Source organism: Streptomyces sp. NPDC001502 (assembly GCF_042894785.1).
GTDB classification, from domain to species: Bacteria; Actinomycetota; Actinomycetes; order Streptomycetales; family Streptomycetaceae; genus Streptomyces; species Streptomyces kutzneri.
In genome coordinates, this window is the sequence record NZ_JBIAVW010000001.1 from 168,546 (window position 1) to 221,656 (window position 53,111).

The following is a 53,111-nucleotide window of genomic DNA, read 5'->3' on the forward strand; positions in this document are numbered from 1 at the left end:
GCAGCGGATCGGGGAGCATGGCGGCGGAGAAGGCGGCGGCCAGGGTCACGGCGTGCGCCAGCCCGTCGGCCGGGCCGGGCCCGGCGGGCTGCTCGGCGAGCGCGCGGAGTTCCCCGTACCGCGCCGCGATCTCCGGCAGCGGCCACAGCCGCTCCGCCAGGGCCCGCGGGTCGTCGGTGCCGCCCACCACCAGGTCCCGGGTGCTCAGGCAGGTCAGCGCCTCCGCCAGGCCCAGCTCCGCCGCGTGCGCCCGCACGTACGGGCCGATCGCGTTCGGCGTGACGTACAGACCGCCCTGGACCGGTGCCGCCCCCAGCCCGGTCAGCGCGTCCCGCAGCGAGTCCCGCGCGGCCCGCGCGGATTCCGGTACGGCGAAGGCGAAGGCGTGCCAGAGCCCGTCCCACGGCTCCAGCCCCCGGTCCTGCCGGTAGGCGTGCCGGACGAACTCCACCTCCGGTACGAGCGGCAGCCCGGCCCCCGGCTCCGCCCCCGCCAGGCGCAGTACGGCCCGCCGGCCGCGCCCCTCCACGGTGAACCGGCCCTCGGTCACCAGCCGCTTCACGCACAGCCGCACCTGCTGGTCGGTCATCCCGAGCAGGGCGGCGACCTCGTACAGCTCCTCGCCCGCGACCGTCCCGTCCTCCCGGACCAGCGCGTGCACCACCATCCGCGTGGGGATCGCGCTCATCGCGCCGCCACCTCCTTGTGCATCGTCGTCACGCCCCCGAATCCCAGCACGTCCCGAAGCCAGGGCGTGCGCTGCACCCGTACCGCCCGGAACCCGTGCTTTTCGTAGAGCTCCCGCGCCCGCGGGTTCTCCGCGACCACGTCCAGCCGGATCCGCCGGCACCGCTGCTCCACGGCGATCGCCTCGATCTCCCGCAGCAGCAGCCCGCCGATGCCCCGGCTCCGCTCCGCGGGGTCCACGGCGATGCCGTCCATGACCAGTTCGCCGCGGGCCGGGGTGCGTTCCAGCAGGGCCAGCAGGAGCACCCGGTACAGGCCCCGGACCTGCCCGTACTCGGCCCTGACCGCGGCCGCGTCGCCGCCGACCAGGCCGCGCCCGGCCAGCTGGTAGCCCGCCACGCCGACCACCCGGGCGCCTTCGCCGCTCTCGCCGCTCTCGCCGTCTTCGCCGCCGGACAGTGCGGTCACCGCCCGGTCCGGGTGCAGGTGCCCGGCGATGAACCGCCGCCCGGCCTCCGCGGGGCCGAGCGCGCGGCCCAGCTTTCCCCCGAAGGCCTCCCAGTACAGCTCGGCGACGCGGGCGGCGGCCCCTTCGGGCAGCCCGCGCCGTACCTCCACGCTCTCCGTCGTCATACGCACAAGCATAATACGTTCATCAACGCTACGATCGTTTGAGATGTGAGCGAACGTATGAGCGAGTGATCGAGCGAAGGAATCCGGAGCCGCAGATGACCGAGACCCGCACGCCCCGCATGCCCCGCACACCCGGTCCGCCCCGTCCGCCGCGCGCACCCGGCCGGGCCCGCAGAGTCCGCCGGGCACTTCTGACCACCTTCCTCCTGGCCCTCACCGCCGCCCTGCTCCTTACCGGAGTCGTCGTATGGCAGCACGACTACGCCCTCCACGAGGAGCGCGTCACCGTGCCCGCCGCCGGTCACGAACTCCCCGGCGTGCTCGCCACCCCCACCGGCAAGGGCCCCGGCCCCTTCCCGCTCGTCGTGTTCGTGCACGGCGACGGCGAGGTCGACGCCACCCACGACGGCTTCTACCGCCCCTACTGGGAGGCCTTCGCCCGGGCCGGATACGCCTCGCTCTCCCTCGACAAGCCCGCCGACTGGCTCGGCCAGACCATGGACGACCGGGCCCGCGAGACCGTCGACGCCCTCACCTGGGCGGCCCGCACCCGGCCCGAGGTCGACCCCGCCCGCATCGGCCTCTGGGGCGCCAGCCAGGCCGGCTGGGTCATGCCCAAGGTGGTGGCGCGAGCCACCGCCCCCGGGGTGCGCTTCGTCATCGCGGTCGGCACGGCGGTCAACTGGGAGCGCCAGGGGGAGTACAACACCCGCGCCGAGCTGCGCGCGGCCGGAGCCGGCGCCGAGCGCACGGCCGCCGCCCTGCGCACCCGGGAGGCCACCCTGGCGCTGCTGCGGCGCGGGGCGACGTACGAGGAGTACCGCGCGAGTCCGGGCGCCGACCGGGAACTCACGCCGGAGCGCTGGACGTTCATCAGCCGCAACCACACCGCGGACGTGACCGCGGACCTGCGGGCGATGCCGCCCGTCCCGGTGCTGCTGATCTCCGGCGCCGACGACCTGAACGTGGACGGCGCCGAGACCGAGGCCCTCCACCGGAGCGTGCTGGCGCCCGGCACCCTCACGGTCCGCCGCTATCCGGGGGCGACCCACGCGCTGCTGCGCACCGAGGTCGAGCGTTCCTCCTGGCGGCTGACCCTGACGGCCGTGTTCGCCCCGCGCTCCCTCTTCCCGCCCGGCCTGCTCGCCGACCAGCGGCACTTCCTGGAAGGGCTCAGCCGGCCAGCGTGACCCGAGCGAGCTCCCGTACGGCGGCCGGCGCCGGCCGGTGGGGCGTCCTGCCAGATCCCGTCGACCAGGAGCTCGGAGGCGACCACCCGCCCCGGTTCGAGCGCGAGCAGGATGAGCAGCGCCCGCAGGCGGGTCCCCCCGACTCCGACGCCGCTTCCGTCCTCGCCCCGTACGTCCAGGGCTCCCGGCATCGAGATCCGCATGGCGACATTGTGCGGCGCCGTCCGGCGGTACTGCTATGGCATGGCCCGGCGCGGGTCCGTCGAGGACGGCCCCCGCCGGTGAATTGCGGGCAGCCGTCCTCCGTCGTGCCGGGACGGTGGGTTATTTGTCGGAGTAGCTGAAGTCCCCGACGGTCCAGGCGCTGACGTCCTTGACCGCGATCCGGTACATTCCGCCGGTCTCCGGGATGCCCAGGGTGCCCTGGAGGATGCGTGCCACGTGGAAATGAAGGTGTGAGGGTGCCCCGGCCTGCTGTCTGTCGCCGCGTTCGGGAGGGCTGAAGATCTCGGCGAACGGGGCCAGCTGGTCGGAGTCCCGCAGGACCTCGGCCACCCGCTGGCGCCAGACGCTCTCGGGGGCGAGGCGGCCTGTGATGACGGCGCCGTGGACCACGACGGTCAGGGACATCTGATTGGTCTGCTCCGACTCGACCATGGCGGCGAGATCGAGGAGCAGGTCGTCAGGGATCGACATGGGCACGGACTCTAGCAAGCGTGCTCGCCTACCGGCCGGGCTTCCGGGGAGTGGCCTGTTCGGCGTGCTCCGGGACATGCGGACGGCCGAGGCCCGCACCCCAGGGTGCGGGCCTCGGCCGCGTCTGCGCGCCGACGCGGGCGCCGGCGTGGACCTAGGAGGTCAGGCGTCAGGCGGGAACGATGTTCTCGGCCTGCGGGCCCTTCTGGCCCTGCGTGACGTCGAAGGTAACCTTCTGGCCTTCCTGAAGCTCACGGAAGCCGGAAGAGGCGATGTTCGAGTAGTGGGCGAAGACGTCGGCGCCGCCACCCTCCTGCTCGATGAAGCCGAAGCCCTTTTCCGCGTTGAACCACTTCACGGTGCCAGATGCCATATGAATTCTCCTTTGGGGCAGTGCCCGGATCCGCACTGTGCGGGCCCGGTGTCGCCGTGATGATTGCCCCGACCGGAACGAGTAAATTTCACTGCATGCACCGGAAATAAAAAGTGCACCCACCGAAAATCCGGTGAGAGCACTTGTAAGTTTTTTGGGAACCACAACTGCAACGAACGTCACCGTAGCACAGCGCATGTCGGCGACCATGGAAATTCCGGCGCGCCCCACTCTTAATTCCGCGCCCGCGTAGCAGAAATCCGAGCCGAAAAATCGTATGAACGGCGGAATGTTTTTCGCGGAGCCGGTCCCGCACCGGCGCCGGGACGCCGCGCCGCCGGCCGGCCGGAGCGGCCCGGAGGGCGATGGCCAGGACTCCACCCCTGGCGGGGCGGGCTCGATTACCGTCGCTCGGGTACCCGCCGACCGGCGCGGGACCGGGGCCCGCCCCGAATCCGTAGAGCAGGGAGTGGCCCCGTGCCCCACGCAGTCGTCGACTACTCGGACTCGCTGACCGGTGCCTTCGACCGGCGGGCGTTCGCGCTCGAACTGCACGCGCTGGTGGTCGAGATCCTCGACACCGCGATCGGCAACTGCAAGACGCGCTTCCACCGGCTGGAGGAGTCCGTCGTCGGGGAAGGCACCGACGGCCGGGCGGTGGTCGTGCACGTCGAGCTGGCCATCGCCCGGGGCCGCACGGCACAGACCAAGTCGCGCCTGACCCGTGCGGTGCTGGAGCTGGTCGAGCGCCACACGGCGAAAGCCGCGGGCCTGGAGGTCCACGCCTCCGTGGACGTACGGGACCTGGGCGAGGCCTACACCAAGAGCGTGGCGACCCCCTGACGCGCCCCGACATGCCCTGACGCCGCCTGCGTGCCTGCGTGCCTGCGTGCCTACGCGCCGATGCGCAGCAGTGCGAGCGTGATGTTGTCGGGGCCGCCGGCGTCGATGGCGGCCCGCCACAGCTCGAACGCGGCCCGGCCGTCGTCGTGCACCCGCAGCAGCCCCTCGATCTCCTCGGGCGGCACCGGGTCGGTCAGCCCGTCGCTGCACACCAGGTAGCGATCGCCCTCGGTCACCGGGAAGGCCTCGATATGGGGGGTGATCTCGTTGTACCCGCGGGTGCCGCCGAGGACCTGGGTGACCGCCGAGGTGGTGCGGTGCCCGGGGGCCGGCGGCGGGCTGTCGTCCACGCTGACCTGGCGCAGCCCGTCCTGCGCCGCGTGGAACACCTTGCTGTCGCCGACGTTGAACATCAGCAGCGAATCCGCCAGGACGAGGGCGCCCGCCACCGTGGTCCCCATGGTGGCCAGCTCCGGCCGCCCCTCGGTCGCCGAGTACACGGCGCGGTTGCAGAGGCTCAGCGCGTCACCCACGGCTTCCGGGCCGTCCAGCGTGGGCCCGAGCGAGGAGAGCTGGCGCACCACCAGCTCGCTGGCGACCTCGCCGGCCGGCTGGCCGCCGAGGCCGTCGGCGACCGCGACGACGAGCGGTCTGCCGAAGGGGAAGACCAGGGTCTGCGGATTCTGGGTCACGGTCCCGCACAGGGTCCACGGTCCGATGACGAGGCTGTCCTCGTTGTGCTCGCGCACCAGCCCGACATGACTCAGGGCGGTCACAGCTATGTACGGCACCTCGGCGTCCCGCCTCTCGGCAACGGCTGGGGCGACGGCAGCGCAACGGCGCACGCGTCCGTCCTCACCATTGTCGCGCCGCTCCGGCATGCGGGCTCCGGCGCGCCGGAGCACCCTGGTCGTGGAGCCGCCTGTTCCCCGACCGGCGGCCCTGCGAGGAAGGACTGCCGCAGATGTTCGCGAGGCTGAGCACCTACCAGGGTTCACCGGTCCCCGCGGAGGGAGACGTGAGCGGGAATTCGGAGGCGATTGTCAGGCAGGTCCAGGACGTTCCCGGATTCCGGGGCGTCTACTACCTCGTCGACCGGGCCACGGGCGTGGCCAAGTCGCTGACCTTGTGGGACGACGAACGGACCATGATGGACAGCGAGGAGCAGGCCGCCCGGATCCGCGAGCAGACCGCGCAGCGGGAGGGCCAGCGGATCGTCTCGGTCGAACGCTTCGAGGTGGGCTTCAGCCACCTGCAGCCGTAGTACGACGCAGCGTGGAACGACGTGAGGTACGAGGAGCGACAGCCATGGGCAAGCTCTCGATCGACCAGTTGCGAGAACGGGTACGCGGGGCGGTCGTCACCCCGGACGACGCGTCCTACGACGAGGCGCGCAAGGTCCACAACGCCATGATCGACCGGAGGCCGGCGGCCGTCGTGCACTGCGCCAACGCGGGGGACGTCATGGCCGCGGTCGACTTCGCCCGCGAGAACGGGCTCGATCTGGCGGTGCGGGGCGGCGGACACAGCGTGCCCGGCTTCGGCACCTGCGACGGCGGCGTGGTGGCCGATCTGTCCGGGATGCGCGGGGTCCGCGTCGACGCCGCGGGGCGCACGGCCCGCGCGGAGGGCGGGGCGACCTGGGGCGACTTCAACGCGGCCACGTACGCCTTCGGGCTGGCCGCGACCGGCGGGATCATCTCCACCACCGGCGTCGGCGGCCTGACCCTCGGCGGCGGCATCGGCTACCTGGCCCGTGGACTGGGCCTGAGCTGCGACAACCTGGTCTCGGCCGACGTGGTGACCGCGGACGGCCGGCTCGTCGTGGCGAGCGAGCAGGAGAACGCGGACCTCTTCTGGGCGCTGCGCGGCGGTGGCGGCAACTTCGGTGCGGTGACCTCGTTCGAGTTCCGGCTGAGCCCCGTCAAGGACATCTACGGCGGACCGATGCTCTTCGAGCTGGCGGACGCCGCCACCGTGCTGCGCTCCTTCGCCGACCACATCGCCGACGCGCCGGAGGAACTGGGCGGCTTCCCGGCCTTCCAGATAGCCCCGCCGCTCCCGTTCATCCCGGAGGACCGGCACGGTGACACCTTCGCGCTGATCGTGGCGTGCTGGACCGGGCCGCTCGACGAGGGGGAGCGTGCCCTCCAGGCCTTCCACGACTTCGCGCCGGTGGTCGCCGAGCACGTGGGCCCGATGCCCTACCCGGCGCTCAACAGTGCCTTCGACGCGCTCGTACCGCCCGGCCTCCAGCACTACTGGAAGGCCAATTTCGTGACCGAGCTCAGCGACGACGTGATCGACGCGCACCTGCGGCACGCGCCGGGTCTGCCCGCCGTGAACTCGACGGTCCACATCTACCCGATCAACGGCGCCTGCCACCGCGTCGCACCGGACGCGACGGCCTTCGCCTACCGGGACGCCTCGTTCGCCACGGTGATCGCCGGCATGTGGCCCGACCCCGCCATCAACGAGTCCGCGACCGCCTGGGTGCGCGACTACTACGAGGCGACGGCCCCGCATTCGGAGGAGGGCGGCTACATCAACTTCATGGCCGACGACGACCAGGACCGGATCCGGACCAACTACAAGGGCAACTACGACCGGCTGGTCGCGGTCAAGCGCGCCTACGACCCGGGGAACCTGTTCCACCTGAACCAGAACATCCGGCCCTAGGAAAAGCCGGGCGCCCCCTGGCAGGGCGTAGTCGTGCGGATGCGGACTGTTCCTTCATCTGCATATTTTTGTCGGGTGTACCGGAAGATCCGGTACACCCGATTTGTCAGATCGAGGAAGGTCTCCATGAAGCGTTTCCCGGTGATCGGTGTGCTCTGCGTCGGCGCGATTCTCGGTCTCTCCGCGTGCTCCGACGACAGCAGCTCGCCCGCGGAGGAGGCCAGCCAGGCCGCGGCGGACCTCTGCACCGACCTCAATGCCCTCAAGGCCGACAACGCCAAGCTGAAGGCCCTCAATCCCGCCAACGCGACCAAGGACCAGGTCAAGGACGCCTACGAGGCCGTCCAGAAGGACTGGGCAGGGGTCAAGGAGAACGCGGCCCAGCTGAAGGACGCGGAGCGTGCCGCGGTCCAGTCGGCCGCCGAGAACCTCAAGAAGAGCTACCAGGACCTGCCCGGCGACACCACCGGCAAGGACGCGCGCACCCAGTTGCAGCCGCAGATCGAGCAGCTGGACCAGGCCGCCCAGACCGCCGCCACCGGCCTGCGCTGCTGACCGTCCGGCCGACCGTCCCGCACGCGGACGAGGACCCCGCCCGGCTTCCCGGACGGGGTCCTCGTCCGCGTGCTCCGCGCTACTTGGCGGCCGGCTCGGCGGGCGCGGCAGGCGCCGCGGGCACGGCGGGCAGCTCGGGGATCGGGGGCCCCACGGGCAGCAGCTCGGTGACCACGAAGGCGACCACGGCCGCGATGATCACGACCGGGATCATCGCGGTGCCGCCGAGCATCAGGACCACCATCACCACGCTGCTCACCGGCAGCCGCAGCGCGCTGGCGGAGGTCGCCGCCATGCCCGCTCCCATCGCGGGCACGATGCCGAGACCGGGCAGCGGCCCGAGCAGGACGCCCGCCACGGCGCCGAGGCAGAGCGCCGGGAAGACGGGACCGCCGCGCAGGCTGCCGAGGCAGATGGCGTAGCCGGCGCCCTTGAAGAGGAGAATGCCGATCAGCGCACCCACGCCCCAGGCGTGCGGGGCGGTGGCCAGCCTGCCGATCAGCGCCTGGCCCGACCCGGTGACATCGGCGGGCGTGAGGCCGGTGATGAGCGCGTAGAGGCTGGCGCAGGCCGCGGCGGCCAGTGCGCACTGGACGGTCCGCAGGAGGGGCCGTGCGAGGACGTACGTGGCGATCACCCGGGCGCCGGTCAGCACCGGGTGCAGGGCGAGGGCCAGGGCCGCGGCGATGAGCACGGCCCAGAGCACGTCCGGCACGTCCAGGTGGGGCACGGGTACGCCCAGTTCGAGTTTCAGGCTCCCGATCGGCAGTCCCGTCCAGCGCCCGAGGCCCGTGAAGACCAGGTCCCCGACCCCGGCGGACAGCAGGGACGGCAGCATCACCGCGAACAGCTGCGGTCCGCCCACACCGGCCACCTCGATCAGCAGCACCGCGGCGATCAGCGGATTCCCGAAGATCGTGGCGATGGCCGCCGCGGCGCCCGCCGCGCCTATGAGCGCCGTGCCCTGAGGGGTCACCGGTACCTGCGCGAGGTTGCGGAAGAGCAGGGCCAGCCCGCCACCGAGGGCGATCAGCGGGGCTTCCGGGCCCAGGACGGCGCCGAGCGGCAGACTCGCCACCGCCGCGATCACGACGCCGGGCAGGGCGCCGGCCGAGGCCCCACCGGTGTGCAGGCCGGCCGCGGGGAGGTGACCGCCGTTGCCGCGCATGTGCGGGACGACCAGGCCGACCACGACACCGGCGACGAGCAGCAGGGGCAGCGGCCACCACCAGGGCGGGACGTCCCAGCCCAGGGCCTCGGGGAGGTCCGTCCACATCGCGTGTTCCATCTTGTGCAGCAGGGCGAGGAACCAGAACGACGCGAGGGACACCGGGATGCTGATGAGCGCGCAGAACACCAGCAGCTTGAGGTACCCGGGGCTGCGGAGGGTCTGCCTGAGGACGTCGGCCTCTTGCGGCTGCGTACCGCCGGGGGGCGGTTCGGATCGAGGACGCGACTGCGGCATGGCTCACTTCCTTTCCGCTTCCTCGATGGTCCACCCGGGGGGCGTACTCCGCCGCTCAGGACTCGTCCTCCAGGCCGGGGGGCTGCGAACTGCGCCTGTGCATGCCGATTTTGACCGCCCCGACGAGTGCTTTGGCGATCACGCCGATGAGGATCAGGTCGGCGACCATCTGGGAGGTGACCAGGACCCGGCTGCCCTGGTTGGTGGCGACGATGTCCCCGAATCCCACGGTGGCGAACGTGGTGATGGTGAAGTAGAGGGCGTCCGTGCGGGTCAGCGGCTCCGAGAACGACGCGGGGTCCTGTTCCGCGAGCAGGTAGTAGGTCGCGGAGAACAGCAGCAGGAACAGCGGCACACCGGTGGCCATCGCCTCCAGGGCGCGCATCCGCGGGAACTGCGCATGGGAGACGGCGGTGATCTGCCAGGCCGTCAGCAGCCCGAACACCGCCAGGCCGAGCGCGAGCGTCAGGACGGTGCGGATGCCGAACCCGCCCTCCAGGGGCGCCACATAGTACAGCGCGGTGAGGAGGGCGACGGAGAACACCGAGCGCAGGAGGTGGCCCAGCAGGACGCGCCGGCGCTGATCGGCTGCGTTGCGTTCCATGCCTTCAGGAGAACGGCCCGGAGCCCGTCGCGCGACCGGAGCCGGTCCTCCGCATGCGGACCGCCGGGGTCGCCTGTATGAATGAAGGACCACGCGCATGATCGGAGTCGGGCATGGACGATTACCCGCTTCTCAACTTCTTCTGGACGATGCTGTGGTTCTTCCTGTGGGTCATGTGGTTCTTCCTCCTCTTCAAGGTCATCACGGACATCTTCCGTGACCACACCCTTGGCGGCTGGGGGAAGGCGGGCTGGCTCATCCTGGTGCTCGTGCTGCCGTTCCTCGGCATCTTCGTGTACCTGATCGCCCGCGGGCGCAGCATGCACGAGCGGGACCGGAAGCAGGCCGAGGAACAGCAGGCGGCCTTCCGCGCGTACGTGCAGCAGACGGCCGGGGCGGCCGGGTCGGGCTCGGCGGACGAGCTGCACAAACTCTCCGCCCTCAAGGACAAGGGCGACATCACCCAGGAGGAATTCGACCGGGCCAAGGCCAAGATCCTGGCCTGAGCGGTAGTCCGGTTGCCGATAATCCGCGACGGATCGATTCTCGTTACCCTGGCAGACATGACAGCCATGGCACCCACGCGCACCGAACCGGACCTGTCCTTCCTTCTGGATCACACCAGTCACGTGCTGCGTACGCAGATGAGCGCGCGGCTCGGCGAGATCGGACTCACCCCGCGGATGCACTGCGTGCTCGTCCACGCCCTGGAGGAGGAGCGCACGCAGGCTCAGCTCGCCGAGATCGGCGACATGGACAAGACCACGATGGTGGTGACCGTCGACGCGCTGGAGAAGGCCGGTCTCGCCGAGCGCAGGCCGTCCAGCACCGACCGGCGGGCCCGGGTCATCGCGGTGACCGAGGAGGGGGCGAAGGTCGCGAAGGAGAGCCGGGAGATCGTCGACCAGGTCCACGAGGGCGCGCTCGGCGCCCTGCCCGAGGAGGAGCGCGAGGTGCTGCTCCGGGCGTTGAACCGGCTGGTCACGGGGCATCTGGAGACCCCCGTCGAGGGGCCGCGGCCGGCGCGGCGGGCGCGACAGAAGGGGTAGCCGGGAGCGGTCGCCGCGGGCGCGCCGAATGATGGATCCGTAAAAGATAGTCTGCAACAAAACTATCTGTTACGGTCTTTCCTGTTGCCTCCAACGAACAGGAGAGACCGCCGTGCCCGCCACCGCTACCGCCCCCTCCGCTTCCCCCGCCCCCACCGCTTCCCTCTCGCGCTCCCGCCGGCTCGCCCTGGGCGTCCTGGCCACCGGAATGCTGATGACGATCCTCGACGGCAGCATCGTCACGGTCGCGATGCCGGCCATCCAGAGCGACCTCGGCTTCACCCCGGTCGGGCTGAGCTGGGTCGTCAACGCCTATCTCATCGCCTTCGGTTCGCTGCTCCTGCTCGCCGGCCGCCTCGGAGACCTGATCGGCCGCAAGCGGATGTTCCTCGCGGGCACCGCGGTGTTCACCGCCGCCTCGCTGCTGGCCGGACTCGCCACCTCGCCCGGGGTCCTGATCGCCGCCCGGTTCCTGCAGGGCGCAGGCAGCGCGATGGCCTCCGCCGTCAGCCTCGGCATCCTCGTCACGCTCTTCACGCAGCCGCGCGAACGGGCCGGTGCCATCGGGGTGTTCAGCTTCACCGGCGCGGCCGGTGCCTCGATCGGGCAGGTCCTCGGCGGTGTCCTCACCGACGCGCTGACCTGGAACTGGATCTTCTTCATCAACCTGCCCATCGGCATCGCGGTGCTCCTCGTCGCCCTCCCGGCCCTGCCGGGCGACCGGGGCCTGGGTCTGAAGGCGGGCGCGGACACCCTCGGCGCGCTGCTCGTCACCTCGGGTCTGATGCTCGGGATCTACACGGTCGTCAAGATCGAGACGTACGGGGCGGCTTCGGCCCACACCCTCGGATTCGGTGCCCTCGCGCTCGCCCTGCTCGCCGGCTTCCTCGTCCGCCAGGCCACGGCGCGCAACCCGCTCATGCCGCTGCGCGTCTTCCGCTCGCGCAGCGTCCTCGGCGCCAACCTGGTCCAGATGCTGATGGTCGCCGCGCTGTTCTCCTTCCAGATCCTCGTCGCGCTCTACATGCAGAACGTGCTCGGGTACTCCGCGTCCGAGACCGGTCTGGCGATGCTGCCGGCCGCCGCCGTGATCGGGCTGGTCTCGCTCACCGTCTCGGCCCGCCTGAACTCCCGCTTCGGCGAGCGCAAGGTCCTGCTGGCCGGTCTGATCCTCCTGGTCGGCGTACTCGGCCTGCTGACGCGCGTACCCGGTCAGGCCGACCGGGCGGACTACCTCACCGACCTGCTCCCGGTGATGCTCCTGGCCGCCGGCTTCGGCCTCGCCCTCCCCGCGCTGACCTCGCTGGGCATGTCCGGTGCGAAGGAGGCAGACGCGGGGCTGGCTTCCGGGCTCTTCAACACCACCCAGCAGATCGGCATGGCGCTGGGCATCGCGGTCCTGTCCACCCTGGCCGCCTCCCGTACCGAGTCCCTCGCCGCGGCGGGTGCTCCCGTCCCCGAGGCGCTGACCGGTGGCTACCACCTGGCCTTCGCGGTCGGCGCCGCCCTGATCCTGGTCGCCCTGGGCGTCGCCGTCACCGTCCTGCGCGGCCCGAAGGACTCCCCGCGGCCGGTCACGGCCGAGCCGGAGACCCGCCTCGCGGCTCGGTGAGGTTGCGGGTCATGCGCTCCAGGACGGTGACGGCGGTGACGTACTCCTCGCGGGTGATCCCCGTCGCCGCCAGCTCGCGGAAGGCGTCCACGCGACGGGCGACCTCGGAGAGGCGGGCGCGGCCGCCGTCGGTCAGGGCGAGGTGGTCGGGCTGCGGGCGGGTCACCCAGCCGCCACCCAGCACCGATGCGACGGCCGAAGTCAGCGCCGCGGCGTCGGCGTTCGCGGCCAGGGCGGTCAGGACGGCGGTGTCGGTGGCCCGTGGAGCGTCCTTGACGACGCCCAGGACCTGCCAGCCGAGCCGGGTGAGGCCGAAGCCGGCCAGCAGGGCGTCCATGGATGCGGTGAGGGCCTGGTCCGTGCGGTTGAGCCAGTAGCCGATGGGCTTCATGTCCTGCTCCTTCGGGAGGCCGGTGGGCCGGGAGGCCTGCGGGCCTGCGAGCCGGTGGGTCAGTGGCCGGTGAAGGCGTCCGCGTTCTCGCGGGCCCACTGCCGGTAGGTGCGTGCGGGTACGCCGAGCAGGGACTCGGTGGTCTCGCCGATGGCGGCGGGACCGTGGCCGGCGGCCTCCCACAGGTCGAGCAGCGAGGACACCATCGGGGCGGGCATGTGCCGGCCCATCTGCTCCTCCGCCTCGGCGCGGGTGATGTGCTCGACCGGGATCGCGCGGCCGAGGGTTTCCGAGAGGACGGCGAGCTGCTCGCGGAAGGAGAGCGACTCGGAGCCGGTCAGGGTGAGCGCGCGGCCGGTGAGGGAGTCCCCGGTCAGGGCCAGGGCGGCGATGTCGGCGATGTCCTCGGGGTGGATGGGCGCGATCTGTGCGTCCGGGTAGGCGAGTTGGACCGGCAGGGACCGGCCGACGGGCCAGGCCCAGCCCAGCGAGTTGCTGGCGAAGGCGTCGGGGCGCAGGAACGTGCAGGTCAGACCGGAGTCGGCGAGGGCGCGCTCGACCCTCAGGCTGTGGCTCGCGAGCGGGTCGGTCCCGGCGTCCGGGGCGAGCACCGAGGACGAGGACAGCAGGACGACGTGCTCGACCCCGGCGGCCTCGGCGGCCTTGATCAGGTCGTGGATGCCGGCGGGCTGCGGGTAGAGGAAGACCTGGCGCACCCCGCGGAGCGCGGCGGCGAAGGTCTCGGGCCGGTCCAGGGCGAGCTCGGCGGTCTCGACGCCGGCCGGGACGGTCAGTTCGGCGGGGCGGGCACTGGCGGCCCGGACGGGGAGAGCGGCGGAGTGCAGGCGGTCGACGACGGCCCGGCCGACCTTGCCGCGCGCGCCGGTGATGAGGATGGGCACGGGAGCTCCATTCGTTCGTGATGACATATGCATGCTTGCATGCACACGTTTTCGCGTCAACACATGTCTGCGTGAGCTCACATATGTACGATGAGGGACATGACGAAGCACGAGCCGGCGACCGACGAGGAACTGCTGGACGCCGTGGGCCCGGCGTTCGGGAAACTGCGGCGCTCCTCGCTCCTGGAGGTCGAGAATCCGATCTCCCAGAAGGACCTCGGCCGCACCCTGGTGCTGAACATCGTCCTGGAGGCCGAACAGGGCGACGGCCGCGAGATCACCGTCGGCGGCGTGGCCGAGCACCTGGGCGTCGACCCGTCGGTGGCCAGCCGCATGGTGTCCGACGGCATCTCCGCCGGCTACCTCGTGCGCGCCGCCTCCCAGCAGGACGGCCGCCGCACGATCCTGCACCTCAGCCCCGAGGGCCGGGACATGATGGACCGCTTCCGGCGGCACCAGCGCGCGGCCTTCGAGTACGTGACGGCCGACTGGAGCGAGCGCGACCGCCTCGACTTCGCCCGCCTCATGCTGAAGTACGTCGACTCCCAGAACGCGCTGCGTCAGCGCTGACGACCGCCGGCCGCCCGCGGGCGGCGACGCCACAGCCCCAGGCGCATCGCCTGGGGCTGTGGCGTGGGGCTGTGTCGTGGGGCGGGAGGCCCTGCGGGTTATCTGACGGGCTACCTGACGGGCTACCTGAAGGAGACCCACTTGGCCGCGCTCGGCACCCCGTTCTCGTCCAGCAGGAAGAGCATGTAGTAGCCGGGCGGGACGTCGTTGGCCGAGGGCGGCGCCTGCAGGCGCAGGCTGTTCCCCTGGCGCTTGACGATGCCCAGTTCCACATGGCGCTGGCTGGTGTTGAGCGAGTGCGTCGCCGTGGTCGGGGCCAGCAGGACGGCCTTCTTGACCTGGTCGGGCGTGGAGGTCCCCACGTTGAAGGCGGTGTTGTACCGCAGCGGTCCGTCGGGGGCGCGGTCGAGGGCCGGGCGGCTGCCCTGGTGGAGGTAGGCCGGCTCGAAGATCTCGATGCTGCCGTTCATGTCGTCGTCGATCTTCGGGTCGTTGGCGAGCTGCTGCAGCTCGTCACCGGTGACCATGATCCGGCCGTCCGGGAGCACGACGGCGTTGGAGTGGTAGCCGCGCGGCAGCCGCTGCGCCGGTCCCAGCTTCCACTCGCCCAGCGCGTTGCGGGTCTCGATCTGCCGGTACTTCAGGTCGGACTTGGGGTTGTAGTCGCCGTTGCCGTAGTCCCGGATGCCGTAGGCGCCGTTGACGGTCAGCAGGCTCGCGTCGGGGAGCAGCAACGTGTCGTCCTGCGTCCGGCCGAAGGCGCGGGGCTGCTGCTTCTCCCAGGCGCCGCCGCTCGTGAGCCGGTAGGTGTTGGGGTCGTCCCGGTCGCCGCCGAGGACCAGTACGGAGTCCGGGCCGCGCAGTCCGGCGGGCAGTGCCACGGCGGAGCCGTAGCCGCGGTGCACGCCGTCGGGGCGCGCGGGCAGGTCCGTACGGGTCTCCGCGACCGGGTCGAAGGCCCACTGCTTGGTGGCGTGCCGGCCCAGGCCGTACACCTTGCCGTCGCGCAGGGTGAACAGGTGCGGGTAGTCGCTGTCGGTACCGAAGGGCGCGTCCACGCGCAGGGTGTCCGTCGGGACGTCCTTCGGGATCACGGTCTTCTCGAAGGGGACGGGGTGGCTCTTGGCGGGGAAGCGTTCGATGACGGAGGTGGAGGTGCCCCAGCCCTGGTCGGTGTGGCCGGACATGATCAACAGGCGGCCGTCGGGGGCGGTGGCCACGGAGGGGTACCAGCGGCCGACCTCCATGTCCTTGTTCACGGACCAGCTCTCGGACCACGGGTCGAAGACCAGCGACAGCTTGGCGCCGGCGCCACCGCCGTAGCCGAGGTTGCCGCCGAAGACGCCGACCATGCCGTTGGGCAGGAAGGCGTGCCCGGCGCAGAAGAAGGGCGCCGGGCGCTTCTCGCCCGTGCCATCCGGCACGACCAGCTCGGGCGGGGTGACCTTCTTGAAGGCGGCCGCTCCGGTGCCGCGGCGCGGGTCCCACAGGAAGGCGCGGCCGGCGTTGGCCTTGCCGAGGGTGTTGGTCGGTGCGGGCTCCTCGGTCGGGTCGGTCTCCATGCGCTCGAAGGAGAAGAGCAGCACCTTGCCGGTCGGGAGCATGGCGATGTGGGCGGCGAAGTCCGGGGACTGGAAGTACTCGGCGAACTGCCCGAACGCCTTGGGGTGGAAGCGCGCGTTCACGTCCGCCTGGGACCGGGTCAGTGAGTTCAGGCTGTCGATCCGGGCGAGCTGGGAGTACCCGCCCAGCTTGAGGATCTGCTCGCGGACCTTCGTATGCTCCTGGGCGTGTTCGGCGCCGAGGGCCGCTTTCTCCTCGGGGCGGGCCGAACCGTCGTGCGCGGATGCCGGTACGGCGGTGACGAGGGCGGCGGTGGCCGCGAGGACGGAGACCGCGGCCCTGCGGGCAGCTCGGCGGGCGGCTCGGGGGGTGGATCGACGCTTGATGCGTGACATGTGACTCCTCACCAGGGGTGCTGGAGCGGTGGGTGCCCGTGCGGGGGCACAGGGCGCCTACGACGCCTACGAACACAGACCTATGCCGACGCGTCGGGTACCGCACACCGGGAAGATCGCCGGGGCTTCGGGCCGCCCGGGTGAAGGCACGGCCCTGAGCTGCGCCGACGGCGGCCCGGGGCCCGCCCCCCGGTCCCCCGCCCGGCCGCAACCCGTGGTGATCACGGACACCGTGTCGGCCCCCTGCGGGCAGGATCGCCGCCCCCCTGCGCGGGCGGGGTTCCCCGCGGCCCCGGCCCGGACGATTCCCGCCAGGCAGGGAGTCACGACCGGGGCCCGGAGGAGGGGCCCGGAGGAGGGCTGGAGGAGGGCTGGAGGAGGGCCCGAATCGGTCAGGATTCGAGAAGCGCCCTTGGCCCAGGCGCAGTTACCGTGACGGACATGGACATCAGCATTCACATGAGCACCCTGCCGCAGGACGACCCGGACGCCGCCGTGGCCTTCTACCGCGACGTCCTCGGCTTCGAGGTCCGCAGCGATGTGGGCCAGGGCAAGATGCGCTGGATCACGGTCGGCCCCGCCGACCGGCCCGGCACGTCGATCCTCCTCGCGCCGCCGGCCGTCGACCCCGGTGTCACCGAGGCGGAGCGCCGCACCATCGCCGAGATGATGGCGAAGGGCACCTACGGCTGGATCCTCCTCGCCACCAAGAACCTCGACAGCACCTTCGAGAAGATCCAGGCCGGCGGCGCCGAGGTCGTCCAGGAGCCGACCGACCAGCCGTACGGCGTCCGCGACTGCGCCTTCCGCGACCCGGCGGGCAACCTGATCCGCATCCAAGAACTCCGCTGAGCCCGTACACCGACGAAAGGGGGGTCCTCCATGTGTCGTCCCGCGTGGAGACAGGCACTGATCGAGGCTTCGCAACTGAAGGACCTGGCGCGGCTGCGCCGCGTCCGGGACCGGATCGACCGGGAGTACGCGCGTCCGCTCGACGTCGAGGAGCTCGCCCGCGCCGCGGACATGGCGGCCGGGCACCTCGGCCGCCAGTTCCGGCTCGCGTACGGCGCGTCCCCGTACGCCTACCTGACGGCGCGCCGCATCCACCGCGCGACGGCCCTGCTGCGGGGTGGCGACCTCGGTGTCGCCGAGGTCAGCCGCGCCGTCGGCTGCCCGACGCCGGGCATCTTCAGCACCCGCTTCACCGAGCTCGTCGGCATGGCGCCCGACGCCTACCCGCGCGCCGCCCGAGGACCGGCCGCAGCGGCCGCAGCGGCCGAACCGGTCAGGATTCGAGAAGCGTCCGCCCCGGCCCCACACCTAGCGTGATGTGCATGGCCTCCATCGAAACCCTCACCCTTGAGGTGGCCGACACCACGGCCGCCCACCACTTCTACACCGCCTTCGCTCCGGGCATGCAGGTCCGCCTGCGGGCCTCGGAAGCACCGACGACCGGCTTCCGCGGGTTCGTGCTCTCGCTCACCGTCCCCCGGCCGGCCGACGTGGACGCCCTGGCCGGCGCCGCCCTCGAAGCCGGTGCCACCGTGCTGAAGCCCGCCTCGAAGTCGTTCTGGGGCTACGGCGCGGTCGTACAGGCGCCGGACGGGACGATCTGGAAGCTCGCGACGTCGGCGAAGCGGGACAGCGGCCCGGCCACCGGGCGGATCGACGACGTCGTGCTCCTGCTGGGGGCCGCCGATGTGTCCGCGACCAAGCAGTTCTACGTCGGCCGCGGCCTCGCCGTGGCCAAGAGCTTCGGCAGCAAGTACGTCGAGTTCGCCACCCCGTCGAGCCCCTTCAAGGTGGCGCTGTACGGGCGCCGCGCCCTGGCCAAGGACGTCGGTGTCCCGATCGACGGCTCCGGCTCCCACCGGATCGTGATCGGCGGTGCCGGCGGGCCCTTCACCGACCCCGACGGCTTCGCGTGGGAGGCCGCGGTCGCGGCCCCGGCCCCCACGGCCTGATCGAGCTGCGCGGGAGAGGAACTCGCGTTCACGGCCGCGGCGCAGACCCTGCACGGGCTCGGCTTCACCGACCCGTGCCCCATCGCCACCGTCGCGCTGGAGGTGGCCGGTACCCATGAACCGCTGCGCCTGGCCACCGCCGAGGTCATCGCGAGCTGGACGGACGGCCTCGCCGCCTTCTACCGCGCCGGCGGCATCGCCGAGCCCGCCGCGCACGAGACCGCGAGCTCGGTGATCGCCCTGCTGGAGGGCGGGTTCATGCTCGGCCGTGCCGCGCGGAGCACCGGTCCGGTACTGGCCGCGTCCCGGGCCGCGGCGGCCATCGTCCGCGCGGCGCGGTCCGATGCCGCGGCGGCGCCGGCCGGCGCGTAGGGCAGGGCGGGGGCGCGCGGGCCCGGGTGCGGCGTCGTCAGTCGCGGGCGGGCGTTCGCAGGGCGGAGAAGATCAGGAGTGCGAACGCGACCACGGCGGCGGCCGTGCGGATGTCGTTGAACATCTCCCAGTGCCCCAGGATCTCCGTGTGATCGGCCGGGGCCGAGGTGTGCGCCCACTCCTTGATCCGGCTGTTGATCGGGACGTTGCCGAACCGGGTGACCAGGAGGGACGTGAGGGCCAGCAGGCCGGCCCCGCCCGCGAGCAGCCGCGTACGGCCGCGCGTCACGGCGGCGAGGGTCAGCGAGCTGACGATCGACACGCCCATCGCCGCCTGCATGGTGATGCCGTTCATCTTCATCAGTTCGGTGTGGAACGACAGCCGTATGTCGAGCGGTACCGCGTTGAAGGTGGGTACGAGGTTGGCCGCCCCGTAGCCGAACGCGCCGGCGAGGAGTCCGGTGGAGAGGAGGGCCAGGCCCAGCAGAAGGCGTGTGCGCATGTTCGTCGGCTCCTGTGCGTCGGTGCTTGCGGGGGTGGGTGCGCGGGCGGGCGGGGGATTTCCGCCGACGACTGCGAGGGGCGCCGGCGCCTGCACGCCTGTGCCCAAGGGTCCGGGCTGTTTCGCGTCAAGTCCAAGAGAAAGTCCTTCTCGCGACGAGAAGCACCGGTTATCAGGGGCGGGCCGGGCGGGCCCCCTGCACCGCTTCAGGGGTTCGGCCACGGGATCGGTTCCGCCTCGGCAAGACTGGGCCGCGCACGTGTCCGCTGAGGTCATCCGAGTGGCCCGCCGGAAGGAATCCGCCCATGTCACTCATGCTCCCCAAAGGCGGTAACGCGCCGCTCCCCACCGGGCGTTGCGCGGTCACCGTGACCGCCACCGCGCCCGCAGCCGCGTCCGACGTCTGCGCCGTGCTCCTGGCGAAGGACGGCACGGTGCGCGGCGACGACGACCTGGTCTTCTACAACCATCCGGCGCAGGACGGCGTGGTCCTCAGCGGCCGGACCATCGTCGCGGACCTGTCGGCGGTACCTGCCGCGGTGGACCGGATCGCGATCGTGGCGGCCATCGACCCGGAGCTGCCGACCGCTCACTTCACCGCCGCCGACACCCCGCAGGCGGTGATCGAGTGCGGGGGAGTGCGGATCGGCTTCGACCCGCCGCCGTTCACGCACCGGGAGACGGCCGCCGTCCTGGTGGCGATCTACCGGCGGGACGGGGCGTGGAAGGTACGGGCGGTCGGCCAGGGCTGGGACACGGGCCTGGCGGGTCTGGCGACGGCCTTCGGCATCGTGGTCGACGATGAGGGCCGGGCCCCGGCGGCCGCCCCGGTCCCGGTCGCGCCCACGGCCCCGGCCCCGGTCCCGGTCGCGCCCACGGTCCCGGCCCCGGTCCCGGTCGCGCCCACGGCCCCGGCCCCGGTCCCGGTCGCGCCCACGGCCCCGCCTCCGGCTCCGGTCCCGGCGGCGGCCATGAGCCTGGAGAAGGTCCAGCGGGCGGCGCCCGGGCTGGTCAGCCTCTACAAGGCCGCTCAGGTCTCACTGGCCAAGAGCGGCGTCATCGGTCAACGCGCCGCCGTCTACCTGGTGATGGACCACTCCGGGAGCATGAGCAGGTTCTACCGCGACGGCACCATGCAGCACCTCGCCGAACAGGTACTCGGGCTGTCGGTCAACCTCGACGACGACGGCACGGTGCCGCTCATGTTCTTCTCCAACGGCGTCGACCTGGTCGCGGACCTCAACCTGGAGAACTACCGGGGCCGGATCGACCGTCTCCACGCACCGTTGGACTGGGGCGGCACGTGCTACACCCCGGCGATGCAGGCCGTCATCGATCACTACCAGTCCACCGGATCCCGCGATCCGGCCTTCGTGATCTTCCAGACCGACGGAGAGCCCTTCGACCGCAAGGCGACCAGAGAACTGCTGCGCCGTGCCAGCGCGTTGCCGGTCTTCTGGCAGTTCGTCGGCTTCGGGCCGAGCCGGGACCTCCGTTTCCTGCGCAGCCTGGACACCCTCGACCGGCGGACGGTCGACAACGCCGGCTTCTTCGCGGCCGGCCGGCAGCCGGCCGCGCGCTCGGACGCGGACCTCTACGACCACCTCATGAAGGAGTTCCCGGACTGGCTCAGGGCCGCCCGGGCGGCCGGGGTCATCCGGTAGGGCCACCGGAGGAGCCGCGTCACTTGCCGTCGGAGAAGTTGTGCACGCCCCACCAGCCCGAGGAGTCGTGGTAGAGGCCCACGCCGACCTCGGTGAAGTCCGGGTTGACCTGCGCCTTGTAGTGCCCGGAGCTGTGGCGCCACATCGACTGGAACTTCTCGGCGGCTTCCTGGGCGGTCATCGAGGCATCGCTGTACCAGACGATGTTCTCGCCGGTCCACGTGCGCGAGCCCGTCTTCAGGTAGGCGCGGTCCGCCGACGAGGAGTGGGCGAAGCCGTTGTTCTTCATGTGTTCGGCCCACTTGCGGGCGAAGTCGCTGAGGTCCTGCTTGAGCGCGAGCGGAGGCCGGCCGACGGCGGCTCGTTCGTTGTTGAGCAGTTGCAGGGACAGTGACTGGGCCGTTGCGACGTCCTGCGTCGAGGTGCGAGGGCCGGGCACCTTGGGGTCCGGCCCCGTCGGACCGCTCCCCGAGGTACCGCGGGTCGGGGGCGCGGCGGCCTTGGCAGCGCGTTCCGTGGTCGGCGCTCCGGTGCGCTGCTCCCCGTCCTTCGCCTGCGGCGCTGGCGCGGGCGCGGATGCGGATGCCGATGAGGGGGAGGACGCCGCGGCGCTCGGGCTCGCCGTCCCCTCGGTCGCCGACGGGCCGGCGCCGGCGGCCGGAGACGCGGTGGTGGCCGGCAGGCCGTCCACCGTGTCCGGCCGCCCGGCGAGCGCCGAGGGGGATCCGGTCGCGGCGGTGCGTTCCGGAGCCTCGTCGGATATGAGGGCGTAGGCACTCCCGACGCCGGCCAGGAGGACCACGGCGGCCGCCGCCATCAGGGGAGTCCGGCGGCGGCTCCTGCGGTGACCGCCGCCCGCTCCGCGCGCGGCGCGCGCCCGGCCGCGCCGGTCCGACCCGGCACCGGCACCGGCCACGTCCGCGGCCGCGTCCGCGCCGTACGTGAACTCATCGTCGTGATACCGCATCGCATCTCCTCGAAGGTGACGGCCCACCTGGCCTGACACTGAAGGAGACCCGTGAGCCGCGCGGCGATAACACCTTTCTCACAAGAAGGTGCGGCCGGGCCCGCGCCGGGTTCTCATCCGCCGTCCCGGCCGAACCACCGCGCCAGTGCCCCGGCGAGAGCCCGTCCCCGGTCTCCGCTTCCCCCGCCCAGGCGACGATTCCGTCGGGGCGTACGAGCAGCCCGGCCACCTCCTGCCTGCCGGGGCAGGCCGCGGGGGCGACGCGTACGCGGGTTCGAGATCGCGGTCGACATCGACGATCCCCGCACCCCGGTTCCCCGGCCGTAGGAGGGCGGGACGGGAGCAGGAGGCGCCGTACCTACGGCTTCTCGGCGGCCTGGCGGAGCAGGGCGACCGGCTGATCGACCGACGTCGACCTGGTCTTCATTCCGTACGGTTCCTGCTCGTCCTCGCTGAGTACTTCCCGGCTGTTCGGGTCGCGGGCGATGTGGACCTGCATGTACGGGACGGTTTCTCCGGGCGCGAAGAGCTTGCCCTCGCGCCATTTCGGGATCACCCACCACATGGCCGCCCACTCGGGAGCCTGGGTCATGTTCATGATCGCGCTGCTGCGGTGGATCCTCGACCGGTAGCGAAAGAAGTCGTCGCCCGGGTTCGCGAGCCACGGTGGGGCGTCCCAGACGTGCTTCCGGTCGGCGGAGTCCACGTCCCACGAGTACTCGATCGACTGCGGGTAGCTGTTGGCGAGCTTGCAGCGGTCGGCCCGGATGAAGGAGACCGCGGCGGCCAGCTCGACGCGCCCCTGACCGGCGTCCTTCAGCGGCACCTCGATGACGGCGTGCTTCGAGAAGTCGTCACCGGGGTCGAGGCGGCTGCCCGCAGAGGTGATCTGTCCTGCCGCCAGCAGGCGGACCGGGGCGTTGAAGTCCTCGTGGCGGTGGGTGTCCCAGCCGTCGCCCAGTTCGTCCCGCCACCGCGTCAGTCCGGTGCCCTTCTCCCGGAAGGTGCTGGGCCAGATCGTCGCCGACCACTGCGTTCCGACGACGAAGATGCTGATGGATCCCTCGTTGCGGAACGTGAGGTGGGCCGGTACGTGCAGGCTGGTGCGGGCGGCGTTCAGGGTCGGTTTCCCGAAGGAGACCATGAAGGGGACCTTGGGCGGGGCGACGTACGGGGTGTACATGGCGGAGTACGCCACGCTCGCGGACCCGATGAGAGCCGACAGGGCGACTCCGGTCGCGAAACTCTTCGGGTGCGGCACCCCTCGCCAGACCTTGTGCCGGCTCACTACCCACAAGGCCCAGCCGGCCCATGCCACCAGGGAGACCCATAGCCGGAACAATCCTGCGCGGTAGCCCCCCTCCCACTGCAGGATCAGGAACATCAGACTGGTGACGGCCACGATGACGACCCCCAGCAGGACGCACTGCCCCGCATACCGGGTGGCCCGCTTGCCCCAGTGGTCGAGGACCGCCGCTGCCGCGACCGTCTCCACCAGCGCGCCGAGCAGGAACACCACACCCATGACCCGCCCGCCGAAGGTGAGTGCCCTGAGGGTGTCCGTCAGCCCTACCCGGAAGAGCACGGCGGCGGACACCAGGAGCCCGATCACCATGAGACAGGCTTGGCCGCGCCTCCACCAGGGACGGTCCGGCCACAGGTCCGGGTCGGCACGCCATCGGACCTGTCCGGGATGGCCGAGGTCGATGTCCGCGGGCACCCCTGCCCGCCGCAGCACCCGGCGGAGGTCCTGTGGCGACCACGCCCGACCCACGCTCTTCCCTGCGACGCTGACCTCGCGCAGCCCCCGGTCGTCGGGCGCGTGCACGATGACCTGCGGTCCGCTGGACGTCATGCCCTCAGGATCGGCGTGCCGCGGGAGGGCCGCAGCCGGCATGGGCATCCGGGTGGTGAGAGAGCGGCGCAGGCCGTACGGAGTGCGCCCCGCGCTTCGAGACGGCCGGCTCGTGCCACTGCCCCGCGGCCATGAACAACAGCCGGACCGAAGGCAGTTGCTCGGCGACCCCATTTCCGGCGGGCTCTGCGCACACCGTGATCAACCGTTCGAGTGGACACAAACAGGTGGTCCTGATTCCGCGACAGAAGGCATGGCCCTGGAGAGGTGGGGACCGACTCAGGCCATCGAATGGCCCGGAGGGTGCCGGACACGGCCGGTGGCGAACCGCGCGAGTGCGGCACCGTTCGCCCGGCGTGCGCGTCCCGCACACCTCGGCCGATGATGGGAGTACAGGCGAACACACGGAGCTGACCATGACGGGTTGGCATGTCAGGGACTACAACCAGGACGATCTCGAAGCGGTGATCCGAGTCGACGCGGAGAGCGGCACGGCCGGAGAGTCACCTCTCTTTCCGCTCTCGGACGCCGTCGCGGCCCTCCAGGCCCTCGACCCGGCGGTGGTGGCCACCGCGGACGAGGAGGTGGTCGGCGCCGCGGTGAGCAGGGTGGACGGTGACCGGGCGTGGATCCTGCGCATCAGCATGGCGCCTGCCTGGCGGCGCCAGGGGCTGGGCAGCGACCTGATCACGGCCCTGGAGCACCGGCTGTTCACCAGTGGCGTCCGAACGGTGCACGCGGTCCTGCCCGACGGCGAGACCGGTGCCACCGCCCTGCACAACTGCGGCTTCGGCGCCCGTCCGGGCCTGGTCTTCTTCGAGAAGCGCGGACGCGTGACCCCTCAGGCGGTCAGCATGCTCGCGTCGCTGGGAGCGGAGCTGCCGCCCGGGGGGCTGTGGCAGAAGGTCGCGGGCATGCAGCGGGAGAAGGAGCTCATCGAGCGGCGTCTGGTCCTGCCACTGGCCCATCCCGAAATGGCCGCCCAGCACGGCGTGGAGCTGCCGCGGGCCGTGATGCTGTTCGGGCCGCCCGGGACGGGGAAGAGCACGTTCGCGCACGCGATCGCCAGCCGCCTGGGATGGCCGTTGCTCGAACTGTTCCCCGCCCGGCTGGCAGCCGAATACGGGCTGGCCAGCGGGCTGAACCGGCCCTTCGACGAGATCGCCCGGCTCGATCACGTCCTGGTCTTCATCGACGAGGTCGAGGAGATCGCGGGGACCCGGAGCGGCGCCGACGCGACCGCGGTCGGCGTCGTCAACGAACTGCTCAAGGCGATCGTCCGGTTCCGGGGCCAGGAAGGGCGGCTGCTCGTCTGCGCCACGAACGACGTGACCACGCTCGACTCGGCGTTCCTGCGACACGGCCGTTTCGACTACGTGCTGCCGATCGGCCCGCCCGACGACCGCGCGAGGACCGCGCTGTGGGAGAGCTACCTGGCCCGAGCGGGCGCCGAGGCCGACAGCGCGGTGCTGGCGACCGCCAGCGAAGGGTTCACCCCTGCCGACATCGCCCATGTGGCGCGTACCGTCTCCCAGGTCCAGTTCGAGCGCACCTTCGACACCGGATCCCGGGCCCGCCCCACCACCGAGGACTACCTGCGCACGATCGGCGACACCAGGCCCACGGTCAGCGCGGCCATGGCGCAGGAGTTCGCCCGGCAGACCGAGAAGTTCGCCCGCATCTAGTGCTGTGACCGGAAAGGTTCGCCGGATCATGACGCCCGGTACGGCACCTCATCCCCCAGACTCCGTCCGGGGGGACCCCCAGGTTGTCGGACCGCGCGAGTACGTCCGGTACGAGCCGCGGCCCTCCGACGGGGACGTCTCCCCGGATCCTCAGCGGCCGGGCGGGCGAGTAGTGCGCCGGTCAGAGCCCCTCGCCGTGCAGGTCCTCCTCACGCAGCAGGTCGTCCTCGCGGTGGCGCGAGGTCTCCTTCTGACCGGCCTTCTGCCCCTTCTCGCGGGACGACTTGCCGGGCTGGGGCCGCGCGGGATCTCCGGGGCGATGGTGTTCCTGCGCTTCGCGCCCCTTGCCCTGCTCCTCCTGGCGCTTGTCCTGCTTACCGTCCATGACGGTGACTCCTCTTGATGCGTGGGGTACGGATTCCTCTCCGATCACGCTGACACGCACCGCGGCGGTCTGCATCATGTCGCCCGCGAAGCGAGGCACACGGATGACGCCCCTCCCCGGTGCGGCAGCCGACTTTTACCCACCACAGCCCCGGTCCCATCCCGTCTGCCGTCGCCCGTACGAACGACCTGGACGCCAGGATCCGTGTCTGCTCGGCTTGCCGGGGTGGACGGCAGGCGGGATGGGAGCCTGCCCGCGTTCGCCGCCCCGGACCTCAGGAGAGTCGTCGAGCCCGAAGTAGAGGAATCGCCGTCATGGCCCGTCCTCCCTCAGCGTGAGCTCGTGGTGAGCCGACGGCCGTCGTGGCTCCGGACGTGCGGGCCCGCGTCGTCCAGGGCGTCCAGGAGTCGGATCGAGACGACCTCGGACATCTGCGCGGACACCTCTTCCGGGGTGAGCCAGGCAACCGCGGTCGACTCCTCCGAGGTGCGCTCGGTGCCGCCGGACGGCTTGCAGCGGAAGACCAGGGCGACGATTCCGCGGCTCGTGTTCTTGTAGACCCCGGTGAGCTCCTGGACCTGGACCTCGATCCCGGTCTCCTCCAGAACCTCGCGGCGGACGCCGGCCTCCGGGGACTCGGTGAGTTCGAGCACTCCGCCCGGCAGTTCCCAAGTCCCGTCGTCCGCTCGGCGGATCGCGAGGAGCCGGCCGTCTTCACGCAGGACCGCCCCGGCGACGGACACGGAGTGCAGTGGCGTTGGCTTGGCCTGCGGGGAAGCCGTACTCATGTACAGGAGCATAGGAGGACTTCCTCTACATCAAGGATCGTGAGGAGTTGACCAGGTACGCGGCGGCTCTTCGAGACCCTCGCAACACGGACATGCGTGGAGTCGCAGTTGCCACCGACAACAGCGCCCCCGTCTCCTGCCGGCGCGTGATGACGGCCGCCAGCTCCCGTCCGGCTTGGCCTGCGGTGACGGTGAAGGCCGGAGGCCGTGCGCCGCCGTCCGCAGCGAGGTGGACCGTGGTTCTCAGGCCACCGCGTGAACGTCCGAGCGCATGACCGGCGGGCTCGCCGGAGCCTGTCGCCCCCCTTGCATGCCCGCCTGCCGCCGACCGGATCGGCTGGCATCGGCGGCTGGATCCGGCCCCACATCACCATCGAGCCCTGAGTGGCGGGCCGGTTACCCGGGCAGTACGTACGCCTTGAGGCAGTAAGCGGTGCAGTCGTCGCGGAATTCCAGCGTGTAGAGGATCTTCCGCGGCCCGTCCACGGCGATGCCGTACGCGTCGCGCCCCCGGACCACGGTGGTGATCCGGCCGTCCGCGGTGACCTTGCGCACCCGGAAGTCCTCGGGCCTGGGGCCGTAGAGCCCGTCCGCGATGTAGAGGCTGCCGTCGTCGTCGATGTCCAGGGCGCACGGGTAGCGCAGCCGGGCTTCGAGGGCCGGTACGAGGTCCCCGGTGAGGTCCCCGCCCCCGGCAACGGTCGTCAACCGTGTGCCGCCGTCGGGCAGCCTGTCCACCGTGCCGCAGGCGGAGAAGCTGAACAGGGCCTGACCGGGCTCATGGGCGGCCACGCCGAAGACGCTGCGGCGCAGGGTCGGGCTGCAGCGGGTCTCAAGGTCGCCCTGTCCGATCACGGAGACCGGCCCCGACGGGGGGATGCGCAGGATGCGCAACTCCGCCGGGTCGGTGCCGACGCGGAGGGCTACCACGTGCACGGTTCCGCCGCGGTCCACGGCCACGTGTGTGGGCTTGATGGGGTGGTCCCGGTCGGCACCGGGCAGCCTGGTGCCGTCGGCGATGGTACGGATGATGCCGTCCGCCGAGACCCGCAAGACCCGGCCGCCATGACCGGGCTCGCCGCGCGCGCCGCCGAAGTCGGCGATGACGAATCCGCGGGTCGTGCGGTCGGGGGCGACGGCGAAGGGGCGCTCCAGCTTCGCTTCAAGGGCCGGGATCCCGTCGCGGTAGTCCGTGCCGCCCCCGGCGACGGTGGTGACCTCGTAGCCGGGGGCGGTCCGCCAGATCAGACCGGTGTCCGGGGAGGCCAGGTGGAGGAAGCCATCCCGGCCGACGGAGATGCCGACGGGGCTGTGGAGGCGGTCGTTGACGGCACGGGTCAGGGCGGCCAGTCTCCTCCGCTTTTCGACCCGGCCGTCCTTGTCGCGTACGAGTCGGGCGTGGAGTTCCTTCGCCTTCTCCTTCCTCTCTTCGGGCGTGAGGCCCGGGATCTCGTTGACCATGTGGGAGACCATCAGGCGTAGCAGGCCGTGGTCGATCTCGTCGATCCGCACGCTGGACAGCGCGGCGCCGTAGGCGAAGGCGTTCCGCACATCCGCCGTCAGGCCGGCGCCGTCGAAGTTGTACAGCCACAGCATCGAGTCCAGGCGGATGATGTTTTCGCCGTCGACGGTCACCAGGCTGTAGTCCCTCCGGTGGGTACCGGCGGTGACGGTGCCCAGCAGTCCGTCCAAGCGGTTCCTGAGGACGGCGGAGATCAGTTTGCCGAATTCCGGGTCGGTGGATCCGAGGATGCCGTCCAGGGCCTTCGTGAACTGCTCCTCATCCACCCGGTCCACCTTGACGTAGGTGCCGGTGCGGACGAGGTAGGGGTCGGCCTTGACGCGTACGGGGCCGAAGGGCGCGGTGGGCAGCAGCCTCACGCGCTGCTGGAACCGTTCCGCTTCGGCACGGGAAAGACGCCCGATCGCGCCCAGGACGAACGTCAGCCTGCGCTTGTGCTCGGGGGGCCCGGTGAACCCGTCGATGACGTCCTGGATGGTGGCGATCGGGCTTCCTTCCCGAGTCGTGTGGACCTACGGGGTCGGTTCAGGACTTGCGTACGGGGGACGGCAGGGCCTGCGCCTTGAAGTGGCGGCCCTCGCCGTCGTGGCTGTCGCACAGCGTGAAGAGCGCCTTGCTCTGCTCGTCCACGGCCAGCGCGTAGATGTTCGCGCCGCGGGCGACGGTGGTCACCTTGCCGGCGTTGGTCACCTTGCGGACGCGCGAGTTCTCCAGTCCCTCACCGTCGTGTGCGTCGGCGATGTAGAGGTGGCCCTCCACGGTGCCTCGGGCGAGGCCGCAGGGATAGCGAAGGAGGGTCTGCTTGGCCTGGGAGCCGTCGCACGTGTCCGTCCCGCCGCCGCAGACCACCTGCAGCTCGGGCTTTCCGGCCGGCATCCGGCTGACGTGGCCCGCGCCACTGATGGCGAGCAGACGCTCGCCCTCGCCCGTGGCCAGCACACCGTGGACGTCGTGGGAGAGCTTGCCCTCGGAGGTGAACTCGCCCTGCTTGAGCACGGTGACGTCCCCCTTCGCCGTGATCGTGATGATGCGCAGCGGTCCCTTCTCGTCGCCTTCCTGGCGGGCGACCACGTGGATGTCGCCCTCCTTGCTCACCGAGACGTGGGTCGGCCGCACGGGGTCCTTCGGGTCCTGCTTGGTCCCGTCGAAGACGGTGCGGATCGTTCCGTCCTTGGTGACCGTGCGCACCCGTCCCCCGTACTCGGCGATGACGAGTTCCTCCTGCTGCGGGTGCACCGCGACGGCCATGGGCCTGTCGAGCTTGGCCTTGACGGCCGGGATGTCGTCCTCGGTGCTTTCCCCTCCGCCCGCCGCGATCACGACTTCGGCCCGGGGCGTGGCCAGCCATACCGTTCCGGTGTCGGGGCAGGTGAGGTAGAGGTTGCCGGACGGGGCGAGGGCCAGCGAACTGGGGTTCTTCGCCTTCTCGTTGATCTTCGCGGACATCGCGCTCAGCGTCTGCATCTTCGGGAGCGCTTCCTCCTTCATCGCCTTGAACAGCTCCCAGAGCCTCTTCCTTTCCCTCTCCTTCTCGTCCCGGTTCTTCAACCACGACATCTGGTTGACCATGTGAGAGATCATCAGGCGCAGCAGCGCGTCGGACGTCTCCTGGACCTTGACGACGGACATCGAGATGCCGTAGAAGAAGGCGTTCTCCGCGTCGGCCGTCAGGCCCTTGTACTCGAAGTTGTACCGCCACAACATCGAGTCCACGCGGATGATGTTGTCTCCGTCGAGCGTGAGGAAGCTGCTGACCTTCTGGCTGATGCCGGTGCTGACGTTGCCCAGCAGGACGTTGAGGGTGGACTTGAGCAGATTGCCGGCGAGCTTCTTGAAGTCCGGGTCGGAGCCACCGAAGATGCTGTCGATGATGTTCGTGATCTGGTCGTCCGGCGCCGTCTTGACCTGCATGAACATGTCGTAACGGAAGTCGTAGGGCTCCGCCTTGATCCGCACGGGTCCGGTCGGGGCGGTGGCCAGCAGCATGGCCTCCTCCTTGAACTCGTCCCGCCTGGCCTCTGTGAGACGTTGGATCACCCCCAGCGTGAACTTGGCCTGCGCGTACTTCTCTTCCTTGCCTTCGAGGCCTTTGAGGAGCTTCTGGATCGAGGACATGAAGGGACTCCTTGTCGCAGCGGCAGCGGCCGCGGCAGCGGCGGGCGTGCGGAACGGGATGTGATGGTCCTCCGAAACGGAGCCGGTCTCACATGGCTACCGTCCGCGATGCCCGGATCGGACGCTGGGATCCGGGACCGTTCGGCGTTTCGGCGGCCATGGTGGCGAAGAAGCCTTTCGGCAGTGCCGTTGTGACACGAGTCGGAAGCGGGACAGATCACTCGATCGGAGGCATGAAAGGGGCGGGCACCGGCGGGAGGCACGGTGGGATGCCGACGGAGGAAGCCGGTGATGCCGTTCCGGCGGCGACATGAGCCGCGATCTCGATCAGCTCGGCGTCACTGCGCGTGGGCGTGAATCCGATCGGAGGCGGCCGCATCGTGCTGGGGAATCCATGCCGCGCCAAGCCTCGATGTAGCACCTGACCTGCCCTTATCGGATGCCAGACGGCTCGGCGCGGGGACTCAGCCGTGCTCTTCCTCATCGGCCTCCATGTGTCGGATTCCCTCGTGGGTGAGGGTGACCATCGCCGGGGTGTTGCCGGGTTCCCAGTCGACGGTGATGAGTCCTTCGCCCGCCAGGTAGGTGCAGGCGGCGGCGAGGTCCTGTTCCGGTACGTGGAGGTCGTGCCGCAGCTGTGCTCCGGTGATGCCGAGGAGGCGGTTGCCTTCGACGGCTTCGTACAGGACCCGGAGCACCTGGTCGCGGTAGGTCTTGCGTTCGCGCAGCGTGGCCATGACCGCGTCCTCTCGTGTGCGGGAGTGGGTTTCGGGGCTCTCAGGTCTCGTCGGAGTGTGCGCCGGTGCCGGCGGGGGTCCTGCTGGCGGCCAGCCATGAGCGGGCGGGGCCGGCGGGTGTCGCCGTGTCCACGGTGAGGTGGAGGCGGGTGTTGCCTTCGAGGGCGGGGTAGCTGCGCTGTTCCGTACCTGCGAAACAGCCGCGAAGGGCTTCCGCGACCGCTCGGGCGGCTTCCGGGGTGTGCGCGATGATGCGGACCTCGGCGTGCCCGAGCGAGGGGAGGGTCTGGGTCTCGATGTACTTCACGTAGGCGTGTTCCCTTTCGGAGTGGGCGAGAAGCCGGCGGGTGGGGGCGCCGTGGCGCCCCGCCCGCTGCCCCCGGTCGGAGGAAGGTCTCTGTTCCTCACCGGTCGGCACCTGTGCGGTGGGCTCGACGACCGGTGTCGTCCGGCAGACCCGGAGGCCTCGGCAGGGGGTCACTGAAGCGGTAGGCCTCGATCCGTGCGTCGTGCTGGGCGTTCAGCAGGTGGATCAGGCGTATTCCGATGCCGGTCGCGAGGATGAGCACCGCAATGAGGACGACGGTCTCCACGGAGCTCACCTCCAGCCGTTTCCGGGCAGCGACAGGGTGCTCCGATCCATCGGGCTCCCGAAGGGGGACATGCAGGCCCCGCCTTCGCTCTCCCAGCCGGATTCCTGGCGCTGGGTGTCGCGGATGCCGCGTCCGATGGCGGCTTCGTTGGCCATGAGGACGCCCGCGGTGAGGACGCTGCCCGGTATCGCGGCGGCGTACATCAGGCGGGCCGCGGCTGCGGGCTCGGTCTCCGGCGGGATCACGAGAAGGTCCCAGCGCCCCACGGTGTAGGAGAGCAGGATCAGCTTGTCGGGGTCCTGTTCGGTGAACCAGCCCACGTGGAGCAGGCGCCCGGCCATGGGCACGGTGTGCGGTACGACGGGCCAGCGGGTGGGGTTCACGCTGACGCGGGTGACGCGGCCCCAGGGTTCCTCCAGGGCGGCGGCGAGCGGCGGGAGCTCGGCTTCGAGGTCGCGGGAGTGGGGCCACCAGGCCCCGTCCAGCCGGCCTGCGAGGGTGGTCTTCGGGGTGAGGGACAGGCGTGCCGGGAGCTCTGCGGCGAGGTCGCGGGGCGCGGTCCGGTCGAGGGTGGTGGTCATGATGCGGACCTGCCCCCGGACTGCCCGTCGGCAGTCCGGATTTTAGGCGATCGCCGGAAATGACACCCGCGTGAAAGCCGGTGTGCGAAGTACTTCCGGTACTTTCACTGTACACCTGTTCGATGGGTTATGGACGGTTTGACCAGGCATTTTCCGGCGGAGGTGCTGTGGAGAGCGGTGGTGCGGACGGCGGGAGTACCGTGAAACGACGGCGGGCTCGCGTACGTCGCAGTCGGCACCGGTGCTGACCTGCGTTGAGGCACGGCCGCACCCCGTAGACGGGCGGACCCACATGGCTGACTCCGACTCCCCCCGCAGGCCCCCACTGCTCCTGCCGGATGCGATCCACCAGGCGATCCAACCCGGTACGGCGCTGTTGCGGCTGGAGACCACGAAATCCCGGGAGGGGCTCCTGGACGGTGCGTGGTGGCCGCGCACACGCGACATCGAGACCGAGCTGCCCGCGCTGATCAGCGCGTTGACCGAGCACCTCGGGCCCATCACCCGGGTCGGCGTGGACGCATCCGCCTGGAACGCCCTCCCCACCCGCCTGGTCATCGACGATCGGATCGTGCACTTGGACTCCGACCCGGTCGGCGACGACACCGTCCTCATCACGCGCGGCCACAACGACCACTTCGCCCTGCTGGTGGTCCCCCCGGACACCGCCGCCGACGCCGCCCGCGAAGCGATGGCCCGCGCCGTCCGCGCCGACAACATCACCCAGGCCGCTCAGATCCTCATCGCCACCACACCCGACCCGACAGAAACGAGCCGTGGACCGGCAGCGACATCCAGCTGAAGGCGCACCGAGACGCACTGAATACCGCGCTCCGGCCGGGCGATGCCCGTCATTTGTTTATTGCAACCGGAAAATATGGTCAGCCGAGTGAGATGCAATACGAATATCGGGGCGCTCTGCGCCCGGCGCGAATCACCGTGCACGACGTGGAGCCAAGACGGATCCAGCTGCCCTGGCCGTGGCAGTCTTCTCGCCAGCGCAAGGTTCTCGGAGTGGAGGTATGCGCCCCGTGGGTGTCCCTGTCAATCCCACCGTCAGCAGGCGCCGACTGGGGTCGGAGCTACGTCGGCTCCGGGAGATCAGCGGTATGACGACGCAGCAGGTGGCGGAACGCCTGTTGATTTCCCAGCCCAAGATCAGTCTGCTGGAGAACGGCCGCCGCATCATCAAGCCACGTGATGTGCGAGATCTCTGCGGGCTGTACGGAGTCCGGGATCAGCGGCGTGTTGACGATCTGATGCAGATGGCCAGCGAGTCAGGTCGGCAGGGCTGGTGGAACGCCTACGGCGACATCCCGTACGGCGCCTACATCGGCCTGGAGACCGAGGCGGCCGCGGTCCGGTGCTACGAACCCCAGCTGATCCCCGGCCTGCTGCAGACCACTGCCTATGCACAGGCGGTCATCGCAGGAACGATCCCTCACGCCACTGCCGAACAGGCAGCCACACACCGCGAGGTGCGGATGCGGCGCCAGGACCGGCTGCGCGCCCCGGGCAACCTCCTGCGCTTATGGGCCGTGCTGGACGCATCGGCGCTGTGGCGCGTCGTGGGCAGCCGCGAGGTCATGCGCGACCAGCTGGAGCATCTGACCGACCTCGGCGCGCAGCCGCATGTCACCGTGCAGGTTCTCCCTCACGATGTGGGTGCGCACCCGGGTGTCTCGGGACAGTTCACGCTGCTCGACTTCGCCGAGGCCACCGATGGCAGCGTGGTGTATCTGGAGAGGTTCACCAGCGACCTCTATCTGGAGAAACGATCCGACGTGCGACGCTACAGCGACATGTACGCGCACTTGCAGGCCCGGGCGCTGAGCCCGGACGGTACCCGGAGTTTCATCGAGGAGGCCATCAAGGCGTATGCCGGCCCGGAACCGGCGCCAGATGCCCACGCGCTGACCCTGCCGAGCCGGTGAGCGCCGTGCGATACGAGCCCGTCCGGGTGCCGGGTCGGCTGCCCCCGTGCAAGCCGGACCCGCCGGCGAGTGGGTCCGTGACCACTCGCGAACGCCACTGAGCCCCCGGACGGTGTGTCCCGGGGCTCAGCCGCCGGACGGCGGACCGGACGGCGGACCGGACGGCGGACCGGACGGCCTGTGTGGTTGATCGAGCTTCAGCCCCTGCCTGTCATGGGCAGGCCTTTGTCGGGCGGTATGTGACAGGACCCGGCCGGGTGACTGCGGACCGGCGGCCGGGCCCTGGGAGTGTGCGCGTGGTGTTCTGGTCAGAGGTTCTCGTCGTGCAGGTCCTCTTCGCGCAGCAGGTCGTCCTCGCGGCGGCGCGAGGTCTCCTTCTGGTTCTGCTTCCGGCCCTGCTCGCGGGATGACTTGCCCGGCTTGGGGTGAGCGGGGTCTCCGGAGCGATGGTGCTCCTGCGCCTCGCTGCCCTTGCCCGGTTCCTTGGGCTCGTCCTGCGTACCGCCCATGACGGTGACTCCTCTTGATGAGTGGGTACGGATTCCTCTCGGACGACGCTGACATGCACCGTTACGGTCTGCATCATTTCGACTGCGAAGCGAGGCACGCGGGTGACGCCCGTCCCGGATGTGGCGGCGTCGGGAGGCGGGCCGGCTGATCGGTGCCGAGGAGGGGCGCGATTCCCACCCGCCCCCTGCTGTCAGGAGCCAGTCGAGCTGCCGAGCGAGAGCACTGCTCAGCTCTGCTCGGACGCGAGCCCGGTGGCCGGCGTGGTGTCCTTCTGCGCAGGAGCGGCTCGATGCCTGGTGCCGGGTACGCCTGCCCTGCCCTGTGCGGGTACGGTTCCGTGTCCCGCTGCTTGGCCGGGTGTCGGCCGCCGCATCCCTGTGCGCTGTGCTGCGCGTCGCCACAGGTGAGGCAGGAAGGCGTAGAAGCGGTCGGGAAGGAACACGGCGTCCGCGATGATCATCGCGCCGGAGAAGAGGGGCAGTCCCAAGAGCACTGCGATACCGATGTGCATGCCCAGCAGCACGGTCAGAACGGGGTACTTGAGCCTGCCGAAGAGCACGAACGGGAAGGCGACCTGCAAGAGCACCGTCACGTAGCTGGCGATCGCGATCACCATCGGGTACTCGTCCACGAGGTGGGAGAGTGCGGGCCAGGGCTGGAAGAGTTCGAGGTTCAGCGCGTAGTGGAGAGCGGTGCCGCCGCCCCAGGTGGCGCCCTGGATCTTGTACAGGCCGGCTGATCCGTAGAGGAAGCAGACCTGTGCCGCGATGACGAGGATGCCGCAGTTGTGCACCACCGTGGTCAAGGTGATGCGACCGTCCCGGAGTTGCTGTGCGTAGAAGCGCCTCACCGGCTCCGGCGCGTCGCCCGCGCGGGCCGTCTTGAGCCGGTTCCTGCGTGCGTCCAGGGACCAGCGCCGGCCGCACGCGGTGAGGACGAGGTAGAGGGCCATCAGCAGGATCAGGTTGTCGCCCCCGTCCGTCATGAAGATCGATCTGGCATGGAACGAGGTCACCACGACGGCGAAGAGGACGGACGTGGCCCGGGTCCGCCAGCCCAGCATGAACAGCGCGGACGTGACGAGGGCCATCACGTAGCAGAGTTCGAAGTAGGCGCGGCTGTCGGACAGGATCAGGATGCTGTTCCAGCCCGTCTGGTCGAAGAGCTGTTGTGCCAGCGCCGGTGTCCAGGGGGAGCCGGGGCCCCAGATCTCGTCACGGTGCGGGAACTCGCGCAGCAGGAAGACCAGGTAGAGCAGCCCGTAGCCGATGCGCAGAACCGACGCGGCGTACAGGGAGATCGGCCGGTCGGTGAGAAGCGCCCACAGAGCGCCGATCCGGTCGAGGAGCCACCGGTGGGCCGCGTCGGCGATCGAAGTCTCCTGGGCCGCAGGCGGGTGCGGCGTCGCTGCCACGGAAGGGGGCTGGGGGATCTGTTCACTTCCCATGGGAGGTCACCTTCCACCAGGGCAGGAGCCGGTCCTCGGTGGGTGCCGGCGGGTGGTTCCCGGCCGGTGCGCCGGGCGCGGCGACGGGCAGTGTGACGACCCGGAGCTGAACGAAGTCGAAAGCGCCGCCGTCGTTGTGGGCGGCGACGCGGTCCGCGGCGATGTTGCGCAGGTACGTCTGCAACATCACGGCCCGTTCCGATCGTGCCGTGTCGCTGCCTCCGTGTGTCTCGACGTAGGAGGTCCAGGCGCGGCGCAGCAGGTTCTGGGACGTGTGGCTCGGAAATACGTTGTGGTCGACTGCGGAATGGTCCACGGCAGCCAGGTCGAACCAGGGGGTCACCTGCACCGATCCTTTGGAGTCGGTGTGTGCGGTTCTCGCCAGGATTTTTCGGTTGAAGGAGTCGGGGTCCGGGGCGAAGAGCCGCCAGTTCTGTTCGAAGAGCGGGTACACCCATCCGTTGACCTGTGAGGCGTATCGCTTCGATACAGGGTTGGACGGGGCCACATGAAGGAACACCAGGACGACATGGACCAGAGCCGTCACCAGGCAGAGGAATACGACGGTGTGCAGCCCTGCTCGCAGTGTACGAACGCCCATGGGTGGCTTACCCGGTCCGACCGCCTCGTCATGGCGCTGCTGGGGGGCGGGACCGGAGTCGGACTGATGAAGTTCCTTCACGTCCGCAGATTCAATTCTGCTCGACACCGTCCACCCGGTCTCTCTCATGTCTGCTGTTCGCCTGAGGTCTCTGCGACTCTCACCGACGGCGCGCGGCGGATTCGATGAGGATTCCGCCGCGCGCCGTCATCCGATGAACGGGCTTCGTGCCGCCTGCTGCCTAGCCCTCGTGGCCGTGGTGACCCTCGTGGCCCGCGGGCTTGTTGCCGTAGCCGTAGTGGTCGCCGGGCTTCCCGTCGTGGCCGTGGCCGTGGCCGTGGTCCGGCTTACCGGGTCCCTCGTCGTGCCCGTTGCCCGGTCCGCCGTGCTCCGGCCCGTGGTGCTCCAGGCCGCCGTGGTCCGGTCCGCCCGGTCCGCCGTGGTCCGGTCCGCCGGGCTGACCGCCGTGCCCGCCGGTGACGTTGCCCCCGGTGATGGTCCCGCCAGTCGTGTTGCCGCCGGTGGTGTTCCCGCCGGTGGTGTTCCCGGCCGTGTTGCCCGCGGTGTTACCGGAGGTGTTGCCCGCGATGTTCCCCGAGGTGCCGCCCGATACGAGGTCCACGATGGGTCCGCCCAGGAGGCCGCCACCGATCAGACCCACGGTCGTACCGGTCGTCGACCCGGCGGTCGGCGTTCCGGCGGTCGTGCCCGTGGTCGTGCCGGCGGTGGTCGTGCCGGTCGTCGTTCCCGTGGTCGTGCCGGTGGTCGTGCCGCCGGTGGCGCACCCGCCGAGGAAGATCCGGTTGTTGTCCATCGTCACTTCGCCGTTACGGGCCAGCGCCCGGCCCTCGACGTTCGTTCCCGTTCGCAGGAAGATCGAGGTCAGCGCCATGATGGTGCCCACGAAGGTGGTGTTGGTGTTGAGCTCCGCCGAACTCCCGATCTGCCAGTACACGTTGCACGGCGAAGCGCCGTTCGTGAGGAGAATCCGACTGGAGGTCGCCGTCGTCAGGGCTGCGGGAATCTGGAACACCCAGACCGAGTTGGGGTTTCCCCCCGCGTTCAGGACCAGGTCGCCGGTGAGGCCGACGCTGCCGGCGGGGTCTCTCGTGTAGACGCCCGGAATCAGCTCCGTGGGGCCGGACGTTCCCGAGCCGATGGCCGCCGGAAGGTCGAAGTCCTCGGCCTGGCCGGCCGCGTTGTTGTACGCGATGATCAGGTCGCTCTTGGCCTGGAGGGCCGCAGCGTCCGCAGGGTGCACGGCGCCGAGGACCAGGCCGGGCGGGAATCCGGTGATGGCCGGGTTCGGGTGCGTCCCGAGGTCGTGGTCGATCACCGTGGGGCCGGTGTTGGTGACTCCCTGACCTGCCAGAACGGAGTAGCTGGCGGTGGTACCCAGCGGCACGGCTGTCGCGATGGCAAGTGCCTGCGTCGGCAATCCGGCGACCATGACAGCGGCAACCGTTACGGCGACGGCCGAAGCCAGCCAGCCGGACAGAGTGCGGCGCTGATCCGCTTGGATTCTCAGCTTCATCAAGAGGCCATTTCCTGTGGGGGGCCGTGGCGTACCGGGCCCTACCGTTCGCCCGGGAAGCCCTGGTGTGTCGCTTCCGCATATTACGCAGGAAATTTCGCGCACCTATAATGAGTAAGGCGCGGAGGGGGGATTAATACAAACACATTCCATGGCGGCAATTGTGTTGAAAATAATCAGACTCGCATTGTCGATCATCCGACATCCCCCCCGAATGGGCAGAGATCGATTAACTCGCAAGAGGTAGCGCCGCACACTTGCCCAAATAAATCCAACCGCCACACACGGAGATGCACCGCCGGTCAGGTGATCTGGCGAACCCGCAGGGTCGGGCGTGGCGGCCGGTTCATCTCCGATTCGCTTGGCTCTGGAAGCGCTGTCGGGTGCATTCGCGCTCGGGCTGTTCAAGACAACAAGAAGGGCGTCACCCCTTGCCCGCTTGGGTGAGCGTGACGCCTGTGGTGATCAATCGGCCGTGAGCGGGTCGTCGACGCCGACCGGGAGGCCCTGCCCTTCACTGTCCACATCATGTGTATGGACGGTCGGGAGGCATGGATCCCGGTCCGCGCCGTGGTCGACCTTCGGCTCCTCACCCCTGCACGGCGGCGAACTCATCGACCTGGCCACCCCCGAACTCGCCGAGTTCATCCGCCCCGGCACCAGCACGGCCGCCGCCTGCCTCTCGCTGCGGCGTCCTGCCCGAGCCTGGACGTGGTACTGCTGTCCGCCAGTACGCCGCAGCACTGGAAGGCCGCCAAGGAGGCCATCGCCTCGCCGCTCGAACCGGACCAGCGCAGGAGGGTCACCGATGTACTCGCCCAAGGATGAGACCACCAGGGCCCGCATGGAGAACGCCCTCGCCATCGCATCCTCATACCTGGCCACCGCTCCGACGGGCCCGCTGTCCTGGGGATGGCTCGGCCGGACCATCGGCTCCCGCACCGAAAACGGCCACTGGCTCCGCGTCCACTGCGGTGAGGCCGCCAAGACCCCCACCACCCGGAACGAGGGCATCGCGCTCGCCGAGGAACGGGTCTCGGACAAGGTGTCCCGCCCCCACCTCCACCACCTGTACCGGTGGGGGCGTGGGGAGTACGTCTTCGAGGCCGGGCTGATCGACTACGTCGACCAGCCCGTCATCTCCCCGGAAACGCCCGACCTCACCGAGGACCCGGGACTCCCGGACTCCTGGTGGGCCACGCTGCGGGAGAGCCTGGACGCCCTCAGCGCCGCCGAGCCGCCCCGCGAGACCATCCGCCAGTCCTGGGCGGACCGCGTGTTCCCCGAGTTCCTCGGCATCCCCGCGCCGGCCATCACCGAACGCGTCACCGGCCATGCCGACCTCCAGTGGGCCAACCTCACCCACCACCCTCTCGTCATCCTGGACTGGGAGCGGTGGGGCGCCGTCCCCGTCGGGTACGACCCGGCCATGCTCTACGTCAACAGCCTCCGCGTCCCCGCCGTCGCCGCACGCATCCGAACCGAATTCGCCGACGTCCTCGACACCCCCGCCGGCCGGATCGGCGAACAGATCGCCCTCGCCGAAATGCTCCAAGCCGTCGGCCGTGGCTGGTACGTGGAGCTGGCTCCACTGCTGCGCCAGCGCGCGGAGGAAGTGACGGGTGTTCTCCCCCCGCTCTCTGGGACGGGTACGACCGCTGTCTGATGTCCTCCCCCCTTCACGTCGCTGGGGTCGATGCAGAAATGCGCTGGATCCAGAGGTGCTTACGGAGTCAGGCTTTGGCCGTCAGGCGTTCGGCGCGGTTCGCGCCGCTGGGTGAAAGCGCCAACAACCAAGGAGGCAGAGCGAAATGATCGAACGAGTCCGAGCCGTCCTCGTCACCGTGGACGACACGATGCTGGTCATCCGGCGCACCAAGCCCGGAATCCCCGTGTACTGGGTGCTGCCCGGCGGCGGCGTCGAGGAGAGCGACGAGTCCCGGGAGGCTGCTCTCCACCGGGAGATCCACGAGGAGATCGCGGGGAAGGCCGACATCGTCCGCCTCCTGCACACGATGGAGTCCGACGAGGAGCGTCAGTTCTTCTACCTCGTCCGGATCTCGACGTGGTCCTTCGAGGACCGGACCGGCCCCGAGTTCAGCGCCGAGGGACGCGGTGAGTACGCGCTGGAGGAGATCCCGTTGACCTCGGAGGGGCTGGACCGTATCGACCTCAGGCCCGAGGAGATCGCCCACGTCCTGCGGGGCGCCATCGGTGCCGGCGGACTCGTCGGGGCCGGGGTCGTGGTCTAGGTTCTGCCTCTTTGGTCAGCGTCAGGTCCAGATGAAGATGCCCGCGAGGTGGAGTGCGCGCCTGGTAGGCGATGGCGATCTGGTCGGACGGCTGCGGGACGACCGCCCGGATTCCCCGGCGCCGGAGCGGCAGCCCGCCGCGGGAACGTCCGAGGTTGTGCCCTGGGAGGGGTTGCCCAGGGTGCGGCCGGTGTAGATGGAGTCGGCGTAGGCGGCGGCCACGATGCGCCGTTCGGTCAGCCTGAGCGTGAGCCTCACGTGGCTTTCCGCTCCGGAGTCTTAGCGTGGTCCCATGACGAGGAGTCAGGACCTGGCGCAGCGAGCAGCCGTGGTGCTCTGTGTGACAGCGGCGCTCATGGCACCGGGAAACCTGGCCGGCGCATCCGTCGGGACGACGGCAGTCGGGCTGTCCCCGCGGCCTGATGCCCTCGTTTACATCGCCAACCTCCACTCCGACACGGTGTCGGTCGTCGACACCGGCACCGGCATGGTCGTGGACAGCGTTCCCGTCGGGGACGGACCGGACAGCGTGGCCGTCAGCCCGGACGGCTCCCGCGTCTATGTCACCAATTCCGCGTCGGACACCGTATCGGTGATCGACGCCCGTACCAGGACGGTCATCGCCACCGTCGTTGTCGGGGACGAACCGAGCAGAGTGACAGTCTCTCCCGACAACCGGAACGTCTACGTCGCCAACGTCGGGTCGGACAACGTGTCGGTGATCAGCACCCGCACCCGTGCCGTGACGGACACCATCGCGGTGGGCGATGCCCCGCTGGGCGTGGCGGTGACACCCGACGGATGCACCCTGTACGTCGCCAACGCCGCGTCCGGCACCGTCTCAGTGGTCCGCACCGCCACCCGAACGGTCACCGGCACCATCCCTGTCGGCATCGGACCGACCGCTCTGGTACTCACCCCCGATGGCCGCCGCCTGTACGTCTCCAACCTGACCTCGGACGACGTGTCGGTGGTCGACGTCCACGACGGCGCGGAAACGGACCGCATCCCGGTCGGGGACCAGCCTGCGGGAATCGGGGTGCTACCGGACGGGCGACAGGTATACGTCGCCAACATCGGGTCCGACAACGTGTCCGTGATCAGCACCCGCGGCCGCGCCGTCACGGAAACCGTCGCCGTGGGAGACGGCCCCAACGGCCTTGCCGTCGGCCCGGACGGCTCCCTCGTCTACGTCAGCAACTTCGACTCGGACACCCTGTCGGTCATCGACACCTCGCCAGCCCGCGTAACGAACACGGTGACCGTGGGCGACGGGCCGACCGGCGTGGCAGCGGTACAGGGAAAAGCGGGCACGGCCCGAGGTCCGAACACCGCGCCGGTGCAGCTCGCCTGAGCAAGGCGCCGCCAGGTTCGGTCTCTTTGGTCAGCGTCGTGCCCAGACGAGGATCGCGGCGAGGTGGAGTGCTGCCTGGTAGGCGATGGCGAGTTTGTCGCATCGTGTGGCCAGGCCGCGCCACTGCTTGAGGCGGTTGATGCAGCGTTCGACGCTGTTCCGCTGCTTGTAGGCCTCGGCGTCGAAGCCGGGCGGGCGGCCGCCTCGGCGTCCTCGCCGCAGGCGGTGGCCGATCTGGTCGGACGGCTGCGGGATGACCGCGCGGATCCCGCGTCGTCGCAGGTGGGATCGGATGGCACGGGAGGAGTGGGCCCGGTCCGCAAGCACGGCCAACGGCCGGGTCCGGGGCCTGCCGGGCCCGCTTCGTGGCACACGGATGCGGGCCATGACCGCTTCGAAGGCGGGTGCGTCGCCGGCCTGGCCCGCGGTGACGGTCAGGGCCGGGGGCCGTGCACGGTCGTCGGCGGCCAGGTGGACCTTGGTGCTCAGGCCGCCGCGTGAGCGTCCGAGGGCGTGGTCGGCGGGCTCGCTGCGGCCTTCGGCCCCTTTTTGCGTGCTCCGGCGGAATGCTGGTGGGCTCGGATGACGGTGGAGTCGACCGAGACGGTCCAGCCGATGTCGTCATCGGCGTCCGCGGCCGTCAGGAGCGCGGTCAGGATCTCCTGCCAGGTTCCGTCGACGGCCCATCTGATCAGCCGTTTGTGGGCGGTCTGGAACGGGCCGAGTTCGTCGGGCAGGTCCCGCCAGGGCGAGTTGGTGCGGTACTTCCACGCGATGGCCTCAAGGGTGCGGCGGTGATCGGCCCACCGCCTGCCGCGGACCGGATCGGCCGGCATCAGCGGCTCGATCCGGTCCCACATCGCATCAGTGATCACTAATCGGACGGACACATCCGATCAACTGACCAACCCATCAAAGAGACACGCGCTAGTCGCGGAATCCTCCGGCACCGTGTGCCGGACATGGGGGATACGTGGCGCGGTGTCCCCGGTGTGCGTGCCGTGCACCGCTCTGACCAGGTACTCAGGGCCGAGCAGGATGAGTAGGCGTACTCAGGTGGTGGTCCTCGGCAGCTTCGAGACTGGGCGCAGGTCGAACGAAGCGGAACGGAACGGGGAACGTCATGGTGCGGCGCTGGTCGAAGCCTGCGATGTGGGTGCCCGGTGGATACCTGGCCCTGGTGATCGCGATGCTGGTCTACGTCGCGGTCGGAAGCCGGACGGGCGACATCGGGTTCTTCGGAGTCTGGCCGATCCTGGCCACGGCGCCGGTCAGCATCCTGCTGCTCAGCACCTTCGGACCTGCTGCGGCCGCCCTGGACGAGCCGGCCCCGGTCGAGGGGCCCCGCTACGAAGGCTCGCAGCCGCCCCCCGAGCCGCTGCCCACGGAGATCATGCCGGAGTCCGCTCCGCGCCCCGCGGACTGGGTGGCACCGGACACGTCCATCGACGGCAAGCTCGACATGTGGTCCGACTTCGGCTTCTACGGAGCGGTCCTGGTCGGCGCCCTCGTCAACGCTGCGGCGATCTGGGCCCTGCTCCGCTACGTGGCGCGGCGGCGTGACGCCAGGAGCACGCGGGTCCAGCCCCCTGGGCAGGGGCTCTGCGCTTACCCCAAGCCGTAAGCCTGCCGGTAGGGCAGCTCGGCATCACGGCTGGTGAGGCCTGGGCTCAGAGGTGGGGAGAACGTTGCTTCGAGGCGCTTGACTGCGTCTTCGTGCGCGCGAAGGTGCGGCCGCATCACCCACACGTCTTCGCGGAACGGCTCGAAGCCCAAGGACTGCCGGCAGCGCTGGACAGGCGCCTTCTCACGAGCCTCCCTGGCCTCGTCGTCCCGTTCGTCGATGGGGATGTCGATCGGGTAGGGGTGTGTTGCCACGAGCGCTGCCCGACCGGCGACCCAGCGGAGCAGGCGGCTGATCAGCAGCCGCCCCACGCAACTCAGCGGCTCACGGCGGTCTCCCGTTCCATGTGCGTCAGCTTCTCGGGGTTGCGTACGGTGTAGAGCCCGGTGACGAGGCCGTCGTCGATTCGCATGGCCACGACCATGTCGATCTCCCCGTCGATCCGCATGATCAGAGCCGGGTGGCCGTTGACCTGTGCCGACTCCACCGTCACCTGAGGGCCGAACACCGCCACGCCGGCGGCCAGCGCGCGGGCCACCTTGCCGGCCCCGACGACGGGCCGCGGCATGGCCTGCTTGATGCCGCCGCCGTCGCTCAGGGCGACGACGTCCGGCGCGAGGAGGTCCAGCAGGCTCTGCAGGTCTCCCGTCTCGACTGCCTGTTGGAAGGCTCCGAGGGCGGCGCGGGTCTCGGCCGTCGAAACGACACCGTGAGGTCGGCGCGCGGCGACGTGTGACCGTGCCCGGTGGGCGATCTGGCGGACCGCCGCCGGGGTCTTGTCGACGGCCTCCGCGATCTCGTCGTACCCGAGGTCGAACACCTCACGCAGCACGAACACCGCCCGCTCGGTAGGCGCGAGCGTCTCCAGGACCAGCATCATCGCCATCGAGATACTGTCGGCCAGCTCCACGTCCTCGGCCACGTCCGGCACGGTGAGCAGCGGCTCGGGCAGCCAGGGGCCCACGTACGACTCCTTGCGCCGGGCGAGGGTGCGCAGCCGGCCGAGTGCCTGCCGGGTGGCGATCCGTACCAGGTACGCGCGCCGGTCCCGCACCGTGTCGAGATCGACGCCCACCCAGCGCAGCCAGGTCTCCTGGAGGACGTCTTCCGCGTCCACCGCCGAGCCGAGCATCTCGTAGGCGACGGTGAAGAGCAGGTTGCGGTGCGTGACGAACGCCTCGGTGGCGGGGTCGGTATGGAAGTCGTCCTCGCTCATGGCGGTGTCTCCTGGCTCTTCGCTCTCGACGGTGTCACCCACAAGACGCCGGACCCCAACGCTTTGTGACACCACGCGCCCTGTGACGCGCGCCACGTCGAAGAGGTGTCACAGGGCTCATTCCGCCGGCATCTCATGTCCGACCAGTCACCAAGGCAGGAGGCCGACATGAAGGTTGTAGTGGTGGGCGCCGGATACGCGGGCATGCTCGCGGCGAACCGGCTCGCCAAGAAGGTGAAGACCGCCGAGATCACGGTGATCAACCCCCGCCCCGACTTCGTGGAGCGCGTACGGCTGCACCAGCAGCTCGCGGGGACCGCAGTCGCCGCGGCTCCCCTCGCCTCGATGCTGCGTCACGGGATCACCTCGCGGGTCGGCACCGTCGACAAGATCGGCGACGGCTGCGTCGCCCTCGAAGACGGCACGAGCCTCGACTTCGACTACGCCTTCCTCGCCGTGGGCAGCACGGTGCGGCCGATGCCGGGAACGGTCCCCGTCGGCACGTGGGAGGGCGCGGAACAGGCTCGCGTGACGCTCGCCGCACTTCCCGCGGACAGCACCGTCACGGTGGTCGGGGGTGGCGCTACGGGCATCGAGACGGCGGCCGAGGTGGCCGAGGCGAGGCCGGATCTGCGGGTGCGGATCGTCGGGTCGTCGGTCGCCGGGGGCTTCTCGCACCGGGCGTACCAGCGGGTCCGGTCCGGACTGGTGCGGCTGAATGTCGACATAGTGGACGACGGCGTCACGGAGGCCGCCGACGGCGTCGTGCGCCTTCGGTCGGGAGCGGCGTTCGCCTCGGACCTGACCCTGTGGGCGATCGTGTCGGGCGTCCCCGACCTCGCGGCACGCAGCGGTCTCAAGGTCGATGCGGACGGCCGTGCGCTCGTGGACGAATACCTGCGCAGCGTCGACGACGAACGGATCTTCGTCGTGGGCGACTGCGCGGCAGTCCCCGGAGCCCGTTTCGCCTGTGCGCTCGCCACACCGCAGGCCGCTCACGCGGCCAACACTCTGGCCCGTCTGATCGAGGGCCGCAAGCCCGAGTCGTACTCCCTTCGTTACGTCGCTCGGGCGGTCACGCTCGGACGGAAGAACGCGGTGGGCCAGTTCACCCGCCCCGACGACACCCTCCGGCGGGCCTACGTCACCGGGCGCACCGCGGTCGTCATCAAGGAACTGGCCTCCCGCGGCGGGAAGTACGGCGCCCGCACGGGCACCGGCGCCTGAACGCCGGGCCCGGGCCGGGGGCCTTTCATGAGCGCAGCAACTTGACCTGGGCTGGCGCCTGATGCGGCCGCAGGCCGACGGGCGCCGTAGCGCCGCCCACAGGAAATTGCGCCGGGAGTGATGTCCGGGTGCAGATTCCCCTTCTGGCACGGACGTGGCACGCGAGGGGTGGAGAGGTCCAGGCAACACAAAAGCCCCAGGTCGCTGACCTGGGGCTTTGCCATGGAGCGGATGACGGGAATCGAACCCGCGCTATAAGCTTGGGAATCTATGGTGCGGAAGTCATCGGAATCCCATCTGACCTGCGGAAATCGGCTCCGCGAAGCGACGTCTGGGGTCTCTCTGCGCTCCGGTTCTGACCGCTGTTGACCGTCCCTAAGGGCACGGTTGGGGCACGCCGCCCCTCACCCTGGCCGCTGTGGAGTCCTTTGTCGTCTGGAACACCTACGAGTTCCGGCGCTGTGGCCGCCCCTGCCGCCGGCGCCACCGGTGCCGCCCCGCTGCCGGAGCCCCACACACTGACCGTGATCTGGTCGACTCCGGCAGGAACCTTCCAGCCGACGATTCCGGGTAGGGCTCGCAATGGGTGAACTTCCCTTCGTGTGACCGGAGGCGCACGAGGGATCAAGCCGTGACGCGGTGCGTCAGGCGGCCCCCGGCGCCGAGCGTCACGTTCCCCACATCACGTGCGCGCTGCGGTCACTGCCCCTGGCGAGCTCCGGCTCCCGTCGTGCCGCGCGAACGAGGACGCTCGGTCACCGACACTGTTGTGGTGAGTGGTCCCACCCAACCTCTTGGAGAGGTGCGCCCGTTCGTCGCCGAGTACGGTGCCCAGCACGGTGTGACCCTCTCGTAGGTTCTGCGCGTCCCGTGCGCAGACGCGTTCGTGCTGCACCGATGCGGCAGGCAGTCCGACGCCATCGGCGTGTACCACGAGGGGCGCCAGATGCTCGCCGAAGAGCTCGGCGTGGATCCCGGTCCACGATGAGCGAGGTCTACCAGGCCATCCTGAGCGGTCAGCCTTTACCGCGGTGCGCCGCATGACCGTGTGAGTTCAGGCTCGTGTACATCACCGCGCCCGCGATCCACATCGTGGCGACGACTGCCGGGCTGTCACGCAGCAGCACCGAGAGTCCCATCAGCGCAACGATGTAGGCCACGAGCGACAGCGACGGCCGAGGACGTTGCCGCGTTGACCGCGCGGCGACGACCTCGGCGACGACTTTCTCGACGATCTCGGCGACCCGGTCGTCGATCACATCGCCGAAGCGGTCGATGAAGAGTTCCATGTCGCCCTGGGGCGCCCCCGCGGGCCTGGTGGTGTCACCCGCCGTTGAATGCTGCGTCGTCATGCCCACGACTCTGGCCCACCCGGCACCCGATGGCGGTTATGCCAACCCACGATCCGAGGGTGGGTTATCCCTACCCCAAGGTGGTCGGTTGTCCTCGTGTCGCCGTGGACCGATGCCTGAGTACCGTCCTGAACGAGAGCTGGAGCACGAGCTGAGGAGCGCCGCATGGTTCTGGCACATGAGTACGATGATCATGCATGCATGCATGCATGGCGCCGGAGCCGGAGTTGAGTGACGACACAGCTGTGAACGGGGACCGTGGAATCCGGCCGTCAGGTGTTGCGGTACCGCCCAATCCCTACCGGGCACTGGTGACCCCACAACTGTGGCGTGCCTGTGCCCACCTGGCCACGGACGGCCTCATGTCGCTCGCCGGCCTGGCCGTGCTGGTGACGCTCGGCACCGCCCTGTGCCTGGTACCCGTCGGTTTGACCGGCGTACCGCTGGTGCTCGTCGCGGGCTGGGCCCTGCATGGGCTCGGCGTCGCCGAACGGTACCGCTGGGCCGCGATCCACGGGCTGGACTTCCCCGAGCAGCCCCGTCCCTCCCTGTCCGGGCCGCTGCTGCGGTCGGCGGTCTCGCTGGCGAACGACCGGTCGACCTGGCGGCTCATCGCCTATTTCGCCGTCCTGGCGCCGCTGTCGCTGCTGACGTTCCTCGCCATCCTGTTGGTGTGGGGCGTCCCCCTGGCACTGGTCCTGCTGCCGGCGTACTACACACGACTGTCCTCCGGCCGGGCCGCTCTCGGTCCCCTGACCGTCGACGACCCGGGTACCGCCCTGCTGGTCGCAGCCCTCGCGCTGCTGGCGTGCGCCACCCTCTCACCGCTGGTGGTCCGCGCGCTGCTGGCCGTCGACGTACTGCTCGCCCGTACGCTGCTGGCCTCGCCCCGGGACATGGAGCTGGCCAAGCGGGTGGAGTACCTGACGGAGAGCCGTGCCCGCGTGGTGGACGCCGCCGAAGCCGAACGGCGCCGGATCGAAAGGGATTTGCACGACGGCGCTCAACAGCGTCTGGTAGCGATGACGATGACGCTGGGGCGAGCCCGCTCCCGGCTCAAGGACACCGGGCAGGATGCGGCCCTGGAGCTCGTCGAGGACGCCCGGCGCAGTGCCCAGGAGGCCATCATCGAGCTGCGCGACCTCACCCGAGGGCTGCACCCGCCGGTGCTCACCGACCGTGGCCTGGACGCCGCGCTGTCCGCTGTGGCCGCCCGCTCGCCGATCCCGGTGACGGTCGACGTCCAGGTCACCCCCCGGCCGTCGGCCACCCTCGAGGGCATCACGTACTTCGTGGTGACCGAGGCCCTGACCAATGTCGCCAAGCACGCCGGGGCGACCACGGCGTGGGTCGTGATTCGCCGGGCGGGAAACCGGCTGATCACGACGATCGGCGACGACGGCACCGGGGGCGCGAAGGTGGCACCGGGCGGCGGACTCGCCGGGCTGGCCGACCGGGTCTCCGGAGTCGACGGCCAGGTGCGTGTGACGAGCCCGCCCGGTGGACCGACCCTGATCGAAGTGGATATGCAATGCGCGTAGTGATCGCCGAGGATTCCGCCCTGTTGCGGCAAGGCATCGTCCTGTTGCTCGAAGAGCAGGGAATCGACGTGGTGGACGCGGTGGGTGACGGCGAGGCGTTGCTGCGGTCCGTGGCCGAACACCAGCCGGATGTCTGCGTCGTCGACGTCCGGATGCCGCCGACCTTCGTCGACGAGGGGCTGCGCGCCGCACTGGTGATCCGAAACCGCTGGCCGGACATCGGTGTGCTGGTGCTCTCCCAGTACGTCGAGCAGAGCTACGCCATCGACCTCATCGACAGCGCCACCAGCGGCGTCGGCTACCTCCTCAAAGACCGGGTCTCCGACGTCGACGAGTTCGTTGCCGCCCTGGGCCGGGTCACAGCCGGAGACACCGTCCTGGACCCCGAAGTGGTCAAGCAAATGCTCGCGCGCAGCCGCCGGCAGGACCCGATGGCCACGTTGTCGCCGCGGGAACGGGACGTCCTCGCGGCGATGGCCGAGGGACGGTCCAACGGGGGAATCGCCACCCTGCTGGTCATCGGCTCGGCTGCCGTCGAGAAACACATCCGCAGCATCTTCCTGAAATTCGGCCTGCATCCAGAAGACGGCGAACATCGCCGAGTGCTCGCTGTTCTACGTTACTTGGGAGCCTGACATCAGTACGCCGCCGCACAAGAAGCACCGCTGGATCCTCGCCCTCGGTCTGGCCGTCCTCGGCATGGTCGTCGTCGCGGGCGCCTGGCTCGTCACCGTCGTCCTGCCGGCCCGGGAGAGCTACTCCTCGACCAGCACCGTGAATGCCGCCGCCAGCACCCTGCTGCGCGTCGATACCGATGGCGCGGGCGTTGCGCTGCGCGCCGGCACCGACTCCTCCGTCCATGTCGCAGCGACCGGCGACTACACCGACACCCCGCCGGAGGTGTCGGCAGTCACCTCCGGGGAGACGACCACGGTGTCCGCGTCCTGTGCCGGCGCCTGCTCGCTGAGGCTGGAGATCACCCTGCCGGCCGGCCTCGCGGCGGAGGTGAGCTCGGGAGCGGGGGAGATCACCGCCAGCGATCTGACCGGTCGGCTGGCCCTGAACACCAAGGCCGGCGCCATCAACCTCACCAACCCCGGCGGGCCGCTGGTCCTGCACAGCGGCAGCGGCCAGATCGTGGTGGCGGGCGCCAAATCCCCCCGGTTCGACGCCACCACCAAGGAGGGCGAAGTCCGGGCCGCGTTCACCACGGCGCCCACGACCACGAACGTGACCACCGACCAGGGCGGCGTCGACCTGGCCTTGCCGCCCCGCGCCGGCTACTACATCGAGGCCAACAGCGAGAGCGCCACACCGCAGATCAGCGTGCCGGTGGACCGCAACGCCAAGAACACGGTCACCGTGAAGACGGGCAGCGGAGGGGTGGACATCCACTGAGCCGCCGGTCCGAGCCCCCGCCGACCTTGGTCGGCGGGGGCTCGGTGGTTGTTCAACCCGGCGTCGGCCCGTGCGACCGGAGAGCGTACGCGGCAGCGAATCCCTCCGGCACGGCCACATCGCCGAGAGTCCAGCCCTGCGGGGCGGCATCCGGTCGGAGGATCCCCTCCACGCCCACGCCCACCGGTGCACCGGTGATCCCGATCAACATGAGATCGCCGCTGTGCGAAAGCGAGAGGTGCACCCCTCCACCGCAGGACGGCCGGGCGGGCCGCCACAGGAGGGGCAGGGCTCTCGAACCAGCTGCACCGCACCGGGCGCGAGACCGGCAGCAACGGCTCCCTGACCGAGCGAATCCACGGTCCACAGGGACAACGTGCCGTCGTGCGTGTCACAGAGCGCGGCACGGCGCACATCCTCAGGCCGTCCTCCGAGGATCAACTCGGCCGGGAATTTGAGGGCGGACGTGTTGATCATTCGGCAAGTCCGGTGCTGCTTCGTACATGTTCACTAGACAACGAACAAGCCCCAGGTCACTGACCTGGGGCTTTGCTATGGAGCGGATGACGGGAATCGAACCCGCGCTATAAGCTTGGGAATCTATGGCGCGCAGGGTGCTTGCAAGGCGCCTGACCTGCGGAAACAGGCTGCTGAACGACTTGTCGCTGGGTTTCAGCCGCTCCGCTTTTGACCCCTGTTCACCGTGCTGAAGGGCACGGGTGGGGCACGCGTCTGTCGCACGTCACAACGGGACCGTCACCGGCATCGCACCGACCGACTTTGCCTGCTGCGCCGATGAGCACTGATATCTGTGTTGCACACGCACTTGTGGGTCGAGTGTGGCCAGTCGTACCTTGCCCGAGGGGCCAGCTATGCCTGGGCTGCTTCGTTTCCTGAGCGCACGCGCTGGTGGAGTTCTGCGGCTGCTACCCATTGGTGCCCGAGAGCCCGAATGCGCTGCCCTGCTGTGTGGACACTGGCAGTACAGCGGTAGCGGTGCGCAGAGCGTTGAAGTACTCCGATCCGGGTAGAGGCCAAAAACTCAAGGGCTTCCACGACCGCGCCTTCTCCGACGCGGTACCCCCGCGTCCGAAGCTCGCGTCGGAGCGAGGTGAGATCGAGCCAGCCGCCCTCCTCGAGCGGGTCCTGTGCTTCCACATTCAGGATGTCGATAAGCGCGTATTCGAGCTGGCCACGGATCTCCTGGGCCTCCCAGAACCCGCGCAGGGCAGCGTCACGCTGGGCCGCATGCAGGGCTGGGTCGATGAGGGGAGCCAGTTGGGTCAGGGTGAGCGGGGTCTGTTCCTGCCGGCGAACGACTTCGGCCAGTAGCCCAGTGTCGATGACGGCGATGGCGGGGTCGTCGTCGGCTTCCTTGAGCATGCGGCGTTCGAATCCCGGGCCGATGAGGAGGTGAAGGTGGGCCCCGATCTCCGCTCGGTGTTCCACCAATCCGAACAACGACTGATCCACAACGCGACCTGTGGCCGATGTCTTCGCCTCGATGGCCAAGACCCGCGAGTCCGCGCCAACACCGAATCGCACGTGACCGTCTACCGCTCTGTTGCCGCCGACATGCTTGCCTGGCATGCCCAGGTAGCCCAACGCGGCGACGGCAGCCTTCTCCAAACGCTTGGGATTCGCACTGTCCCGTGCGGCACTCTCCAGCTCCTCCGCGATGTCCGACCCCAGTGAGTTGGATTGCTGGGTGCTGCTGGCAGGACTGCCGCCGTGGATAGTCGCGGTGTTGCCGTCGGCCGCTGTGCGAGATGGGGCGTCGGTCGGGGAGAAGCAGGGCAACGATTCCTTGAACGCTCGCCCGAGAGCCGTCGTACGGTAAGTGGTTTGTGAAAGCCGGGTTACGAGGCGACAGGCTTCCAGCAGGTTCAGTCGGGCGTTGACCGCGCTCCGAGACAGTGCCTTCCCCCGGTTGGGGAGGTAGTGCGTGCTGCGTTCCGCAAGCGCACCAGTCGTGCGGGGAACCGCCGTGTCAAGCTCGCCCAGTAGCTCACCGAAGAAGGCGATCGCGGCATGAACGGTGCGCGCAAGGTCCAGCGGTTCACTCGACTCGACCCAGGCAAGGGCGGCAGGCGTGGCGCTCCAGCTCTCGGATGATGTCCGTTGAATGAGTCCGAGAGCCTTCAGTGTGTCCTTAGCGGTACGGGCCGTGGCGGCAGTTTGGGCCTTGGGGAAGGTCTCCTGTACGAACCGCACGAAGTCCGCGTCACTGATCGACGGTATGGCCGCCTTGGTGAGCACCTGAAGTGCCGCCAGCGTGCCGCCGTTGGCGGAGGTTCCCGGAATGTAGAGATTCGCGCCATCTGCCCTCTCTCTGAGAGTAGCCTCGTCGAGCTGTTCGATGACGTGGGCCACGGCTCTGGCAGTGGGAGCGATCTGCACGACCGTGTCGGTGCCGTCGGACTTGGGCTTGCCCAGAGAGATGCCCGTCAGGAAGCCGCGGCCTGCTTCCGTCAGGTGGATACGGTGGTCGAAGAGTTCAACCATCCCCGTGACTGCGAGCCACGCCGTTCGATCGCGCACAGGGGTCGGGGTGTCCCACCGTAGGTCGAATTCTTCGCGGGCCAGGTTGAGCAGTTGCTCATGCGTGCGGGGCCCGGAAGTGAGGGCGTCCATTGCTTCGCCCATGAACCTGATGTTGCAGTGGAACGCTTCCACCAGTACGGCTGGGTCGCCACTTTGGTGCCAACTGAGGGCAGCGGCGCCCGGCAGGAACGCCGACCCCTCGCGAGAGAGGAGTCCGGCTCGGACGAGCCGCTGGAGCTGCTGTCGGTTCAGTCCACCGGCCTGGGGCAACGGCACTTGATCCCCAGAGGTTGGTCCCCTGCTTGCGGATAGCTCTTTGATCAGCGCGCGGAGTGTACCGAGCCAGGAAGACCGTGCACCCGGCAGCACTGCGATACCTGTTGACCGTTCCGCCCATGCCCGGGGGTGGATGAGATCTCCCATGGTTGTGCACGCTAGCTGCATCGTGGCAGCGGTGTCTTAGTCTTTGGAAGAATTCCTGGCTGGTATAGCAGGAGTCATTTCCCGTATTGCATCGACTTTGGTTGTCGCGGCACTGAAAACTGGTCGGCGGGGTGGTCGGTGACCCAAGTCCTATGCGTTTGGGCGGAAGACCATGGACCGGCCCCAGCCTCAGCAATGACTGCCTGCGCCTGGATTG

At 70.0% G+C, this 53,111-nt stretch carries 57 protein-coding genes and 3 pseudogenes (1 of these 60 only partly in view); 27 read left to right on the forward strand and 33 right to left on the reverse strand.

Features of this window, described 5'->3' with window-relative positions; translation table 11 throughout:
* Positions 1 to 688, reverse strand: partial view of a PaaX family transcriptional regulator C-terminal domain-containing protein gene (locus ACFY0D_RS00800; protein ID WP_390796302.1) — the 5' portion only. It extends 140 nt beyond the left edge of the window; 688 of the gene's 828 nt are visible here — the first part of the coding sequence; it begins with the start codon at positions 686 to 688; its stop codon lies off the left edge, out of view.
* The gene (locus ACFY0D_RS00805; RefSeq protein ID WP_390796303.1) at positions 685 to 1,320 is read right to left on the reverse strand and encodes a GNAT family N-acetyltransferase; all 636 of its coding nucleotides are present in this window, start codon (positions 1,318 to 1,320) and stop codon (positions 685 to 687) included. The genes ACFY0D_RS00800 and ACFY0D_RS00805 overlap by 4 nt, the downstream gene beginning before the upstream one ends.
* 95 nt (positions 1,321 to 1,415) lie before the next feature.
* Between ACFY0D_RS00805 and ACFY0D_RS00810 the strand changes: the two genes are divergently transcribed.
* Entirely contained in the window at positions 1,416 to 2,510 is a 1,095-nt protein-coding gene (locus ACFY0D_RS00810; RefSeq protein WP_390796304.1) for an alpha/beta hydrolase family protein, read from the forward strand.
* Positions 2,511 to 2,834: 324 nt separating this feature from the next.
* Here ACFY0D_RS00810 and ACFY0D_RS00815 read toward each other — a convergent pair whose 3' ends face one another.
* The gene (locus tag ACFY0D_RS00815; protein WP_390796305.1) at positions 2,835 to 3,206 is read right to left on the reverse strand and encodes a hypothetical protein; all 372 of its coding nucleotides are present in this window, start codon (positions 3,204 to 3,206) and stop codon (positions 2,835 to 2,837) included.
* A 169-nt stretch (positions 3,207 to 3,375) separates the two neighbouring features.
* Complete coding sequence (locus ACFY0D_RS00820) at positions 3,376 to 3,579, reverse strand: cold-shock protein (protein ID WP_030011983.1); 204 nt, start codon at positions 3,577 to 3,579, stop codon at positions 3,376 to 3,378.
* 477 nt (positions 3,580 to 4,056) lie between these two features.
* Here ACFY0D_RS00820 and ACFY0D_RS00825 point away from each other — a divergent pair, with 477 nt between their 5' ends.
* Positions 4,057 to 4,422 carry a 5-carboxymethyl-2-hydroxymuconate Delta-isomerase gene (locus ACFY0D_RS00825; protein WP_390796306.1) on the forward strand — a complete coding sequence of 122 codons (366 nt, stop codon included), beginning with the start codon at positions 4,057 to 4,059 and terminating at the stop codon, positions 4,420 to 4,422.
* A 50-nt stretch (positions 4,423 to 4,472) separates the two neighbouring features.
* Here ACFY0D_RS00825 and ACFY0D_RS00830 read toward each other — a convergent pair whose 3' ends face one another.
* A complete protein-coding gene (locus ACFY0D_RS00830) occupies positions 4,473 to 5,213 on the reverse strand; it encodes a PP2C family serine/threonine-protein phosphatase (RefSeq protein WP_301368694.1) in 741 nt (246 codons plus the stop codon).
* 227 nt (positions 5,214 to 5,440) lie between these two features.
* Between ACFY0D_RS00830 and ACFY0D_RS00835 the strand changes: the two genes are divergently transcribed.
* From ACFY0D_RS00835 to ACFY0D_RS00845, 3 genes are all read left to right on the forward strand, one after another.
* Positions 5,441 to 5,686, forward strand: a complete 246-nt coding sequence (locus ACFY0D_RS00835; protein ID WP_301368693.1) for a hypothetical protein — start codon at positions 5,441 to 5,443, stop codon at positions 5,684 to 5,686.
* A gap of 44 nt (positions 5,687 to 5,730) precedes the next feature.
* Positions 5,731 to 7,101: an FAD-binding oxidoreductase gene (locus ACFY0D_RS00840; RefSeq protein WP_390796307.1), complete on the forward strand. Its 1,371-nt coding sequence runs from the start codon at positions 5,731 to 5,733 to the stop codon at positions 7,099 to 7,101.
* A 126-nt stretch (positions 7,102 to 7,227) separates the two neighbouring features.
* Entirely contained in the window at positions 7,228 to 7,656 is a 429-nt protein-coding gene (locus ACFY0D_RS00845; RefSeq protein WP_390796308.1) for a hypothetical protein, read from the forward strand.
* Between the two features lie 79 nt (positions 7,657 to 7,735).
* Here ACFY0D_RS00845 and ACFY0D_RS00850 read toward each other — a convergent pair whose 3' ends face one another.
* Together ACFY0D_RS00850 and ACFY0D_RS00855 are read right to left on the reverse strand one after the other, a co-directional pair.
* A complete protein-coding gene (locus tag ACFY0D_RS00850; protein ID WP_390796309.1) occupies positions 7,736 to 9,121 on the reverse strand; it encodes a chloride channel protein in 1,386 nt (461 codons plus the stop codon).
* Positions 9,122 to 9,176: 55 nt separating this feature from the next.
* The gene (locus tag ACFY0D_RS00855; protein ID WP_390796310.1) at positions 9,177 to 9,725 is read right to left on the reverse strand and encodes a potassium channel family protein; all 549 of its coding nucleotides are present in this window, start codon (positions 9,723 to 9,725) and stop codon (positions 9,177 to 9,179) included.
* Positions 9,726 to 9,838: 113 nt separating this feature from the next.
* On the opposite strand from ACFY0D_RS00855, the gene ACFY0D_RS00860 reads away from it, so the two are divergent.
* The 3 genes from ACFY0D_RS00860 to ACFY0D_RS00870 all read left to right on the forward strand — a co-directional run bounded on the left by ACFY0D_RS00860 (position 9,839) and on the right by ACFY0D_RS00870 (position 12,386).
* On the forward strand, positions 9,839 to 10,231 hold the full coding sequence (locus ACFY0D_RS00860; protein WP_390796311.1) for an SHOCT domain-containing protein: 393 nt from the start codon (positions 9,839 to 9,841) through the stop codon (positions 10,229 to 10,231).
* Positions 10,232 to 10,288: 57 nt separating this feature from the next.
* Positions 10,289 to 10,774 (forward strand): MarR family winged helix-turn-helix transcriptional regulator, encoded by a 486-nt coding sequence (locus tag ACFY0D_RS00865; RefSeq protein WP_390796312.1) that lies wholly within the window; start codon positions 10,289 to 10,291, stop codon positions 10,772 to 10,774.
* Between the two features lie 208 nt (positions 10,775 to 10,982).
* Positions 10,983 to 12,386, forward strand: coding sequence for an MFS transporter (locus tag ACFY0D_RS00870; protein ID WP_390796566.1), 1,404 nt, complete (start codon positions 10,983 to 10,985; stop codon positions 12,384 to 12,386).
* On the opposite strand, the gene ACFY0D_RS00875 is transcribed toward ACFY0D_RS00870, so the two are convergent.
* Both ACFY0D_RS00875 and ACFY0D_RS00880 read right to left on the reverse strand, forming a co-directional pair.
* A complete protein-coding gene (locus ACFY0D_RS00875; RefSeq protein ID WP_390796313.1) occupies positions 12,349 to 12,777 on the reverse strand; it encodes a MarR family transcriptional regulator in 429 nt (142 codons plus the stop codon). The genes ACFY0D_RS00870 and ACFY0D_RS00875 overlap by 38 nt on opposite strands.
* A 59-nt stretch (positions 12,778 to 12,836) precedes the next feature.
* On the reverse strand, positions 12,837 to 13,679 hold the full coding sequence (locus ACFY0D_RS00880; protein WP_390796314.1) for an NAD(P)H-binding protein: 843 nt from the start codon (positions 13,677 to 13,679) through the stop codon (positions 12,837 to 12,839).
* Between the two features lie 99 nt (positions 13,680 to 13,778).
* Here ACFY0D_RS00880 and ACFY0D_RS00885 point away from each other — a divergent pair, with 99 nt between their 5' ends.
* Positions 13,779 to 14,249, forward strand: coding sequence for a MarR family winged helix-turn-helix transcriptional regulator (locus ACFY0D_RS00885; protein ID WP_390796315.1), 471 nt, complete (start codon positions 13,779 to 13,781; stop codon positions 14,247 to 14,249).
* Between the two features lie 122 nt (positions 14,250 to 14,371).
* On the opposite strand, the gene ACFY0D_RS00890 is transcribed toward ACFY0D_RS00885, so the two are convergent.
* On the reverse strand, positions 14,372 to 16,207 hold the full coding sequence (locus ACFY0D_RS00890) for a galactose oxidase-like domain-containing protein (protein ID WP_390796316.1): 1,836 nt from the start codon (positions 16,205 to 16,207) through the stop codon (positions 14,372 to 14,374).
* A gap of 441 nt (positions 16,208 to 16,648) precedes the next feature.
* Between ACFY0D_RS00890 and ACFY0D_RS00895 the strand changes: the two genes are divergently transcribed.
* The 4 genes and pseudogenes from ACFY0D_RS00895 to ACFY0D_RS00910 all read left to right on the forward strand — a co-directional run.
* Positions 16,649 to 17,059, forward strand: a complete 411-nt coding sequence (locus ACFY0D_RS00895) for a VOC family protein (protein ID WP_390796317.1) — start codon at positions 16,649 to 16,651, stop codon at positions 17,057 to 17,059.
* A gap of 30 nt (positions 17,060 to 17,089) precedes the next feature.
* Complete coding sequence (locus ACFY0D_RS00900; protein WP_390796318.1) at positions 17,090 to 17,536, forward strand: helix-turn-helix transcriptional regulator; 447 nt, start codon at positions 17,090 to 17,092, stop codon at positions 17,534 to 17,536.
* A 5-nt stretch (positions 17,537 to 17,541) separates the two neighbouring features.
* Positions 17,542 to 18,171, forward strand: a complete 630-nt coding sequence (locus ACFY0D_RS00905) for a glyoxalase (protein ID WP_390796319.1) — start codon at positions 17,542 to 17,544, stop codon at positions 18,169 to 18,171.
* Positions 18,172 to 18,210: 39 nt separating this feature from the next.
* Positions 18,211 to 18,543: pseudogene (locus ACFY0D_RS00910) on the forward strand (TetR family transcriptional regulator C-terminal domain-containing protein); the annotation flags it as partial.
* Positions 18,544 to 18,580: 37 nt separating this feature from the next.
* Here ACFY0D_RS00910 and ACFY0D_RS00915 read toward each other — a convergent pair.
* Entirely contained in the window at positions 18,581 to 19,045 is a 465-nt protein-coding gene (locus ACFY0D_RS00915) for an anthrone oxygenase family protein (RefSeq protein ID WP_390796320.1), read from the reverse strand.
* Between the two features lie 305 nt (positions 19,046 to 19,350).
* Between ACFY0D_RS00915 and ACFY0D_RS00920 the strand changes: the two genes are divergently transcribed.
* A complete protein-coding gene (locus ACFY0D_RS00920; RefSeq protein ID WP_390796321.1) occupies positions 19,351 to 20,709 on the forward strand; it encodes a VWA domain-containing protein in 1,359 nt (452 codons plus the stop codon).
* Positions 20,710 to 20,728: 19 nt separating this feature from the next.
* Here ACFY0D_RS00920 and ACFY0D_RS00925 read toward each other — a convergent pair whose 3' ends face one another.
* From ACFY0D_RS00925 to ACFY0D_RS00935, 3 genes are read right to left on the reverse strand one after another with little or no spacing between them, the layout of a single operon-like run.
* Positions 20,729 to 21,676: a CAP domain-containing protein gene (locus ACFY0D_RS00925; protein WP_390796322.1), complete on the reverse strand. Its 948-nt coding sequence runs from the start codon at positions 21,674 to 21,676 to the stop codon at positions 20,729 to 20,731.
* A complete protein-coding gene (locus ACFY0D_RS00930; RefSeq protein WP_390796567.1) occupies positions 21,657 to 22,022 on the reverse strand; it encodes a hypothetical protein in 366 nt (121 codons plus the stop codon). The genes ACFY0D_RS00925 and ACFY0D_RS00930 overlap by 20 nt, the downstream gene beginning before the upstream one ends.
* 12 nt (positions 22,023 to 22,034) lie before the next feature.
* Positions 22,035 to 23,531 (reverse strand): hypothetical protein, encoded by a 1,497-nt coding sequence (locus ACFY0D_RS00935; protein WP_390796323.1) that lies wholly within the window; start codon positions 23,529 to 23,531, stop codon positions 22,035 to 22,037.
* Positions 23,532 to 23,947: 416 nt separating this feature from the next.
* On the opposite strand from ACFY0D_RS00935, the gene ACFY0D_RS00940 reads away from it, so the two are divergent.
* Positions 23,948 to 25,216: an ATP-binding protein gene (locus ACFY0D_RS00940; RefSeq protein ID WP_390796324.1), complete on the forward strand. Its 1,269-nt coding sequence runs from the start codon at positions 23,948 to 23,950 to the stop codon at positions 25,214 to 25,216.
* Positions 25,217 to 25,397: 181 nt separating this feature from the next.
* Here ACFY0D_RS00940 and ACFY0D_RS00945 read toward each other — a convergent pair whose 3' ends face one another.
* Both ACFY0D_RS00945 and ACFY0D_RS00950 read right to left on the reverse strand, forming a co-directional pair.
* The gene (locus ACFY0D_RS00945) at positions 25,398 to 25,601 is read right to left on the reverse strand and encodes a hypothetical protein (protein WP_390796325.1); all 204 of its coding nucleotides are present in this window, start codon (positions 25,599 to 25,601) and stop codon (positions 25,398 to 25,400) included.
* 329 nt (positions 25,602 to 25,930) lie between these two features.
* The gene (locus ACFY0D_RS00950) at positions 25,931 to 26,401 is read right to left on the reverse strand and encodes an NUDIX hydrolase (protein ID WP_390796326.1); all 471 of its coding nucleotides are present in this window, start codon (positions 26,399 to 26,401) and stop codon (positions 25,931 to 25,933) included.
* 14 nt (positions 26,402 to 26,415) lie between these two features.
* Here ACFY0D_RS00950 and ACFY0D_RS00955 point away from each other — a divergent pair.
* Positions 26,416 to 26,538, forward strand: a pseudogene (locus tag ACFY0D_RS00955) (restriction endonuclease fold toxin-2 domain-containing protein); the annotation flags it as partial.
* Positions 26,539 to 26,558: 20 nt separating this feature from the next.
* Here ACFY0D_RS00955 and ACFY0D_RS00960 read toward each other — a convergent pair.
* The 7 genes and pseudogenes from ACFY0D_RS00960 to ACFY0D_RS00990 all read right to left on the reverse strand — a co-directional run.
* A pseudogene (locus ACFY0D_RS00960) lies at positions 26,559 to 26,717 on the reverse strand (IS5/IS1182 family transposase); the annotation flags it as partial.
* Positions 26,718 to 26,785: 68 nt separating this feature from the next.
* Positions 26,786 to 28,270 (reverse strand): hypothetical protein, encoded by a 1,485-nt coding sequence (locus ACFY0D_RS00965; RefSeq protein WP_390796327.1) that lies wholly within the window; start codon positions 28,268 to 28,270, stop codon positions 26,786 to 26,788.
* Positions 28,271 to 28,436: 166 nt separating this feature from the next.
* Positions 28,437 to 30,026, reverse strand: a complete 1,590-nt coding sequence (locus ACFY0D_RS00970) for a hypothetical protein (RefSeq protein ID WP_390796328.1) — start codon at positions 30,024 to 30,026, stop codon at positions 28,437 to 28,439.
* A gap of 464 nt (positions 30,027 to 30,490) precedes the next feature.
* Positions 30,491 to 30,763, reverse strand: a complete 273-nt coding sequence (locus tag ACFY0D_RS00975; protein ID WP_390796329.1) for a hypothetical protein — start codon at positions 30,761 to 30,763, stop codon at positions 30,491 to 30,493.
* Between the two features lie 40 nt (positions 30,764 to 30,803).
* Complete coding sequence (locus ACFY0D_RS00980; RefSeq protein WP_390796330.1) at positions 30,804 to 31,070, reverse strand: hypothetical protein; 267 nt, start codon at positions 31,068 to 31,070, stop codon at positions 30,804 to 30,806.
* A 97-nt stretch (positions 31,071 to 31,167) separates the two neighbouring features.
* Positions 31,168 to 31,356, reverse strand: a complete 189-nt coding sequence (locus tag ACFY0D_RS00985; RefSeq protein ID WP_390796331.1) for a hypothetical protein — start codon at positions 31,354 to 31,356, stop codon at positions 31,168 to 31,170.
* A 5-nt stretch (positions 31,357 to 31,361) separates the two neighbouring features.
* Entirely contained in the window at positions 31,362 to 31,937 is a 576-nt protein-coding gene (locus ACFY0D_RS00990) for a DUF5994 family protein (RefSeq protein WP_390796332.1), read from the reverse strand.
* Between the two features lie 292 nt (positions 31,938 to 32,229).
* Between ACFY0D_RS00990 and ACFY0D_RS00995 the strand changes: the two genes are divergently transcribed.
* Together ACFY0D_RS00995 and ACFY0D_RS01000 are read left to right on the forward strand one after the other, a co-directional pair.
* Entirely contained in the window at positions 32,230 to 32,739 is a 510-nt protein-coding gene (locus ACFY0D_RS00995; RefSeq protein WP_390796333.1) for a DUF5994 family protein, read from the forward strand.
* Between the two features lie 220 nt (positions 32,740 to 32,959).
* On the forward strand, positions 32,960 to 33,871 hold the full coding sequence (locus ACFY0D_RS01000) for a helix-turn-helix domain-containing protein (protein WP_390796334.1): 912 nt from the start codon (positions 32,960 to 32,962) through the stop codon (positions 33,869 to 33,871).
* Between the two features lie 308 nt (positions 33,872 to 34,179).
* On the opposite strand, the gene ACFY0D_RS01005 is transcribed toward ACFY0D_RS01000, so the two are convergent.
* From ACFY0D_RS01005 to ACFY0D_RS01020, 4 genes are all read right to left on the reverse strand, one after another.
* A complete protein-coding gene (locus tag ACFY0D_RS01005) occupies positions 34,180 to 34,380 on the reverse strand; it encodes a hypothetical protein (protein ID WP_390796335.1) in 201 nt (66 codons plus the stop codon).
* 227 nt (positions 34,381 to 34,607) lie between these two features.
* Positions 34,608 to 35,828: an HTTM domain-containing protein gene (locus tag ACFY0D_RS01010; RefSeq protein WP_390796336.1), complete on the reverse strand. Its 1,221-nt coding sequence runs from the start codon at positions 35,826 to 35,828 to the stop codon at positions 34,608 to 34,610.
* The gene (locus tag ACFY0D_RS01015) at positions 35,818 to 36,558 is read right to left on the reverse strand and encodes a DUF5819 family protein (RefSeq protein ID WP_390796337.1); all 741 of its coding nucleotides are present in this window, start codon (positions 36,556 to 36,558) and stop codon (positions 35,818 to 35,820) included. Before ACFY0D_RS01015 ends, ACFY0D_RS01010 begins: the two co-directional genes overlap by 11 nt.
* Positions 36,559 to 36,670: 112 nt before the next feature.
* Complete coding sequence (locus ACFY0D_RS01020) at positions 36,671 to 37,963, reverse strand: ice-binding family protein (protein ID WP_390796338.1); 1,293 nt, start codon at positions 37,961 to 37,963, stop codon at positions 36,671 to 36,673.
* A gap of 808 nt (positions 37,964 to 38,771) precedes the next feature.
* On the opposite strand from ACFY0D_RS01020, the gene ACFY0D_RS01025 reads away from it, so the two are divergent.
* Complete coding sequence (locus tag ACFY0D_RS01025) at positions 38,772 to 39,629, forward strand: hypothetical protein (protein WP_390796339.1); 858 nt, start codon at positions 38,772 to 38,774, stop codon at positions 39,627 to 39,629.
* A gap of 145 nt (positions 39,630 to 39,774) precedes the next feature.
* Positions 39,775 to 40,215, forward strand: a complete 441-nt coding sequence (locus ACFY0D_RS01030; protein WP_390796340.1) for an NUDIX domain-containing protein — start codon at positions 39,775 to 39,777, stop codon at positions 40,213 to 40,215.
* A 21-nt stretch (positions 40,216 to 40,236) separates the two neighbouring features.
* Here ACFY0D_RS01030 and ACFY0D_RS01035 read toward each other — a convergent pair whose 3' ends face one another.
* Positions 40,237 to 40,473, reverse strand: coding sequence for a hypothetical protein (locus ACFY0D_RS01035; protein ID WP_390796341.1), 237 nt, complete (start codon positions 40,471 to 40,473; stop codon positions 40,237 to 40,239).
* A 34-nt stretch (positions 40,474 to 40,507) separates the two neighbouring features.
* Here ACFY0D_RS01035 and ACFY0D_RS01040 point away from each other — a divergent pair, with 34 nt between their 5' ends.
* Positions 40,508 to 41,569 carry a beta-propeller fold lactonase family protein gene (locus ACFY0D_RS01040; protein ID WP_390796342.1) on the forward strand — a complete coding sequence of 354 codons (1,062 nt, stop codon included), beginning with the start codon at positions 40,508 to 40,510 and terminating at the stop codon, positions 41,567 to 41,569.
* Between the two features lie 30 nt (positions 41,570 to 41,599).
* On the opposite strand, the gene ACFY0D_RS01045 is transcribed toward ACFY0D_RS01040, so the two are convergent.
* Positions 41,600 to 42,429 (reverse strand): IS5 family transposase gene (locus tag ACFY0D_RS01045; RefSeq protein WP_390796568.1). Its coding sequence is split into 2 segments (ribosomal slippage): positions 41,600 to 42,117 and positions 42,117 to 42,429, totalling 831 coding nucleotides; the frame shifts between segments, so codons are not numbered across the junction.
* Positions 42,430 to 42,692: 263 nt separating this feature from the next.
* On the opposite strand from ACFY0D_RS01045, the gene ACFY0D_RS01050 reads away from it, so the two are divergent.
* A complete protein-coding gene (locus ACFY0D_RS01050) occupies positions 42,693 to 43,193 on the forward strand; it encodes an SCO4225 family membrane protein (RefSeq protein WP_390796343.1) in 501 nt (166 codons plus the stop codon).
* Here the strand turns inward: ACFY0D_RS01050 and ACFY0D_RS01055 are convergent.
* Complete coding sequence (locus ACFY0D_RS01055) at positions 43,178 to 43,504, reverse strand: hypothetical protein (RefSeq protein WP_390796344.1); 327 nt, start codon at positions 43,502 to 43,504, stop codon at positions 43,178 to 43,180. The genes ACFY0D_RS01050 and ACFY0D_RS01055 overlap by 16 nt on opposite strands.
* A 5-nt stretch (positions 43,505 to 43,509) precedes the next feature.
* Positions 43,510 to 44,409: an RNA polymerase sigma-70 factor gene (locus ACFY0D_RS01060; protein ID WP_390796345.1), complete on the reverse strand. Its 900-nt coding sequence runs from the start codon at positions 44,407 to 44,409 to the stop codon at positions 43,510 to 43,512.
* Between the two features lie 168 nt (positions 44,410 to 44,577).
* On the opposite strand from ACFY0D_RS01060, the gene ACFY0D_RS01065 reads away from it, so the two are divergent.
* On the forward strand, positions 44,578 to 45,636 hold the full coding sequence (locus ACFY0D_RS01065) for an NAD(P)/FAD-dependent oxidoreductase (protein WP_390796346.1): 1,059 nt from the start codon (positions 44,578 to 44,580) through the stop codon (positions 45,634 to 45,636).
* Positions 45,637 to 46,522: 886 nt separating this feature from the next.
* Entirely contained in the window at positions 46,523 to 46,624 is a 102-nt protein-coding gene (locus tag ACFY0D_RS01070; RefSeq protein ID WP_390796347.1) for a BTAD domain-containing putative transcriptional regulator, read from the forward strand.
* A gap of 28 nt (positions 46,625 to 46,652) precedes the next feature.
* Here ACFY0D_RS01070 and ACFY0D_RS01075 read toward each other — a convergent pair whose 3' ends face one another.
* Complete coding sequence (locus tag ACFY0D_RS01075; protein ID WP_390796348.1) at positions 46,653 to 46,988, reverse strand: hypothetical protein; 336 nt, start codon at positions 46,986 to 46,988, stop codon at positions 46,653 to 46,655.
* Positions 46,989 to 47,299: 311 nt separating this feature from the next.
* Here ACFY0D_RS01075 and ACFY0D_RS01080 point away from each other — a divergent pair, with 311 nt between their 5' ends.
* From ACFY0D_RS01080 to ACFY0D_RS01090, 3 genes are all read left to right on the forward strand, one after another.
* Positions 47,300 to 48,529: a sensor histidine kinase gene (locus ACFY0D_RS01080; protein ID WP_390796349.1), complete on the forward strand. Its 1,230-nt coding sequence runs from the start codon at positions 47,300 to 47,302 to the stop codon at positions 48,527 to 48,529.
* Positions 48,520 to 49,164, forward strand: a complete 645-nt coding sequence (locus tag ACFY0D_RS01085) for a response regulator (RefSeq protein WP_390796350.1) — start codon at positions 48,520 to 48,522, stop codon at positions 49,162 to 49,164. Before ACFY0D_RS01080 ends, ACFY0D_RS01085 begins: the two co-directional genes overlap by 10 nt.
* A 64-nt stretch (positions 49,165 to 49,228) precedes the next feature.
* Positions 49,229 to 49,927 carry a DUF4097 family beta strand repeat-containing protein gene (locus ACFY0D_RS01090; protein ID WP_390796351.1) on the forward strand — a complete coding sequence of 233 codons (699 nt, stop codon included), beginning with the start codon at positions 49,229 to 49,231 and terminating at the stop codon, positions 49,925 to 49,927.
* Between the two features lie 870 nt (positions 49,928 to 50,797).
* Here the strand turns inward: ACFY0D_RS01090 and ACFY0D_RS01095 are convergent.
* Entirely contained in the window at positions 50,798 to 52,573 is a 1,776-nt protein-coding gene (locus tag ACFY0D_RS01095) for a hypothetical protein (protein ID WP_390796352.1), read from the reverse strand.
* Positions 52,574 to 53,111 lie beyond the last annotated feature (538 nt).

What these genes read in the sequence shown, in the direction of transcription:
- ACFY0D_RS01065 (WP_390796346.1), top strand. Translation starts at nt 44,578, where the DNA reads ATGAAGGTTGTAGTGGTGGGCGCCGGATACGCGGGCATGCTCGCGGCG.
- ACFY0D_RS00820 (WP_030011983.1), bottom strand. Translation starts at nt 3,579, where the DNA reads ATGGCATCTGGCACCGTGAAGTGGTTCAACGCGGAAAAGGGCTTCGGC.
- ACFY0D_RS00995 (WP_390796333.1), top strand. Translation starts at nt 32,230, where the DNA reads ATGGCTGACTCCGACTCCCCCCGCAGGCCCCCACTGCTCCTGCCGGAT.
- ACFY0D_RS00870 (WP_390796566.1), top strand. Translation starts at nt 10,983, where the DNA reads ATGCTGATGACGATCCTCGACGGCAGCATCGTCACGGTCGCGATGCCG.
- ACFY0D_RS00810 (WP_390796304.1), top strand. Translation starts at nt 1,416, where the DNA reads ATGACCGAGACCCGCACGCCCCGCATGCCCCGCACACCCGGTCCGCCC.
- ACFY0D_RS00855 (WP_390796310.1), bottom strand. Translation starts at nt 9,725, where the DNA reads ATGGAACGCAACGCAGCCGATCAGCGCCGGCGCGTCCTGCTGGGCCAC.
- ACFY0D_RS00815 (WP_390796305.1), bottom strand. Translation starts at nt 3,206, where the DNA reads ATGTCGATCCCTGACGACCTGCTCCTCGATCTCGCCGCCATGGTCGAG.
- ACFY0D_RS00950 (WP_390796326.1), bottom strand. Translation starts at nt 26,401, where the DNA reads ATGCTCCTGTACATGAGTACGGCTTCCCCGCAGGCCAAGCCAACGCCA.
- ACFY0D_RS01085 (WP_390796350.1), top strand. Translation starts at nt 48,520, where the DNA reads ATGCGCGTAGTGATCGCCGAGGATTCCGCCCTGTTGCGGCAAGGCATC.
- ACFY0D_RS00940 (WP_390796324.1), top strand. Translation starts at nt 23,948, where the DNA reads ATGACGGGTTGGCATGTCAGGGACTACAACCAGGACGATCTCGAAGCG.
- ACFY0D_RS01015 (WP_390796337.1), bottom strand. Translation starts at nt 36,558, where the DNA reads ATGAGAGAGACCGGGTGGACGGTGTCGAGCAGAATTGAATCTGCGGAC.
- ACFY0D_RS00935 (WP_390796323.1), bottom strand. Translation starts at nt 23,531, where the DNA reads ATGACGTCCAGCGGACCGCAGGTCATCGTGCACGCGCCCGACGACCGG.
- ACFY0D_RS00915 (WP_390796320.1), bottom strand. Translation starts at nt 19,045, where the DNA reads ATGCGCACACGCCTTCTGCTGGGCCTGGCCCTCCTCTCCACCGGACTC.
- ACFY0D_RS00840 (WP_390796307.1), top strand. Translation starts at nt 5,731, where the DNA reads ATGGGCAAGCTCTCGATCGACCAGTTGCGAGAACGGGTACGCGGGGCG.
- ACFY0D_RS00945 (WP_390796325.1), bottom strand. Translation starts at nt 25,601, where the DNA reads ATGGACGGTAAGCAGGACAAGCGCCAGGAGGAGCAGGGCAAGGGGCGC.
- ACFY0D_RS01050 (WP_390796343.1), top strand. Translation starts at nt 42,693, where the DNA reads ATGGTGCGGCGCTGGTCGAAGCCTGCGATGTGGGTGCCCGGTGGATAC.
- ACFY0D_RS00805 (WP_390796303.1), bottom strand. Translation starts at nt 1,320, where the DNA reads ATGACGACGGAGAGCGTGGAGGTACGGCGCGGGCTGCCCGAAGGGGCC.
- ACFY0D_RS00875 (WP_390796313.1), bottom strand. Translation starts at nt 12,777, where the DNA reads ATGAAGCCCATCGGCTACTGGCTCAACCGCACGGACCAGGCCCTCACC.
- ACFY0D_RS00865 (WP_390796312.1), top strand. Translation starts at nt 10,289, where the DNA reads ATGACAGCCATGGCACCCACGCGCACCGAACCGGACCTGTCCTTCCTT.
- ACFY0D_RS01075 (WP_390796348.1), bottom strand. Translation starts at nt 46,988, where the DNA reads ATGACGACGCAGCATTCAACGGCGGGTGACACCACCAGGCCCGCGGGG.
- ACFY0D_RS00925 (WP_390796322.1), bottom strand. Translation starts at nt 21,676, where the DNA reads ATGCGGTATCACGACGATGAGTTCACGTACGGCGCGGACGCGGCCGCG.
- ACFY0D_RS00860 (WP_390796311.1), top strand. Translation starts at nt 9,839, where the DNA reads ATGGACGATTACCCGCTTCTCAACTTCTTCTGGACGATGCTGTGGTTC.
- ACFY0D_RS00885 (WP_390796315.1), top strand. Translation starts at nt 13,779, where the DNA reads ATGACGAAGCACGAGCCGGCGACCGACGAGGAACTGCTGGACGCCGTG.
- ACFY0D_RS00900 (WP_390796318.1), top strand. Translation starts at nt 17,090, where the DNA reads ATGTGTCGTCCCGCGTGGAGACAGGCACTGATCGAGGCTTCGCAACTG.
- ACFY0D_RS01005 (WP_390796335.1), bottom strand. Translation starts at nt 34,380, where the DNA reads ATGGGCGGTACGCAGGACGAGCCCAAGGAACCGGGCAAGGGCAGCGAG.
- ACFY0D_RS01025 (WP_390796339.1), top strand. Translation starts at nt 38,772, where the DNA reads ATGTACTCGCCCAAGGATGAGACCACCAGGGCCCGCATGGAGAACGCC.
- ACFY0D_RS01000 (WP_390796334.1), top strand. Translation starts at nt 32,960, where the DNA reads ATGCGCCCCGTGGGTGTCCCTGTCAATCCCACCGTCAGCAGGCGCCGA.
- ACFY0D_RS00845 (WP_390796308.1), top strand. Translation starts at nt 7,228, where the DNA reads ATGAAGCGTTTCCCGGTGATCGGTGTGCTCTGCGTCGGCGCGATTCTC.
- ACFY0D_RS00850 (WP_390796309.1), bottom strand. Translation starts at nt 9,121, where the DNA reads ATGCCGCAGTCGCGTCCTCGATCCGAACCGCCCCCCGGCGGTACGCAG.
- ACFY0D_RS00895 (WP_390796317.1), top strand. Translation starts at nt 16,649, where the DNA reads ATGGACATCAGCATTCACATGAGCACCCTGCCGCAGGACGACCCGGAC.
- ACFY0D_RS01090 (WP_390796351.1), top strand. Translation starts at nt 49,229, where the DNA reads ATGGTCGTCGTCGCGGGCGCCTGGCTCGTCACCGTCGTCCTGCCGGCC.
- ACFY0D_RS01060 (WP_390796345.1), bottom strand. Translation starts at nt 44,409, where the DNA reads ATGAGCGAGGACGACTTCCATACCGACCCCGCCACCGAGGCGTTCGTC.
- ACFY0D_RS00990 (WP_390796332.1), bottom strand. Translation starts at nt 31,937, where the DNA reads ATGACCACCACCCTCGACCGGACCGCGCCCCGCGACCTCGCCGCAGAG.
- ACFY0D_RS01020 (WP_390796338.1), bottom strand. Translation starts at nt 37,963, where the DNA reads ATGAAGCTGAGAATCCAAGCGGATCAGCGCCGCACTCTGTCCGGCTGG.
- ACFY0D_RS00905 (WP_390796319.1), top strand. Translation starts at nt 17,542, where the DNA reads ATGGCCTCCATCGAAACCCTCACCCTTGAGGTGGCCGACACCACGGCC.
- ACFY0D_RS01095 (WP_390796352.1), bottom strand. Translation starts at nt 52,573, where the DNA reads ATGGGCGAAGCAATGGACGCCCTCACTTCCGGGCCCCGCACGCATGAG.
- ACFY0D_RS00970 (WP_390796328.1), bottom strand. Translation starts at nt 30,026, where the DNA reads ATGTCCTCGATCCAGAAGCTCCTCAAAGGCCTCGAAGGCAAGGAAGAG.
- ACFY0D_RS00890 (WP_390796316.1), bottom strand. Translation starts at nt 16,207, where the DNA reads ATGTCACGCATCAAGCGTCGATCCACCCCCCGAGCCGCCCGCCGAGCT.
- ACFY0D_RS00975 (WP_390796329.1), bottom strand. Translation starts at nt 30,763, where the DNA reads ATGGCCACGCTGCGCGAACGCAAGACCTACCGCGACCAGGTGCTCCGG.
- ACFY0D_RS01040 (WP_390796342.1), top strand. Translation starts at nt 40,508, where the DNA reads ATGACGAGGAGTCAGGACCTGGCGCAGCGAGCAGCCGTGGTGCTCTGT.
- ACFY0D_RS00920 (WP_390796321.1), top strand. Translation starts at nt 19,351, where the DNA reads ATGTCACTCATGCTCCCCAAAGGCGGTAACGCGCCGCTCCCCACCGGG.
- ACFY0D_RS01030 (WP_390796340.1), top strand. Translation starts at nt 39,775, where the DNA reads ATGATCGAACGAGTCCGAGCCGTCCTCGTCACCGTGGACGACACGATG.
- ACFY0D_RS01010 (WP_390796336.1), bottom strand. Translation starts at nt 35,828, where the DNA reads ATGGGAAGTGAACAGATCCCCCAGCCCCCTTCCGTGGCAGCGACGCCG.